Consider the following 57671-nt stretch of genomic DNA (forward strand, 5'->3'; position numbering starts at 1 on the left):
TGCGCGACGTGGTCCACCACGAGGACCCGGCGCGGGCGGTGTTCGCCCTGATCGTCGTCTACACCGCGGGCATCCTGCTCACCAGCGTCGTCGCGGGCCGCTGGTCGGACCGCAGCGGCCTGCGGAAGCCGTTCGTCGTGGTCTCCTCGCTGGTGGTCGCCGCCGCGATGGTGGTGCTGTCGCTGGCGCACACGTTCTCCGCCGCGTTGTTCGCGGCCGCGCTGATGGGCGTGGGCTACGGCGTCTACCTGGCGGTGGACAACGCGCTGATCACCCAGGTGCTGCCCGCCGCCCACGCGCACGCGCGCGACCTCGGCGTCGTCAACCTGGCCAACACCGCCCCGCAGGCACTCGCCCCGGCCATCGCGGGCGTGGTGATCGCCGACCTCGGCGGCTACTCCCCGCTCTACCTGCTCGCCGCCGCGTGCGCCCTCGCCGGGGCGGCGGCGATCGGCCCGGTCCGCTCGGTGCGCTGAGCGCGGAACCTCAGTAGTGCCAGCGGATTCCGAAGTGGCCGGGGCCGAAGTCGCGGCCGAGCGCGAGCACCGAGTCGGACATGCCGAGCTTCAGCAGTTGCGCGGTTTCGGGCCCGCTGTCCCCCGGCGGCGAGGTGAAGTGCTGGCAGCGGCGCGGCACCGCGGCCGGGTCGAAGCAGATTTCGAGCAGGTATTCCCGCACCGAGCGGCGGAACCGGCGGAAGTAGGCCTCGCCGGTGGTCGGTTCGCGGTGTTCCCGACGCGGGTTCTGCACCTCGAACTCGATCAGCACGTGCTCGCCCTTGTCCAGCGGGCGCTCGAACAGCAGCTCGGCGGCGAACAGGCTGCTGACCTCGCTGGTCACCACCTTGCCGAGCGTGCAGTTGCGCAGCCCGGTCACCACCGGCTCGTCCCCGGCGCGCCCGTCCCAGTCGTAGACGAGCACCGCCCGGTCGGGGCCGCCGCAGTCGGCGCGCATGACCTGGGTGCACCGCACGGCGCGTTCCCGCCCGTCCGGGCCGACGAACACCCGATCGTGCAGGGTCAGCCTGCGCAGCGAGCGGTCCGGGGTGGTCGGGACGTCCCCGAGCAGCCCGGCCACCTCGGGTTTCGCCGGCCACAGCTCGGCCAGCCCCGGCAGGTCACCGGACCGCCTGCCGCGCGGGCTCGGCGGGCCAAGCAGGTTCCGCAGCGAGTTCGGCGGGACCTCCAGCACGGTTTCGAGATGTTCCAGCGCCCGCAACGAGGTCGGCCGTTCCGGACGGCGCTGCCCCGACTGCCAGTAGCTCAGCGTGGCGAGACTGACCTGGACACCCTTGCGGGCCAGCCGGTCCTGGATCCGGTCGAGGCTGAGTCCCCTGGCCGTGATGGCCGCGCGCAACGCGACGTTGAACGGGCCCCGCTCCAGCAGACCCCCGAGTTCCGCGCGCCGATGTTCACGCGCGCGTTCGATGTCGGTGGTCATCCCGCCTCCTCACGTTCATGACGTGACGCAGCGTCATCAAGACTCAACGGCTCGCTACTTGTCAGTAAGGTAGGCGTTCCGTGTCCGTCTGGCTACCTACGAATGGCGGAACACACACACCCGTTCGACGCAACAGCGGCCTGGTAAAGCATGGTTGTCACGGATTCATCTCACTGAGAGCACAGGATCCACACCCGATCGTGAACATCAGGCCACGGCCGGCCGCCGTCCGGAGAACGCCGCGTAGCGGCGCCCGGACCGCCGCCCGCCGGTAGACTCGGGAGCGACGCGTGGCGCGTTTTCCCTGTGCCCACGCGGAATCCGACGAAACGGTCCGGAGGTGACACGTGTTCGGCCTCAGCATCGAGCACATCCTCGTCCTCGTGGTCGCCGGGCTGTTCATCCTCGGCCCCGAGCGGCTGCCGGGCGCGGCCCACTGGCTCGGCCAGTCGATCCGCAAGGTCCGGGAGTACGCCAGCGGCGCGCAGGAGCAGCTCAAGTCCGAGCTCGGCCCCGAGTTCGACCAGCTCCGCAAGCCCCTGCAGGACCTCCAGACCCTCCGCGAGTTCAACCCCAGGACGGTCGTGAGCACCTACCTGCTCGACGAGCCGGCCCCCGCGGTACCGCAGGCGGCGAACGGGGCGCCGGTCACCCCGACGCCCACGCCGCTGCGGCCGGGCGAGCGCCCGCCGGTCGACCCCGACGCCACCTGAGCCCGCCTCACGTGGTGGACAACGCTTCCCGCCGATCGCGATCGAGCAGGGCGCTGGCCGCGCAGGCGAGCAGGAACACCACCGCCTCGTAGATCAGCAGGTGGGTGAAGCCGTCCACCGGGCTCTCGTGAACCCCCGCGACCGTCGACAGGGAGAACACCACACCGCCCACGGTCAGGCCGATCGAACCGGCGGCCTGCTGCACGGTGGTGAGCAGGCCCGACGCGGAACCGGTGGCGTCCGGCGGGACATGGGAAAGCGTCCGCGTGAACGCCGTCGTGGTGAACACCCCGAAACACAGGCCACCCACCACCATGGGCACGGCGAGGTCCCACGGCCGCGCGTCGGCACCGCGTACGGCCACGATCGCGGCGAGCGCGAGCATCGACAGCGCCAGCGCCCCGGTCACCTTTACCAGTACCGCGCGGCCCAGCCAGGCGACCAGCCGCGCGGACCACCGCGACGCGGCCCCGGTGGCCGCCGCGAACGGGAGCTGGGTCAGCCCGGCGACCAGCGCGGAATGCCCGAACCCGGTCTGGAGGTAGACCGACAGAAAGAAGAAGAACGGTGGCACCCCGGCGAAGAACGCCGCCACCGCGACCAGCCCGGCACGGAATCCCTTGTCCCGCACCAGAACCAGCTTCAGCAGGGGGCGAAGGCCTCGGCGTTCCCGGGAAAGCTGGTGCGTGATCAGGACCGCGAAGGCCACCGGCGCGGCGCAGAGCAGGACGAGCAGTCCCGGGGGCCATCCCGACGAGTGCCCCATGGCAAGGGGATAGCCGAGCAGGAACAGCCCGGTCACCGCCAGCGCCACCCCCGCCAGGTCCGGTGCCGTCCGCTCCCCGCGCGCCGACCCGGGCAGCAGCCGCAGGCCGGCCAGCGCCGCGATCCCGACCGGCAGGTTGATCGCGAAGACCAGCCGCCAGTCGAGTCCGGGCACCCGCAGCTGGACGAGCAGGCCGCCCAGCACCGGCCCGACGACGGTCGCGAGACCGATCGCCGAGCCGTACGCGGCGAAGAGGCGTCCCCGGTGCTGGGGCGGGAAAGCACGCTGGATGATCGAGAGCACCTGAGGGGCCATCACCCCGGCGCCGAGTCCCTGCACCGCGCGGGCACCGACCAGCCACTCGACGGTGGGTGCCAGCGCGCAGAGCGCCGACGCGACGGTGAAGACCGCCATCCCGATCGCGTACAGGCGCCGGTAGCCGTACCCGTCGCCCAGCCGTCCCGCCGTGATCAGCGTGCACGCGAAGGCGAGGGTGTAGACCGACGCCACCAGTTCGACGGCCCCGGTGGACGCCCCGAGATCCTGCCGGATCGCCGGTGAGGCGACGTTGACGATCGACACGTCGAGGAACAGCATGAACGTCGCGCTCAGCAGCGCGGCCGTGCGTGCCCGCATCACACGTCCCCGCCGTGCAGGACCGCGTCGTGGGCACGCAGGTAGGCGTCCCGGTCGTGGTAGGTCCTGGCCAGGCCGTCGCCGTACTCGACCAGCCGTTCGTGGACGAGCCGCCGGGGTTCGTACCGTCGTTCGAGCAGGCCGTCCAGTTCGCGCGCGTCGCGTGCCTCGGTGAGCACCGAGGCCAGCACCGTCGCGTCCTCCATGGTGTAGCTCATGCCCTGCCCGGTCATCGGGTGGCAGCCGAACGTGCTGCCGCCGAGCAGCACCGCGTTGCCCCGGTGGTAGGGCGCGCTGGTGAAGGCCGACACGGGCGCGCGCTCGAACTCGGCGACGTCGAGTCCGGCGAGGGCGTCTTCGTCGGGGACGAAGGTGGCGAGCTTCGCCGCCAGGTCGGGCGATCGCCGGAGGAACACCGGCTCTTCCAGCTCCACGGGCAGCCCGACGAAGACCCGGGTCAGCTCGGCGGTCACCGAGTAGAAGTAGGCGAGCCAGCGGTCGGAGCTGAAGTAGAGCCCGTTGCGGACGCGGGTGCCGGGCACCGTGGCCATCCACAGGCCGTGGTCGTAGCCGATCGCCCGGCGGCTCGGCTCGATCAGCTCACGCAGCGGTGTCCGCGAGCCGCTGGAGTCGACGAACGCCCGCGCGGTCAGCCGGGTGCCGTCGGAGAGCGTGGCCCCGGTGACGACCGGACCCTCGGTGCGGACGTCCGCCAGCGTGGTGTCGAACCGGACGTCCACAGTGGACAGCTCGGCGCACGCGCCGAGCACGGCGCCGACCAGTTCGGCGTAGGGGACGACGCAGTAGTACCCGAGCCCGGTGTGCTCGGCGAAGTCGTAGGACAGCAGCGGGACGCCGTCGTGGTGGAACTCGATCGTGGCGCGCCGCAGGGCGCCCAGCCCGTCGAGCAGCCCGTGCTCGGCGAGGATACGCAGGCCCCTCGGCTTGACGAAGTCGGCGCCCTTCGTGCCGACGGCGGGTTTCGGCTCGACCACGGTGACCCGCAGCCCCTGGCGGCCCAGCAGCAGCGCGAGCAGCGAGCCGCTGATACCCGCGCCGAGGATCACGACGTCGGTTTCGGTGGTCTCGGTCATCGGGCCACCACCAGGTACCGGCCGGGGGCGATGATCCCGTCCGGGTCGAACAGGTCCTTCAGCGCGCCGAGCGGTCCGTCCCGGTAGTCCTCCGCGCGCACGGCCAGTTCCGAGTCCTGCTGGTCGATGTTCGAGCGGTAGACCGGGAACCCCGCGCGGCGGAAGGCGTCCCGCGCCGCGGCGCGCAGCGCGTGGGCCCGCTCGACGGCGTCCGGTTCCCGGACGAACGGGCACTGCACGACCATGTTGGTGCTGTGCTGGGAGATCACGTTGAACTCGAGCATGCTCGCCGTGCCGTGCCGCTGCGATTCGGCACGCATCAGGTCGACGGCGGTGCTCAGGCTTTCGCGCCGCAGGGGCACCGTCGGCAGGAACATCAGCCAGCCCACGGCCGCCTCGTCCGCCTCCTCGCAGGTGCGCACGCGCAGCCCGGCCCGCAGCGCGTCGCACGTGGGGATGCCCCGCGCGAACCGGGCACGCGCGTACAGCGGGTCGTCCGCGGTGGTGGTGGCGGTGTCCAGCACCCGCACCGAAACCGGGGTGCCGGCGTCCTGGAAGACCGCCCGGATCCCGCGTTCCGCGTCGCGGACGGCGGCCGGGGAACCCAGCAGCGGCACCTGGATCGTCACCGTGTCCGGGTCGGCGCCGGGCGGGACGGCGGCGGCGCCGCGCTCCGGCACCACGAACAGTTCCTTGAGCCGGAGCATCCCGTGCTCCGCCACGCGTGCCCGGCCGATCCGGATCAGCGCGTCCACGCCCTCTTCGAGCGCGTCGCGGGCGAAGGTCGCGTGGACCAGCGCGATCGTCTCCGGCCGGGGCACGAGGCCGATGGCCGCGGCGGTGACGACGCCGAGGTTGGCCTGCTGGAAGACCCCGGTCAGGTCGGGGCCCGCGATCCGCCCGGCGCGACGGCCGTGCCGGTCGAGGCCGCCGGTCGTCACCACCTCGCCGGTGCCGAGCACCACCTCCAGGCCCAGCAGATCGTCGGTGCGGGCGCGGATCGTGCCGTCCCCGCGTTCGAGGGTGTTGCCGATGACGCCGGCGTCCGCGCAGCCCGCGGTCACGTTCAGCATCCACGGGGTGCCCTCCAGCAACGCGGCGAGCTGTCGCTGGGTGACTCCCGGCTCGATCACCGCGTACCCGGCGTCGAGATCCAGGGTGCGCACGGCGTTCATCCGGCCGAGGTCGAGCACGGCGCAGTCGTCGACCACCGGCGATCGGGAGCCCATGCCCCAGTTGCGCCCGGTGCTCAACGGGTACAGCGGGGTCTTCCCGGCCCGCGCGGCGAGGACGGCGTCGCGGACCTCGCCGGTACCGGCCGGGAACAGGGTCTCCCGTGTCCTCCGTGGACGGTGTGCGCCGAGGTCCGGACTTGATCTCTGTACAGAAAGCGCTTTCTCTCCCGGCGACGCCGAGGGTTCACCAACTGTTTTCATCGCTGTCTCTCCACATTGTTCACCCCGAGCAAAGCAGGGTGCTCACGATTCACAGGAATTAAGCGTTACCGCCAGCAAAGAATGAATAAAAGCTTGCGCGGAGTTGACGTCCGGCACAAAACCCCGAGCAAGGAAGCCAAGGGCGCCGAGTCACCGGCGAGAATTTACGTCCCCCAGTACGAAAACCCGCGCGAACCGCGCGGGAATGTCAAGCTCACGAACCCCTGCCGGGCCGGCCGGGGTGACTTCACCCCGAGGCGCGAACCCTCGACGAAAATCCAGGGATCAGGGAAAAGTTTTCAGCGAAACCTCGTACCGACATGACCCGGCCCACTTTCGATCCAGCGAGAAAGTCGTATCAGAAGAATCGGCGTGACCGCCTGCGGAAATCCGCCTTCGGCCATCCGAAGTAATGGACGCGCGAAGCGTAACACCCACTTCCCCGCTGTAACAGGGACAGGGACATTCGGGCAGGCCCGGCGGTGAGATCGGGCAGCGGCCCGCCGGTCAGGTGCGGCGATGCTGGGCCCGGACGTGCATCCGCTCCCCCTGCGGGCCGAACAGGCTGAGGAACTCCACCGGCCGCGCGTCGGCCTTGCCGAACCAGTGCGGCTCGCGGGTGTCGAACTCGGCGACCTCGCCGGCTTCCAGCACGAAGTCGTGCTTGCCGAGGACGAGCCGCAGCCGTCCATTGAGGACATACAGCCATTCGTACCCCTCGTGCGTCCTCGGGTCCGGCTCGCGCCGGCCGGGCCCGGCCGGGATGAGGTGCTTGAACGCCTGGACGCCGCCCGGCCGCCGCGTCAGCGGGATGATGGTCATGCCGTGCCGCTGGACCGGTCGCGGGTAGACCCGGGGATCGCCGGTGGGCGGGGCGTCGACCAGTTCGTCGAGCGGGACGCCGTAGGCCTTCGCCAGCGGCAGCAGCAGCTCCAGGCTCGGCCGGCGGCTGCCGGACTCCAGCCGGGACAGTGTGCTGACCGAGACGCCGGTCACCCCGGCCAGCTCCGTCAACGTCAGTTCGGCGCGTTTGCGCAGCTCACGCAGGCGCGGACCCACCGCGGTCAGTACCTCTTCGAAGTCGTCGGCCATGGACTTATTGCAGTTTCGGCAAAGAACTTTGTCAAGTTGGCCAAGGCTCCCGCACAGTGGGCCGCGGAGGTGGTCACGATGGCCAAGACACGGGGCCGCTACGACGTGGTGATCGTCGGGGGCGGCGGTACGGGACTCAGCGCCGCGCTCATGCTGGGCCGGGCACGCCGGTCGGTACTGGTGGTGGACGGCGGGCAGCCGCGCAACGCGCCCGCCGGGCACCTGCACGCTTTCCTTTCGCGCGACGGGATGCCGCCGGGCGAGCTGCTGGAGATCGGGCGGCGCGAGGTGGCCGGGTACGGCGGCGAGGTCGTCGCCGGGCAGGTCGAGTCGGTGACCGGGACGTCCGGCGACTTCACCGTCGAACTCGGCGACGGCACCACCGCGCACGCGCGGCGGCTGCTCGTGGCGTCCGGCCTGGTGGACGAACTGCCCCCGGTGCGCGGGCTCGCCGCGCGGTGGGGCCGCGACGTCCTGCACTGCCCGTACTGCCACGGCTGGGAGGTACGCGACCAGGCGATCGGCGTCCTCGCCACCGACACGCCGATGGCGCTGCACCAGGCGGAGCTGTTCCGGCAGTGGTCGGCGGACGTGACGCTGCTGCTGCACACCGCGCCGAAACCCGCCGACGCCGCGCTGGAGCGGCTCACCGCGCTCGGGATCCCGGTCGTGCCGGACGAGGTGACGTCGGTGACGGTGACCGGTGACCGGCTCAGCGGCGTACGGCTGGCGAGCGGCATGGCGATCCCGCTGGACGCGCTGACCGTGGCGCCGAGGTTCACCGCGCGCGCGGACTTCCTGGCGCCGCTCGGGCCGGCCCCGGTGCCCCACCCCACCGGCATGGGCACCTACCTCGCCGCCGGGGCCGACGGCCGGACCGAGGTGCCCGGGGTCTGGGCCGCCGGCAACATCACCAACCCGAGTGCACAGGTCCTCGCGTCGGCGGCGGCCGGTGCCACCGCGGCGGGCGCGATCAACGCCGACCTGATCACCGAAGACGCCGAGCACGCACTGAAGGAATGGCGGAACGCACTGTGAGCGAAGAAAACTACGTGAACCGGGAATTCTGGGACGGGCGCTACCGGGAGCGGGAATCGCTCTGGAGCGGGGCCCCGAACGGCACGCTGGTGGCCGAGGCCGGGGACCTGCCGCCGGGGCAGGCCCTCGACGTCGGCTGCGGTGAGGGCGCCGACGCGGTGTGGCTGGCCGGGCGGGGCTGGCGGGTGACCGCGCTCGACGTCTCGCAGGTGGCCGTGGAGCGGGCCGCCGCACGCGGCGACGAGAACATCTCGTGGGTGCGGACCGACCTCACGGTGTCCTCGCCGCCCGCGGGTTCGTTCGACCTCGTCTCCGCGCACTACTTCCCCATCCGCGAAAAGGCGGTGGTGCGCGGGCTGCTGGCCGCGGTGGCACCGGGCGGGACGCTGCTGTTCGTCGGGCACGACCTCGACGGGGCGCTGGCGCACCACGAGCACCTCGGCGGGGAGGGCCCTGACCCGCGCGACTTCTTCCAGCCGTCCGAGGTCGCGGCGATGCTCGGCGAGGACTGGAAGATCCTGGTCAACGAGACCCGCGAGCGGGTCGACGTGCCGGAGGGCAACCCGCACCACCACGACACCGTGCTGCGGGCCCAGCGCCTGCGCTGACCCCGGCGCAGGTCCGTGGGGGCCTCCTTGAGGGACCTAGAGTCCCTCAAGGAGGCCCCCACGGACCATCACAAGCAATGGTCCATTGTGGACGGATCAGGCGTTGACGCCGGTGAGGGCGAAGAACTCCTGCCGCGAACGGGCGTCCTGGCGCAGCGTGCCGAGCAGCGTCGAGGTCACCGTGCTGGAGCCGACGGCCTGCACGCCGCGCAGTGTCATGCAGGAGTGCTCGGCCTCGATCACCACGCCGACACCCTTGGGGTTCAGGTGCTCGCACAGCCAGTCCGCGATCTGCTTGGTCAGCCGCTCCTGCACCTGCGGGCGGCAGGCGAAGTGCTCGACGATCCTGGCGAGCTTGGACAGCCCGAGGATGCGCTCACCGGGCAGGTAGCCGACGTGCGCGACCCCGACGAAGGGCAGCAGGTGGTGTTCGCAGACCGACCGGACCGGGATCGCGCGGGCCAGGACCAGTTCGTCGTACTGCTCGTCGTTCGGGAACGTGGTCAGGTCGAACGGGCGCGGGGCGAACAGCTCCGCGTACGCGCGGGCCATCCGGCCCGGGGTGCCGCGCAGGCTCTCCGAGTCGAGCCGGATGCCGAGCGCGGTGAGGAACTGCGACGCCGCGGCCTCCGCCGCCTCCAGGTCGGGACCGACCTCCGGCTGGTGCACGACCCGCAGGGCTGAACTCGACATCACACTTCACCTTGGCTTCCCGCGCTCCTGGTTTTCACCAAAAAGTATTGGCGTTATGTTCCGGAAGGTCAAGTGACCTGCGTCAATCCCGCCAGGTGGCTGTTGAACCAACTGTGATAGCCGATACCCTGAGTAGGTGACCGCTTCCGAGCGGCCGCGGGAGGCGCTGGACATCACCGCCGTCACCGCGGTCGCGGCGCTCGAGGACGACCTCCGCCGCCGCCTGTACACCTACGTACGGGAGGCGCGGCGCCCGGTCGCGCGCGACGAGGCGGCGGCCGCGGCGGGCATCTCCCGGAAGCTGGCCGCGTTCCACCTCGACAAGCTTGTCCGCGCCGGCCTGCTCACCTTCGGGTTCGACGCCGTCGGTGACGTGGTGCGGGTGGGGCGCAGGCCGAAGCTCTACCGGCCGGCCGACACCGAGATCCACATCCGGATCCCGGCCCGGCAGCACGAGATCCTCGCGGACATCCTCACCGACGCCGTACTGGCCGAGTCCGGCGGCGAGAGCGCCCGCCAGGCCGCGGTGCGGATCGCGGGCGGGGCCGGGGAACGGGCCGGGAGCCGCGAACGGGACCTCGCGCGGCCGGGACGGCTCGGCACCGAGCGGGCGCTCACCCTCGCCGAAATCGTGCTGACCCGGTACGGATTCGAGCCCGTCCGTGCCGCGGACGGGCGGATCCAGCTGCGCAACTGCCCGTTCCGGCCGCTGGCCGCCAAGGCACCCGGTCTCGTCTGCGGGATCAACCACGCCTTCCTGACCGGGATGCTCACCGGCCTCGGCGCCCACACGATCGAAGCCGCGCCGGCGCCCGGCGCCGGATGCTGCGTGGAACTGCGCCCCGTACCCGTCCCGGTACGCCGTGTCCGTCCCTAGTGGACGGACACGGGGGCCACGGGGCGGGTGACCGGCCCGTGGTCACGACATCATCTCGGTCACCGGGGCGGCGCGGCCACTCCCGGCCTGCTCAGCGGGGCCGTACCGGGCGGGGGACGCCGCACGAGATCCCGCCGTGACCGCGCGCCGGTTTCGAGGAGCTTTCCCGGGCCGCGAGGTCGTATCATGTTCCCATCTCGAAACACTGGATCACGATGATTCAGGTGGTGCTAGGGCATGGCGCTGCACGACTACGAACAACGGAAACTCGACGAGATCGAGAAGCACCTCGTCGAGGAGAACCCGCGCATGGCGCGACGGTTCGCCGAGTTCCGCCCGTTTCACCTCGTCACACTGGTGGCGGCCGGGCTCGGCCTGATCGCGCTGCTCGCGGTCGGGCTCGTGGTGATGGTCATCGGCGTGCAGCTGACCACGCCGGGGCTGATCATCCTCGGCGCGCTGCTCACCGCCGCGGTCCCGGCCGCGGTGGCCTGGTACCTGCTGCGGCGCGCCAAGTCCGCGAAGTGAGCCACGGTCCATTGTGGAACGGGCGGGCCGGGGTGCCCGCGCCGCCGCTGGGCCGTATGGTCTATCCCGGCACCGGGTGAGCGGGGTTCGGGAGGGGCGGTCGTGGCGGGGGAAATCGCGTGAAGTTCGCCTATGTCATCTTCGGTATCGCGGCCCTGTGGTTCCTGTTCTTCCTGGTCAGCTTCGTCAGGGAACGCCGCCGCCTGCGCAACGGCGTCTACCTGTTCATGGCCCTCGCCTGCACCGCGCTGGGTGTGGTGGCGGCGCTCGCCTCGGTGTCGGCGCAGGCGGCGAGCGTCGTGGTGCTGGGCGGGTTCCTGCTCGTCCCGCTGGTGATCCTGGCGCTGGCGGTCTTCCTGATCTTCAACGGCGTCACCATGGTCCGCCGCGAGGGCAGGCGGCTGGGCAACCTGCTTTCGCTGCTGCTCGGCATCGGGATCATCGCCTACCTCCCGTTCACCGCGGCGATCAACCGGATCCCGTGGGCCCCGGCGAAGGTGGCGGTGTCGGTGCTGACGCTGATCCTGGCCTACGTGTCGTTCCTGTTCGTCTGCTTCCTGCTCTACGCCTTCGTGTACGGCCGGATCCGGCAGCGCCGCGCCGTCGACTTCGTGGTGGTGCTCGGCTCCGGGCTGCTCGGCTCGCGGGTGCCGCCGCTGCTGGCGAGCAGGCTCGACCGCGGCCGCGCGGTATACGAGGCCGGGCGGGCACGGGGCCAGGAGCCGCTGATGGTGACCTCCGGCGGGCAGGGCCCCGACGAGGAGCTGCCCGAGTCCCACGCGATGGCGGGCTACCTCGCCGACCGGGGCGTGCCCCGCGAGCGGATCCTCCTGGAGGACCGGTCGACCACGACGTGGGAGAACCTCACCTTCAGCCGCGAGATCATGACGCGGGAGCGGCCCGGCTACCGGTGTGTGGTTGTCACCAACAACTTCCACGTCCTGCGTGCCGCGCTCATCGCCCGGCGGGCGAAGGTGAACGGGCAGGTCATCGGCGCGCCGACCTCGTGGTACTTCTGGCCCAGCGCCACGATCCGCGAGTTCGTCGCGGTCTTCTTCGAGTACAAGGTGGTCAACCTCGGGATCTGCCTGAGCCTCGCCGCGATCACGGTGCTCGGCGCGCTCGGGTGAACCTCCGAACCCTTTCGCCGCAATAGTTCCGTACCCATACGGGTGTGCTCCCGGGTTGTTACCCCGCCCTCGGTCACCGGACAGTGACGGGCGGCAACCCGAACCGAAGGAGCTGTCGTGAGCAGAAAGAACCGCATACTGGGAGGCTTCGTCCTCGGCCTCGCCGTGCTCGCCACACCGTGGCCCGCCGTGGCGGCCGCCGCGCCGGGGAACCCGCCCGCGGTGACGCCGCTGGGCGGCACCGCCGTCCCCGGCGACGCCGGCCCGTCGTCCATCGGCGGGACACCGGCGTCGGTCAAGGACTACCCGTTCATCATCGGCGGGCTGCGCGAGGGCGGTCCCCGGCCGCAGGGCCAGACCTGCACGGGTTCCGTCGTGGCACCGCGCAAGATCCTCATCGCCGCGCACTGCAAGGCCGCCGAGGGCACGAAAACCTTCCTCTACGGCCTGGACGACCTCAACGCGGGCGGCGGCACGCGGATCGGCGTCGTCAGCTACGACACCCACCCGAAGTACGTCAACTTCGACCAGGGCTACGACGTCGCCGTGGTGACCACCGACGCCGACATCCCGGTGCCCGGCGGGCAGTACGCCAAGGTCGCGACGTCCGCGGACACCGACCTGAACAAGCCGGGCAAGACCGGGCTCGGGCTCGGCTACGGGAAGAAGGACTTCAACGACGACACCAAGGACGTCACCCTGCACAAGTTCGACCTGCCGATCGTGGCGGGCAGCGAGTGCCAGGGCGTCGGGGCGGGGTTCCAGGACGCCACGATGATCTGCAGCGGGTACCGCGACGGCCACGTCACGATCCTGCCCGGCGACAGCGGGGGGCCGCTGATCGTGGACGGCAAGGTGACCGGCGTCGCGTCGTGGAGCCGCAGCGACTTCAAGTGGTACAGCGTCTACGGCCGCCTCAACAACGACATGGGCGACTGGGTCAAGGAGCAGATCGGCTCGATGCCGGACCCGGAGAAGTTCTCGGTCGGAGTCACCCCGGGCTCGGTGAAGGTCGACCCCGGCAAGTACGTGTCGGCGACGGTGACCAGCAAGGCGGGGAAGAACGGCGCGGAGAAGGTCGAACTGTCCGCGTCCGGGCTGCCCGAAGGTGCGAAGGCCACCTTCCAGCCCTCGACGATCGACTCCGGCGGCACGGCGAAGCTGACCATCGAGACCGCCGCGAACACGCCGGAAAAGGAGTACTCGGTCACGATCTCCGGCAAGGGCACCACGGATACCAGCACGGCGACGCTGAAACTGGTCGTGGGCAAGGGCGCGCCGGACCCCGGTGACCTGAAGGTGAGCGTGAACCCGGGCGGTTCGACCGTGCAGCCCGGTTTCTTCGCCTCGGCCACGGTGACCGCCGCCGGCGGGACCGGCATGATCACCTTGTCGGCGTCCGGCCCCGGGCTGCCGTTCGCGCCGTTCTTCAGTCCCGCGAACGTGTCCAGCGGGGGAAGCTCGCAGATGCAGGCGGTGGCCCCGTTCCAGCCCGGCACCTACCCGATCACCATCACCGCGAAGGACACCGCCGGAAAGACCGCGACCACCACGTACACCCTGACCGTCCACTAAGGACTTCGCGTGGCGTTGAGGCCACCTTACCGGCGTCTGACGCCCGTAAGGTGGCCTTCACGGCATTGGCGGGGTACGAGGCCCGAGCGCCCCAATGTGGCATTGGGTGCGTTGGACGCAGCGAATGTGGCGTTCGGTGCGTTGGACGCACCGAACGCCACATTGGGGCGCCACGCTGTCTCTGAAGGCCACCTTGAGGGCGTCGAGGTCCCTGAAGGTGGCCTTCAGAGACCTCAAGTTCCTGGCAACAGCGCCCGAGCCGACGAGGGAAGCCGTGCCCCCGGCCGGAATGGCCGGGGGCACGGACTCCCCTCGGGAAGGGGCTCGGCGGCGGGTTCAGAAGGTGATCGAGAAACCGTCCAGTACACCGGTGTCGAAGCGGTAGACGTCCTTGACCCGCAATGTCCACGTGCCGTTCGCCCGTTCGGCGGCGGCGTTCACCGAGTAGGTGGTGTGCACGCCGCTCGCCGAGGCCACGCCGCCCGGCTTCCGCAACGAGAACACCGCACCGCTCGGCCCGACCAGGTCGATGGTCAGGTCCGCGCTGTAGGTGTGGGTGATGTCCACCTTCACCGGAAGCGTGGCCGAAGCCGCGCCCTCACACGAATCCTGGGTCACCGAGCTGGTCACCGCGTCCCCGGCGTCCGGAATGGACACCGGCGTGGTGTTCGCCTTGACGCCGCACTTCGACGGCGTGCCACCGCCGATGAACTCGACGTCGAGCAGCTTGTTCGGCGAACCGCTGCCCGGGTTCCGCACCACGCCGTCGGAGGCGTTCGCGACCAGCGCGTCCCGCACCTGCTGCGCGGTGGCGCCCGGGTTCGCGGACAGGTACAGCGCGGTGGCGCCGGTGACGTGCGGAGTCGCCATCGACGTCCCGCTCATGTTCGCCGTGCCGCCGTTCGACGTGCTCAGCGAGGTGATGTTCACACCGGGCGCGAAGAGGTCGACGCAGGTGCCGTAGTTCGAGAACGAGGCACGGCCGTCCTGGCTGTCCGTCGCGCCGACGGTGATCGCCTCGGGCACCCGCGCCGGGCTGACCGAGCAGGCGTCCGTCGAGCTGTTGCCCGCCGCCACCGAGTACACGATCCCCGCGGCGATGGACTTCTTCAGCGCGTCGTCGCCGACGCCGACCTGATCCATGCCGAGGCTCATGTTCGCCACCGCCGGTTTGACGGCGTTCGCGGTGACCCACTCCATCGCGTCCACCGCGGCGGAGTCCGGCCCGTTGCCGGTGCAGTCGTTGCCGAGCACCTTGAGGCCGACGATCTTGACCTCCTTGGCCACGCCGTAGGTCTTGCTGGCGATGGTGCCCGCGGTGTGGCTGCCGTGCCCGTTACAGTCGTTCCCGTTGCCGCCGACGAAGTCCTTGCCGATCGACGCGCGGCCCCCGTACTCCGGGTTGTCCGGATTGATGCCCGTGTCCAGATCGTACGCGGTGACCCCGGCCCCGCTGTTGGCGTAGGTGTATTTCTTGTCCAGCGGCAGGTTCTTCTGGTCGATCCGGTCCAGGCCCCAGGTCGGGTTCGCCTGGGTGTCGGCGATCCGGGCGGTGCCGTCCTCGTACACCGCCTTCACCGCCGGGTCGGCGGCCAGCCGCCGCGCCTGTCTGTCCGTCATCGCCCGCACCGAGAACCCGTGCAGGGTCCGCTCGTAGGTCGAGCGCACCTCGCCGCCGTACCGATGGGCCAGCGACGCCGACTCCGACACCGCTGCGGCGCCCACGTCCTTCAGCACCACGATGTACTGGTCGCCGTAGTGCTGTTTCGCCGGTACGACAACACCTTCCGCCTCGGCCGCGACCGCGGTCCCGGCGCCGAGTGCCAGCAACGACACACACGCGCCGAGGGCCAGGATCCCGCGCCGCATCAGAACATCGCCCCGGTGCCGATGAAGGAGACGTTGAGCAGCTTGTTCGGCGAACCGCTGCCCGGGTTCTTGACCACGCCGGCGCTCGCGCCGTCGGTGAGCGCCTTCTCGACCTCGGCGGGCTTGGCCGACGGGTGCGCCGTCAGGTACAGCGCCGCCGCGCCCGCGACGTGCGGCGTGGCCATCGACGTCCCGCTCATCTGCTGCGTTCCGCCGCCGTTGCGCAGCGAGGTGATGTTGACGCCGGGCGCGAAGATGTCCGTGCAGCGCCCGAAGTTCGAGAACGTCGCCCTGGTGTCCTTGTTGTCCGAGGCGTTCACGGTGATGGCCTCCGGCACCCGCGCCGGGCTGGTGTTGCAGGCGTTCTTGTTGTCATTGCCCGCCGCGACGGTGTTCGTGACGCCCGCGGCGACCGCACGCTTCACCGCGTTGTCCACAGTGGAGCTCGCGGCGCCACCGAGGCTCATCGACAGCACCGACGGGCCCTTCGCGTTCTTGGCCACCCAGTCGATCCCGGCGACGACCTGCGCCCACGAGCCCTGTCCCTGGCAGTTCAGCACCCGGACGGCGACGATCTTGGCCTCCTTGGCCACCCCGTAGGTCTTGCTGCCCACCGTCCCGGCGACGTGCGTGCCGTGCCCGTGGCAGTCCGAGGCGTCGTCGTCGTTGTCGATGAAGTCGTGGCCGCTCGACGCGCGACCGCCGAACTCGGCCTGTTTGTAGTCGGTCCCGGTGTCGACCACGTACACCGTGGCGCCGCTGCCGGTGTTCGGGTAGGTGTACTTCTGGTCGAGCGGCAGGTTCTTCTGGTCGATCCGGTCCAGGCCCCAGGTCGGGTTCGGCTGGGTGCCGGTGACGTGCGCGATCCCGTCCTGCTCGACGTAGTCGACACCGGGGTCGGCGGCGAGCGCGCGGGCCTGCGCCTCGGTCATCGAGGCCGCGAAGCCCCGCAGCGCCGTGTCGTAGGTATAGGTGACCCGGCCGCCGTAGCGGTGCGTCAGGTCGGCGGTGGCCGCCGTCAGCGCCCCGCCGGACTTGAGCGCGACGAGGTAGCTGCCCTCGACCGCGCCCGGGACACCCGCGTTGCGGATCTGCCCGGTCCGCGCCTGGGCGGGCGCGGCCAGTCCCAGCGAGATCGCGCAGGCGGCCACCACCACGGGCGCCGCCTTGCGATAGACGTTGTGCATACCCAGCTCCGTTCGCTCGAACAGAAGAAGCGGAGCGCGGACGGGCCGCGCTCCGGCGGTGACCGAGAGCCACCTCGCTCTCACTGTCGGGGACAATCACTCACGGGAACAAGCGAGGTAGTGGCCCGTATGGCTACCTAACTAATGCCGGGCCGCGACCCTACGAAAGTTCCGTGACCGTCCGGATCTGTTCCGTGACGGGCACCGCCCGACCTAAGCTGCGTGCACCCGGACAAGGTGGTTTGGGGCCTGTGCCGCTTTCGGGTGAGCGAGATCGGGAGCAGGGCGATGACCAACGGGATCGTGTGCCGGACGAGTTCCCCGGTCCTCATCGGACGGGCCGCCGAACTGCGGGCGCTGGTCCGCGCGGCCGCCGCGCCGCCCGCGGTGCTGATGCTCGAAGGGGAAGCGGGCGTCGGCAAGACGCGCCTGGTGAGCGAGCTGATCGCGCGGACGGGCAAGGCCGGGCGCCGGGTTCTCCTCGGTTGCTGCCAGCCGCTGCGCGAGCCGTTCCCCTACGGGGTCGTCATCGAGGCGCTGCGCGGCGCCGGTGACGTGCCCGCCGCGACGTTGAGCCCGCTTACCGGCGCGCTCGCCCCCTATCTCCCCGAACTGACCCAGCTCCCGGCCCCGCCGCCACCGCTCGGCGACCCGCGCGCGGACCGGCACCGGCTGTTCCGCGCGGTCCACGCGCTGCTCGCCGCGCTCGGCCCGGTGCTGCTCGTCGTCGAGGACGTGCACTGGGCCGACGACGGATCGCGGCAGTTGCTGCGGTTCCTGATGGCGGATCCGCCGCCGGGGTCGAGCCTGCTGCTGAGCTACCGGGGCGAGGAGGTACCCGGCGGTCTCCCGCTGGGCAGCGCCTACCGGCCCACCCCGGGCAGCGCGAGCGTTTTCGTCCGGCTCGCGCCGCTCGACCGCGACGGGGTGCGGCAGCTGACCGGCGCGTTGCTCGGCACCTCCGCCGTCTCGGCCGAGTTCGCGGCCCGGCTGCACGAGCGCACCGCCGGGCTGCCGTTCGCCGTCGAGGAAACCGTGCATGCCCTGCGCGACCCCGAAGGCGCCGTGCAGGCGGACGGCGCGGCGGCGCGAAGACTGCTCGACGCCGTCGAGGTCCCCGCCCTGCTCCGGGACACGATCGTCGAACGGCTCACCGCGCTGCCGCTGGCCGCGCGCCGGATCACCGAGGCGGCCGCCGTGCTCGCCGAACCGGCGACACCGGACCTGCTGACCGCGATCGCCGGGCTCGCCCCGGCCCGCGCCCGCCACGCGCTGATACGCGCGCTGGACCGCGCCATCCTCGTCGAGACCGCCGACTGCCACTACGGCTTCCGGCACACGCTGGCGCAGCAGGCCGTGTACGACACCCTGGCCGGGCCGGACCGGCAGGAGCTGCACCGCCGCGCCGTCCGCCTGCTGCGCGACCGGACCCCGGCACCACTGGTCCGGCTGGCCGAGCACTGCCGCAAGGCCGGGGACACCGCGGGCGCGCTGCGCTACGGCGAGGCCGCCGCCGACCAGGCCGGCGAGCTGGGCGATCTCGCCGCCGCGATCGACCTGCTCCGCACGGCGCTGGCCGGACCGGACCTCACACCGTCCGATGTGGACAGACTGGCGGTGAAGCTGAGCACCGTGGCGTGCAACGGCCTGTCCCAGCGGGAGGTCGTCACGACGCTGGAGCGGCTGCTGTCCGACGAGCGGCTGTCCGGACGGCTTTCCGGCGAGATCCGGCTGACGCTCGGCCTGATGCTGATCCGCCAGGCGGGCAGCCTGGAGGCCGCGCGGGTGGAGATCGAGCTGGCGATCGCCGCGCTGGGCGACCGGCCCGCGCTGGCCGCCAGGGGCATGGCGGTGCTCGCCCAGCCGTGGGTGGGCGACACGCCGCTGGCCGAGCACCGGCGCTGGCTGGACCGGGTCGACAAGCTGATCGCGGCGGCCTCGGCGGCCGGGGACCGTGGCCGCGCGCTGACCCTGATGGCCAGCAACATCGCGTCGCGGCTGCACACCGGCGACGCCAGGGCGTGGCGGACGCTCGCCGACGCGCCGGTCCGGGCGGGCACCGCGGAGGAGCAGCGGCAACTGGCCCGGCTGCACTGCAACGTCGCCGACGCGTGTTCGTGGATCGGGTACCACCGGCGCGCGGGCAGGCTGCTGCGCAGCGGGACGCGGCTCGCGGCGGACTGCGGCGCGCCCTACGTCGTGGGCACCGCGCGCTCGACCGGCGTGCACACCGACTGGCTGACCGGTGACTGGGCGGGGCTCGACGGCCGCGCCGAGGCACTGATCGAGGAGTACCGCGACCTGCTCCCGGTGACCAGCGAGCTTTCCCTCGTCCTCGGCCTGCTCTCCGCCGCGCGCGGGGCGTGGGACCGCGCCGCCGAGCACTTCACCGCGACCGCGATCGACCAGCCGGGAAACGCTTTCACCCCGGTGGTGATCGCCGCGCACGGTGGCGTCGCGGCGATGCTGCTCGCCCAGGACGCCGCCGTGGCCGCGGTGGCGCAGGCCGATCGCGGGCTGGAGCTGTTGCGCACCAAGGGTGTCTGGGCCTGGGCGGGCGACCTGCTCCCGGTGGCGGCCGACGCGTACTGTCTCGGCGGCCGGGGCGAGCGGGCCCGCGCGCTGCTCGGCGAGTTCGAACGCGAGATCAGCACGCTCGACGCGCCGATGGCGCACGCCGCGCTGGCCGCCTGCCGCGGCATCGTGGCCGCGCACCACGGCGAACTGCCGGACGCGATCAAGGCCTTCGACGACGCACGCGGCCAGTACGAGCGGCTGCCCGCGCCCTACCACGCCGCGCAGGCCGCCGAGCGGCTCGCGCACTGCCGCCTCCGCCACGGCGATCCCGCCGCGGCCACCACGTTCACCGAGCTGGCCGAGGTGTTCGACGGCCTCGGGGCCACCCGTGACGCCGCGCGCTGCCGCCACGCCTACCGCGCGACCGGCGCGGTCACCCCGTCACGTCGCGGACGGCGCGGCTACGGCGACGAACTCTCGCCCCGGGAACGCGACGTCGCGCGGCTGCTGGCCGAGGGACACACGAACCGGGAGATCGCCGAGGTGCTGTTCCTGTCCCGGCGCACGGTCGAACAGCACGTCGCGAGCGTGCTGCGGAAGCTGAAGGTGCGCTCGCGCGGTGAGCTGGCCGTCACGCGTTGACTTCAAGCTTCCTTTAAGTCCTACCTTCGCCTGAGCAGGCCAACGGACGAAGGAACAGGAAAAATGACCAAGAAGACGATTCTCGTGACCGGCGCCACCGGGAACGTCGGCGGCGCGCTCGTCGACCAGCTCGCGGGGCGCGAGGACGTGACCGTGCGCGCGCTCGTGCGACGACCCGAGGCCGCGAAGCTCCCGGACGGTGTCGAGGCGGTGCGCGGGGACCTGAGCGACCCGGCGAGCCTGCGCACCGCGCTGACCGGCGTCGACAGCGTGTTCCTGGTGTGGCCGCTGCACCCCGCCGAGCAGGCCGGTCCCGTGGTGGAGGTCATCGCCGAGCACGCGACCCGCGTCGTCTACCTGTCGTCCTCGGCGGTCGACGACGCGACGGACCCGATCACCAGCTCCCACGCCGCGCTGGAAGCCGTCATCCGCGCTTCCGGTCTACAGTGGACGTTCCTGCGCGGTGGCGGGTTCGCGGCCAACGCGCTCGGCTGGGCGCCGCAGATCCGCGAGGACCGCGTCGTCCGCTGGCCGTACGGCGCCGCCGTCCGCACGCTCATGCACGAAAAGGACCTCGCCGCCGTCGGGGTGCTGGCGCTGACCACCGACGACCACGTCGGCAGGGCCTACGCGCTCACCGGCCCGGAACCGCTGAGCCAGCGCGAACAGGTCCGCGCGATCGGCGAGGCGATCGGCACCCCGGTCCGCTGGGAGGAGCAGTCCCGGTCCGAGGCCCGCGCCGACCTCCTCGCGCAGGGCTGGCCGGACACGCTGGTCGACGCCGTTCTCGACGCGTGGGCGGGCATGGTCGAGCATCCGGAAACCGTCTCCCCGGCCTTCCGCGAGCTCACCGGCCGGGACCCGCGCACCTTCGCCGAATGGGCCATCGACCACGCCGAAACCTTCCGCTGATCCCCGAACCGGCAGGTCCGTGAATGCCACATTGAGGGACTCAGAGTCCCTCAATGTGGCATTCACGGACCGTCGGGAAGCTCAGGGGATCACCGGGGCGTCGGAGGGCATCGCCGTCGCGCGTTTCACCGACTCCAGCAGCAGCTGGGAGACGTCCCGCACCTCGACGTTCTCGCCGCGCTGCTCGCTCTGCCGCTGCACCAGCCCGTCGGAGATCATCACGCGGCAGAACGGGCAGCCGGTGACGATCGTTTCCGCCTCGGTCGACAGGGCCTCGTCGACGCGTTCGAGGTTGATGCGCTTGCCGATCTGCTCCTCCATCCACATCCGCGCCCCGCCCGCGCCGCAGCACAGCGAGCGGTCCGCGTGCCGGGGCATCTCCGCGAGCGTGGCGCCGGTGGCATCGACCAGATCCCGCGGCGGCGTGTAGACCTTGTTGTGCCGCCCCAGATAGCAGGGGTCGTGATAGGTCACGCTCGGGCCGCCGTCGTCGACCGGCTTCACCGGGGTCAGCGTGCCCGCGCGCACCAGCCGGTTCAGCAGCTGCGTGTGATGCACGACCTCGTAGTGCCCGTCGAGCTGCGGATACTCCCTGCCCAGGGTGTTCAGGCAGTGCGGGCAGGTGGTGACGATCTTGCGCAGCCGCGGTTCCCGGCCCTCGAACACCGCGTTCAGCGTCTCCACGGTCTGCTGCGCCATCAGCTGGAACAGGAACTCGTTGCCCGCGCGCCGGGCCGGGTCGCCGGTGCAGGACTCGCCGGTGCCCAGCACGACGTACTCCACGCCCGCGAGGTGCAGCAACTCCGCGGTCGCGCGGACGGTTTTCCTGGCGTGGTCGTCGAACGCGCCCGCGCAGCCCACCCAGTAGACGTACTCGACGTCCGCGCCGAGTTCACCGTCGAAGACCGGGACGTCGAACCCGAGGTCCTTCGTCCACGCCAGCCGCTCGGAGTTGTTCTGCCCCCACGGGTTCCCCTTGGTCTCCAGATTGCGGAACACCGTGCCCAGCTCGCTGGGGAACGCGGACTCGATCATCACCTGGTAGCGCCGCATGTCGACGACGTGGTCGACCTGCTCGATGTCCACCGGGCACTGTTCGACGCACGCGCCGCAGGTCGTGCACGACCAGAGGACGTCCGGATCGATGACGCCGTTCTCCTCGGCGGTGCCGACCAGCGGGCGCGCCTCCGGATTCTCCTTGCCACCGAGGACATACGGCGCCTCTTCGAAGAGGTGGTCCCGCAACCCCATGACAAGCAGCTTGGGGGACAACGGTTTCCCGGTGTTCCACGCCGGGCACTGCGACTGGCAGCGGCCGCATTCGGTGCAGGTGGCGAAGTCGAGCATGCCCTTCCAGGTGAAGTCCGCGATCTTGCCGCGTCCGAAGACGTCGTCCTCGCCGGGGTCCTCGAAGTCGATCGGCTCACCCTTCGACTCCATCGGCAGCAGCGGGCCGAGCGCGTCGGGCAGCCGTTTCGCGGTGACGTTCACCGGGGCCAGGAAGATGTGCAGGTGCTTGGAGTACAGCACGATGCTCAGGAACGCCAGCATCACGCCGAGGTGCAGCAGCAGCCCGACGGTCTCCAGCGGCTCGGTGACGCCGGGCCCGAGCGGCCGCAGCAGGTCGCCGACGCCGAGGGAGACGAACGCGCCCGAGTCGTACGGGAAATGGCCCGCCGCCGAGGAAGCGCCGCGGAACAGGAACATCGTCCAGACGACGTTGAAGATCATGATCAGGATCAGCCAGGCACCGCCGGTGTGCGAACCGTAGAACCGCGACGCCCGCTCCTTGCGCGCCGGTGCCTGCCGGATCCGGATCACGGTGAACACGCCCAGCGAGACCGCGACCGCGACCGCGATGAAGTCCTGCACGAAGCCCAGCACGGACCACTCGCCGATCAGGGGAATGTGGAAGTCCTCGTCGAACAGCGCGCCGTAGGCTTCGAGATACACCGACGCGAGGATCACGAATCCCCAGAAGGTGAAGAAGTGCGCGAGCCCGGGAACGGACCATTTCAGCAGTTTCCGTTGCCCGAACACCTCGCGCAGGTGCGCGGCCACGCGACGGCCCAGTTCGGCCGACCGGCCGGTGTCCGGCTGGCCCGAGCGGATCAGCCGGACGAGGAACGCGACGCGCCGCCCGGCGAAGGCCAGTCCCGCGACGGTCATGAGCGAACCGAGAATCAGACGAACGAGCACGACGCCTCCACGGCACTTCTTCCGATTGACGCTGACCCGACGAGCCGAAGGGCGGCCCGGTTCAATGCGAACCGGTGTAGTAGCGGCACGCCTTGCACGCGTACCGCATCTTCGCCACCCGCCAGCGTTTTCGGTACAGCTCGGGACTTCCCGGCCGCGGTGGGCGGACGCCCAGCCGCTCGTACCGCCGGCTCCGCCCGCCCGTTTCGTACAGCTCGGTCACGTGCCCGAGATAGGCACGCCGGACGGCGAGTTCGACGGTCAGGCCCCTGCCGAGGGTGTCCCGGCAGAAACGGTGCAGGAGTCCCAGATCGGGGAACCCGCGGACGCCGGGCGCGTGGTGCTCGTCGACGACGCCGTAGCCGGGGTGGTCGCTCTTTCCGTTCAGCCGCACCGGAAGCGCGCAGTGCGCGCAGCGCAGCGTGCAGGTCAGGCAGGCGGTGACGTGTCTGAGCCTGCGCTCGCCCGGTCCGTCCACCAACACTGGCCGAACGCGCCACCTCATGGTGCCTCCTCGGACCGGCGGTGTGATCGACGCCACCCTTACTGGAGGGTAATGAGGTGTCCCGGAAAAACGACAGGACCAAACGGCCCAGTTTGGCGCGCCCGGAAAGCGCAGCCGGTGGACTACCGCGGTCAGCTCACCTTGACGGTGACGAGCAACGCGCCGGATTCGCGCAGTTTCACCGGGATGTCGCCGCTGTGGTCCGGGGTGAAACCGATGTCCTCCGGGTCACCGGGATCGACATCCGCGCTCTTGTCCGGATATCCGGCCACGTCGATGTTCTGGTGCACGTCGGAGGTCACGGTGATCTTGACCCGCTGTCCCTTCCGCAGTTCGAGCACGCCGGCCGGCGGCGAGACCGCGCCCTTCGCGAACGCGACGTCGACCCTGGCGTCGGCGTTGCCCGCGGCCGGACCGCGCAGGACACCGGATTCCGGGCTCGACGGCGGCGGCTGTGGCTGTGGCTGTGGCTGTGGCGACTCCGCCGGCGACGAGCAGGCGACCACGGCGACGGCCGCGAAAGCCACGACCGGAACAACACCCCACCTCATCGGCGGCACCTCCTCGCGAAAACGTTCCTCGAAGATCAGTACCCCGGATCGCGGGCGGCGAATCACCGCGCGGTGGCCAGGGCCGGACCCATCCCGAGCACCGCCACCGCGGCCGCGGCACCGAACGCGAGACCGTAGGCCGCGCCGGTCGGCACCGCGCCGCCCGCGATCGGCATCGACGCGAGGATCGCCGTGCCCAGCTGGCTGCCCACCGCGCCGCCCGCGGTGCGGGCCACCGTGTTGACGCCGTTCGCGCCGGCGATCCGGTCCGGCGGCACGGCGGCGTTCACCAGCCGGGGCAGCACCGCCATCACGAGCCCGAAGCCCACGCTGGCGACGGCGTAGCACGCCACCAGCTGCCAGATCTCCCCGTGCCACCAGGCCAGCGCGGCGGCACCGGCGGCGACGAGCCCGAGCCCGGTGGTGAGCGGGACGCGCGGGCCGAAGCGGGCGTCGGCGCGGGCGGCGAGCCAGCTGCCGGGCAGCACGAGCAGGGTCCCCGGCAGCATGATCAGGCCCACCGCGGTGACACTGACCCCGAATCCGTAGTCCACCGCGCCGGAACGCGGGGTCTCGGCGAACTTCGGCAGCAGCACGAAGAGGACGAACTGCGCGGCGCCGAAGGCCGTCGCGGTGAGGTGGGTCGGCAGGATCCGGCGGTGTACCAACGTTTCCGGGGCGATCAACGGTGTCGCGACGCGCCTTTCGACCGCCAGGAACACCGCGAAGGCGAGCACCGCCAGCACGAACAGCCCGCACACCCACCCCGAGGTCCACCCCAGCACCGGGCCCTGCGTCAGCGCGAGCAGCAGCGAGGTCAGGCTCGTCGCGAGCAGGAGCGTGCCGGGGACGTCGAGCCCGCCGCCGCTTCGTACCGGACTCTCCGGCACGAACCGCAGCACCATGGCGAGGGTGACCGCGACGAGCACCGCGCCGACGGCGAACAGCCACCGCCAGGAGACGAAGTCCACCAGCAGGCCGCCGCAGGCCAGCCCGAGCCCGGCCGAACCACCGACCAGCCCCGAAGCCAGCGCGAGCGCGGACGCCACCCGGTCGGCGGGCAGGGACTCCCGGATGACGCCGAACGCCAGCGGCAGCAGGCCGAGGCTGACACCCTGCGCCGCGCGGAACGCGATCAGCAGGCCGACGTTCCACGACACCAGCGCGCCGAGCGTGGCGACCAGGTAGACCACGAGCACCCCGATCAGCGCCCGGCGTTTCCCGTGGTGGTCGCCGAGCCTGCCGATCAGCGGGGTGAGCACCGCGCTCGCCAGCAGCGGCGCGCTCAGCACCGCCCACGCGGTCGCCGCCGCGGTGGCGCGCAACTCGTGCTGCACCGTGGTGATCGTCGGGACGAGCATCGTCTGCATCAGTGAGTAGGACAGCACCGCGAAACACATCGCGACGAGGATCGCGGTGCCCCGGCCCGGTCCGGCGGATCGCGGACGTGCCGCGGCCACCTGTGTCACATCCATGGAATCCCCTGGTCAGCACTCGACGGCTACCTGCGAACGGCGTTCGCATCAAGGGAAGGCTACCCTAACAATCACACGAGGTCGAGCAGGTGGGCTACGGTGATCGCGTGGTGACCCCAGGTGGCGCCCGGCCGAAGCTGAGCCGGGAGCTGATCGTGACGAAGGCGCGCGCGATCGCCGACGCGTCCGGGCTCGACGCGCTCACCCTGCGGGAACTCGCGCACGCGCTCGGGACCGGGCAGGCCTCGCTGTACCGCCACATCGCCGACCGGCGTGAGCTGCTCGGCCTGCTGGTCGACGACGTCGCGCTCGAATTCCCCACCGCCGATCCCGGACTCGCCCCGCGCGAGCGGCTGCTGAAGGTGTGGCTGGACCTGCACGCGTTCCTGTCCGCGCACGAGTGGGTGGCGAAGGTGATCGCGGAGGGCGAGTACATCTCCCGCAACGCGGCGCCGTTCGCCCAGCGCCAGCTGGACAGCCTGACCGGCGCGGGACTGGGCACCGAGGACGCCATGCGCGCCTACCGGACGCTCTACAACCTCCTGCTCGGCTTCCTGCTCAACAAGCACCCGATGGGCCACCACCTCGAAGCGGTCCCACCGTCCACTGAGGACGAAGAGTTTCGCTGGGCGGTCAGCCGGTTTCTCGACTGCCTGCTGCCAGGGGAACCACCCCAGGGTCAGTGACCACTGTGGACGGTCAGCGGCGCGGCCAGTTCTCGTAGTCGCGGCGCATGGAGCTCACCACCGAGCTCCAGTACTCACCGAACGGATTCGCCGAGGGCGGCGCGGCGGGCCTGCGGCCGCCGTTCGGCTCGGCGCGGCCGGTCGGCTCGACCGGCGGTGGCGGCGGTGCCGCTTCGCTGCCGACGAGCCGGGCCTCGGCGGTGGTGGGGGCCGACGACGCGCTCATCGTCACCATTCCGCTGTCGGTGCCGGTCGCCGGGGGCACCACCGGCGCGGACGAGGTGGGCGGTGGCACCGGCTTCGCCCCGGCCTCGGGCACGTCGGCGGGTGAGAGCAGCACGACACCGGCACCGGCGAGCACCACGAAGGCCCCAGCACCGAGCGCGAACTTGATCGCCCAGCCCTGCCGGGCACGCGCCGGGGGTTCGTCCGGCGACCCGGCTCCCGGGAGCACGGTGTCGTCGGTGATCCGGGGCATCGGCCGGGTTTCCGACCGATCCAGCAACTCGGCGACCGTGGGCAGCTCGCCGGGGTCACGGGGGGCCGGACTGGTCATCGGCAGGACCTCCACACACCGGCACGCGAACGACCGGGCGAATCCTACGAACCCCGCCGGATCTTGTAAACCCACGCGGACCCCGGTGCCGCGAACCGGACGGGCGCGGCACGTCCGGTTCGCGGCGAGGACGCGGCTAACAGCTGACGAGCAGACCGGTGACGGCCGTGCACGTCCTGGTGGCGCTGTTGTTCGCCGCGTTGGGGTCGGCGGGGAAGGCGGCGGCGATCCTGGCCGTCGTGGTGAAGGAGCCGAGGCTCAGCACGCCCAGCCTCGCGCCGAAGCGCAGGGTCGCGCTCGATCCCGCGGCCAGCGCGGCGACGTCACAGGTCACCGTCGAGGTCCCGGCCGGATGCGCGCATCCGGCCGAGCCCGTGTACTGGAGCGCGGGCGAGTACGTCGCGACGACCCGCACGCCGGAAGCGTCGCCAGGGCCGGCGTTCGTCAGGGTGATCGTGTAGTCGATCTCCGGGGAGAGCAGGCCGTGCGGGGCGGCCGTCAGCCGCACACCGAGATCGGCGACGCCCTGGGTCACGGTGAGCTCCGGCCCCGGCAGGGTGTCGAAGGCGTAGTTGTCGCCGACGAGCTGGTGCTGGAGCGTCACCGTGCCCAGCGGCGCGGTGTCCTTGACCTTGAGGGTGTACACCACGGTCCGGCTCTCGCCCGCCGCGAGATCGCCGAACGGCGCGCGATAGCTGCTGCCGAAAAGGAAACACGGCGCCGTCGTGCCGGTGCACGAAACCAGGTCGGCGAGGTCGGTGATCGCCGTCTGCTGACCGTAGATCGCCGCTTTCGCGAACGTGACGGTGAACTGCTGGGTGTTGTGGACCTGCTGGGTCACCGTGAACGTCTGACCACGGTGGAGGGTGGTGCCGCCGACCGTGACCGCGCTGCTCGGCACGTCGTCGGCGCTCGCGGGCGCCGCGGCGAAGGGCAGGACGGCCGCGACCGCCAGTGCGATGGTCGTGAATCTTCGCCAGCGTCTGTGTCGCGTCATCGGCTCACCCGTTCTTTCCGGACCGCTCTTGCCATACAGGACGGACGACGCCTCACCGTGCGAAACCGGCCAGGGGCGTCGTTCACGGCACCTCAGTCGTCGGCTCCGGGGGATTCGTTACCCGCGATATCCCCTACGTCTCCCGGGGTGGATCTGCCACAGAACGATGTGTGAGCCGTATTACCGGCAGGTCAGTCAGTCACCGGTTCCAATAGTTCTGTGTCAGAATGAATCCGGAGAGGAGGAGCGGACATGCTCATGGTGGAGACACCGCGGCCACGAGTGGTCCGCGAGCATCCGAAGGCGGGCTGGCTGGCGGTCGGCACCGTCTGCTTCGGAGCGTTCATGGGGCAGCTCGACGCCAGCATCGTCACGCTCACCTTCCCCGCGCTGCAACGCGAGTTCGGCACCCCGCTGGCCGCCGTCCAGTGGGTTTCGCTGGCCTACCTGCTCACCCTCGTCGGGCTGGTCGCCGTCGCCGGGCGCGTCGCCGACGCGCTGGGCCGCAAGCTCGTCTACGGCTACGGCTTCGCGGTGTTCACCCTGGCCTCGGCCGCGTGCGGGCTGGCGCCCGGCCTCGGCTGGCTCGTCGGCTTCCGCGTGCTGCAGGCGCTCGGCGCGGCGATGCTCCAGGCCAACAGCGTCGCGCTGGTCGTCACCAGCGTCCGCCACGACCAGGCCCGCGCCGCCCTCGGCGTCCAGGCCGCCGCGCAGGCGCTGGGGCTCGCGCTCGGTCCCGCGCTCGGGAGCCTGCTCGTGGACACCGCGGGCTGGCGATGGGTGTTCTGGGTCAACGTCCCGATCGGCTGCCTCGCCCTGCTGGCGGGGCGCTTTCTCCTGCCGCGTACGCGGGAACGCACGCCACTCGGCCGGTTCGACTGGCCGGGGCTCGGCCTGCTGGCGGTCACCACGACGTCGGTCCTGCTGTTGCTCTCCGGGTTCTCCGGGCTGCGGCTGCCCGGCTGGACCGTGGTGGCACTCGCGGCCGGGTTCGCGGCGGGCGCGGTGCTGCTGTACCGGACCGAACGCCGGACGGCGAACCCGTTGGTCGACCTGTCCGTGCTGCGCCCGAGAGCGGTTTCGGCCGGGCTCGCCGGCGCGCTGTGCGGGTACCTCGTGCTCTTCGGCCCGCTCACGCTGTTCCCGCAGGTTCTCGGCGCGCACGCCGGTCTGGTGCTGACCGCGCTGCCCGCCGGTTTCGCCCTCGCGGCGCTCACCGCGGGCAAGGTGCTGCCCTCGGGCTGGTCCACCGGCGCGCGGGCGACGCTCGGCGCCGGGATCAGCGTGCTGGGCACCGGTGCCCTGATCTTCACGGGAACCACCCCGCTCGCGGCCGGTATGCTCCTCGCCCTGACCGGGATCGGGCTGGGGGTGTTCATCCCGGCCAACAACGCGGCGATCATGGCGGCGATCCCGCGGCGGATGTCGGCCACCGGAGGAGGACTGGTCAACATGGCGCGTGGGCTGGGCACCGCGCTGGGGATCGCGCTGGTGACTTTCTTCCTGCACCTGGGTTCCGTGCCCGGCGCGCTCGGCGCGCTGGCCGTGGCCGCCGTGCTGATGGGCCTCACCGGGCTGCTGCTCCGTCCCGCGGGCGCGCGCCGATGAGCGGCCAGGAGAGTTCGCTCGCCGACGCCGTGGCCCGGCTGCGGCGGGCCATGCGCCGCGCGGCGCGGGCGAAGGATCCCAGCACCACGCTTTCGGTGGCACAGCTGGAACTCCTGTCCTCGCTGGCGGAGCGTCCCGGCGCCCGTCCGAGCCAGGTGGCGCGGTCGCTGCACCTGGCGCCGAACTCGGTCACCACGCTGGTCAACGGCCTCGAAAAGCGCGGCATGATCACCCGGTCCGGCGGCGACGACCGGCGCACGGTGTCGCTGCGGCTCACCCCGGAGGGCACGAAGGCCGTCCGCGGCTGGCAGGCCACGAACGACGCGATCCTGCGCGCCGCGGTCGACCACCTGGAGCCCGGCTGGCGGCATCTGCTCCTCGCCGCGCTGCCCGCGCTGGACGAGCTGGTCCGCGCCATCGACACCGTCGCCGATCCCGCCGAACCACCCGCCTGACCCGCTGTTCCCGCCTGACCGTGTTCCCGCCGTTCGGGATCCCGCCGGTCATGCGCCCCAATGTGGCGTTCGGTGCGTTGGACGCACCCAATGTGGCGTTCGGTGCGTTGAGCGCACCCAATGCCACATTGGGGCGCTCGTCCGTCAGGCCGGGCCGATCGACGAACGCGCCGCGAGGAACCGATCGACCTCGTCCCGGTCCGGCGCGGTCGCCGGGCCGTAGCGGCCGACGGCCAGCGCGGCGGCGGCGTTCGCGCGCCCGGCCGCGGCGAGGACGTCCCTGCCGCGCAACAGTTCCGCGGCGAGCACGCCGGTGTGCGCGTCCCCGGCGCCGTTGGTGTCCACCGGCTCGACCGGGAACCCGGGCACCCGGACCGTCACGCCGTCCTCGGACACGTCACAGCCCTCGGCGCCGAGCCGGGTGATCCACACCGGCACCGCGTCCGCACCATCCACAGTGGACATTTGACGGGCCTCGGTGGCGTTGCACGAGAGGATGTCCACGTGCGGCAGCAGCGCGCGCCAGACCTCTTCCGGCACTTCGGCGGCGAGCGGGCCGGGGTCGAGCAGCACGGCCTGGCCCCGCAGACCGGGCAGCCAGGCCAGCAGGGCGTCCCGGTTGGACTCGCGCAGCAGGCTGTACCCGGTGACGTAGACCAGATCGCCGGGTTCCGGGGCCACCCTGGCCAGGTGCTCGGCGGTCAGCGTGCCCTCGGCGCCGGTCTCGGTGATGAACGTCCGTTCCCCGGTCGCGTCCACCAGTGCCACGCACACCCCGGTGTCCGGGGTGGTCGGCGGCTGGACGACCCCGATGCCCTCCGTGGCCAGCGCGTCCCGGACGATGTCGCCGAACCGTCCGGTGCCGTGCTCCCCGGCGTAGACGACCTCCGCACCGGCGCGCGCGGCAGCGGCCATCACGTTGAACCCGCCGCCCGCGGTGAGCCGGACATCGGAGGCGAGCACGTCCCCGCCGGGCGGCGGCAGCGCGCCGACGCGCATCACCAGGTCCACAATGGCCTGTCCGGTGTGGACGAGCCGGCCGGTCATCGGGTGCCCCTCGCTCCGCCGAGCGCCGCGTACAGTCCCGCGCCGACAACGAAAGTGACGACCCAGCCGACGCCGTTGGTCCCGAGCCAGGTCTGCGCGAACGGGCCGGAGAACCAGACGTCCTTGCCGGTGCCCGCGGTGGTGAACAGGTAGCCCGCCACGATAGCCACCGCCCAGGCGACCAGCGCGCGGGGTTCACAGCCCGCGCGGTACCAGTACCCGCTCGTGTGGCGCAGGTCCATGAGCGCCGCCGGGTCGTAGGTCCGCCGCTTGATCATGTCGACGAGGAACACGCCGACCCACGCGGTGATGGGCACCGCCAGCAGGCTGATGAACGCGATGAACGGACCGTAGAAGCCGTCGGCCACGAGCATGAAGTACAGCGAACCGAGGAACGTCACGACGATGTCCACCACCACCGCGTACACCCGCTTGATCCGGATGCCCAGCGTCAGCGTGGTGAGCCCGGCGGAGTACACCGAGAGGTGATTGGACAGCAGCAGCCCGCCGAACGCGGCGATCAGGTACGGCACCGCCATCCAACTCGGCAGCAGTTCCCGGATCGCGGCCACCGGATCACCGGCCGAGGCCAGCGACGGATCGTCCGCCGAGATCAGGCTGCCCAGGGAAATGAGCAGCACCAAGGGAATTCCGGCACCCGCGGCGGCCGAGGCGATCAGCGAGCCCGCCCGCACGGCGGGCGACTGGTACCGCGACATGTCCGCCGACGCGTTCGCCCAGCCGATCCCGGTCCCGGCGGCGATGGTGCCGATCCCGGCGATCATCGCGCCCACCGGCGCCGGCGAGGCCGCGAACACCTTGTCCCAGTGGATCCGCGTCACGAGGCTGACGCCGACGACGACGTTGAGCGCGCCGAAGATCCAGGTCGACCACCGCTGCACCGCGACCAGCACGGCGTGCCCGAGCCCGGAGACGGTGACCGTCAGCAGCACGAACAGCGCGACACCGACGATCGTCAGCACCGGTGAGGCCTTCGCCCCGGCGTCGGTGCCGAACAGGATCGCGCACAGCGAGAGGAACGCGAACGCGGCGGTCGTGGTGTTCACCGTCTCCCAGCCGAGCCGGGACACCAGCGAAACGAGCGTCGGCCCGAAGTTGCCCCGCACGCCGAAGACGGCGCGGGAAAGCGTGAGCCCGGGAGCGCCGCCGCGGCGGCCCGCGATGGAAACGACACCGACGATCGCGAACGACCCGGCGGCGCCGATGATCGCGACGAGCACCGCCTGCCAGAAGGCCAGGTGCTGCACGGCGACCAGCGTCGCGCCGAGCGGCAGCCCGAGAATGCTGATGTTCGCGGCGAACCACACCCAGAACAGCTGCATCGGGTGCCCGCCGCGTTCGGCGGCGGGCACCGGCTCGATGCCGCGTGTCTCCAGCGCGCCCGCGCGTTCCGCTGTGTCCATGGTCATCCTCGCACCTGGAGCAGGCCGTCCACCAGGACGGCCAGGTCGAGCCGGTTGACTTCCCGCACCTGGCGGACCAGCCCGGCGGGGAGCCCGGAAAGGCCGTGGTGCGCACCGAGGATCGCCCCGCACACGGCGGCCACGGTGTCGGTGTCTCCGCCGATCTCGGCGGCCAGCGTCAGCGCCGACGCGGGATCCTCGCCGAGCACCTCGGCGAGCACGACCGCGGCGACCACGGATTCCTGCGCGGCGACCGAGGTGCCGATCACCTCGGCGAGCGCGTCGGCCAGCGTGGCCCGGTCCATCCCGCGTGCCCAGGCCCGCGCCCAGCGGATCCGGGCGGCGACGTCCCCGCCCGCGACCCAGTACCCGCGCCGCGCGCCCTCGACGGCCGCGCGTTCGGCTTCGTCCAAAGAGGACCTTAGGTCCGCACCGTCCACACCGGACGAAACGGCGGCCGCGACCGCCGCCGCGGCGGCGATGCCGAGCCCGGTGTTGTGCGTGACCCGGCTGGCTTCGACGACGGCGTCGAGGAATCCCGCACCGAGCGGCGTCGCGATCCCGATCGGGGTGATCCGCATCGCGGCGCCGTTGGTGGTGCCCTCGCGACCGGCCTCCTCGGCGGGCACCCCGGCGTCGAGGCGGTCCAGCGCGCGCTTCGTGGACGGGCCGAGCAGATCACGCGAACCGCGGCGGATCATGTCCGCCTCCCAGGCACGCAGGGCGTCCGCGAACGTCCTGGGCTCGATGCGGCCGTCACCCTCGATCACCAGCCGGGCCACGAGCAGCGCCTGTTCGGTGTCGTCGGTGATCGACCCGGCCGCCATGCCCGGCGCGATCGGCTGCTCGGCGACGGCGGCGACGAAGCCGGTGATCGGCCCGTACGTCCGCGCGATGGCCGTCCGCGACATCGACTGCGTCGGCATGCCGAGCGCGTCGCCGATCGCGAGCCCGTAGAACGCGCCGAGCGCTCTCTCCCGTTTCGCCGCCCCGGTCACTGCGGGCCGAACCTGAGGTGGAACCGGAACCGCGCCGGGTCGAGCAGGCTCGTGACGTGCTCGACGAGCGTTCCGGCGGCGCCCACCGTGGTGCGGACCGCCCGCAGGAACTGCTCCTCGGGACCGCGTTCCAGCAGTTCGGCCTGGTCGCCGAGGGCACACATGGTGATCCACTGCTCGCCGCCGATCCCGCGCAGCCCCGCCGCCGTGAGCGTCGCGGTGAGCGAGCCGCCGACGAGCCCCCGTTCCGGGAGATCGGCGAGCGGCCCGTCGCCGGGCAGCACGGAACGTTCGAGGGACACCGGGTGCCCGTTCTCCGCGCGGCGCCTGCGCAGGACCGCGACGAAGCTGTCCACCCCGAACCGCTCGGACAGCTCCGCGTCGCGGGCGGTGCCGATGGAGATCAGCTCGGTGCTCAGCGTGAATCCGGACTCCGCGAGGGCGCGGGCCCAGCCGACGCCCTGGTCGAGATGGACGCCGTCGAACGTGACGAACGAACCGACCCCGGTCTGTGTCGTGATCAGCGCGCGCTGCTGCAACTCGGACAGCGCGCTGCGGACCGTGCCCCTGCTGACCTGGTACAGCTCGGCCAGCCGGTTCTCGCCCGGCAACTGCGCCCCGGACGGCAGCCGACCCGACCGGATCTGGCCTGCCAGGTCCTCGACCAGCTTGGCGCGCTTTCCGAAACCCACCCGTGCGGACATGTACAAACATGTACAACCCGGGTCGGCGGCCTGTCAAGGGCGTCCGCTACGGCCGGCGCGGATCGAGGAGGTCGAAGGCGTTGGGCAGACCACTCCGGTACAGCCCGAGGTCGGCGGCCTTGAGCGCGTCGAAGGCGGGGTTGGCCCACAGACCGGCGACCCGGCACCTCGGCTCCGCCGAGCCCGCCGCGTCGAGGACGCCGTTGACCGCCTGCCGGGCGGCCTCGTTCGCGCCCTCCATGGTGGTGATGTTGATACTCGTCCTGAGCCAGTCACCGGCGAAGAACAGGTTGGGTACGGCCGTCTTCGCCGCCGGGCGCGCCTTCCAGGTGCCGGGTTTCTGGATGAACAATGGGGTTTCGTTGTCCACATCGGATGTTCCGGAGCCGGTGATCGCCGGGTCGAGGAACCAGGAGTGCAGCATGCCGTCGTCGAGAACGGTTTCGCCGGTGTCGTTGAGGTGGGCCTTCATCACCGCCCAGGTTTCGGCGGCGAGCCGCGCCGGAGTGCACTGCCGCGCGGACTTCGCGGTGAAGTTCCCCGGCGAGCTCCAGTCCGAGAGAATGGCGGACAGGCAGTCCCGCACGGTGCCGTCGCCGTAAGCGTCGAAACGGCGCTTCCAGAACTGCTGCTGGCTGATCGAGGTGATCGCCCAGCCGGAGTCCTCGTAGTTGACGTGCCCCGGCGTGATCGGCACCTCCCGGTTCAGGAAGAACTGGAGCCCCACCATCCAGTCGGTGCCCAGCTCGCGGATTCCGGCGAGCGCGGGATCCGCGGCGAGCAACGATGGGCTGAGCAGTTTCGCCGCGCGCTCCACCGGCATCGCGGAGACGAACCAGTCCGCGTCGACCCGGCGCCGCTCGCCCGCCCCGTTCACCACCGACGCCGCGGCGATGCGCCCCTCGGCGAGCTCGAACGCCTCGGCGGCCCACCCGACCCGGAACTCGACCCCCTCGGCACGAAGGTGCTCGATCCAGGGGTCGAGCCACATTTCGCTGGTACTGCCGCACAACACACGGTCCACACTGGACCCTGGCTCGTTGCCGAACCCCAGCAGGCTCCAGAGGACCGCCTCGGCGACCACACCGATCGCATACGTGCTGGCCTCCTTCGACTTGCTCGCGACCAGGTTGCGGACGAGCCCGTCGGCGAGGAGTTTGTCGTACTCGTCGGAAAACCACGCCGTGCGGGTGTAGTCCGCCCAGGTCACGTCGTCCCACTGGCCCACACGCCGTTCCTCGCAGCTGGTCACGAACACCAGCGTCTTCTGGGCGGCGAACGCGATCTCGTGCGCCGGGAGCCGGAACATCGTCTGAAACAACGAAACGACCGACTCCAGGAAGCTCTCCGGGGTGAGCGGCGGCGGATTCGCCGGCAGCGGGACGGGGAAGGGAATGGTCAGATCGGCGCGGCCGCCCATCCGGGACATCAGGACCGCGCTCGCGCTGGTGAGGTTGTCCCAGGTACCGTTCCGGTTGCCGGAAAAGGGAATCCGGCGCATCGTGTCGGGCAGGTTGTGGTAGAAACCGGGGAAGAACCGGAACCCGTGCTCCCCTGGCAGATCGGGACGGCCGTGCGTGCCGGTGCCGGGAACGGCGATACTGCGTGCCTTCCCGCCCAGCGCGTTCCGCTCGTACACGGTGACCGCGAAACCACGTTCGGCCAGTTCGTGCGCGACGGTGAGCCCGGCGACCCCGCCACCGAGCACCGCGACCCGGTTCTTCGGCACCTGACCGGCGTAACCCGCTTTCGTCCCGGCCAGCGTGGCCGCGACACCCACCGCCGCGGTGGAAGAACCGCGCAGGAACGCACGCCGGGACCGCACCCGATCACCCATGACCCCTCCCCCGATCACCGTCCGACGGAACCACCATCCGGCACCACCGGGCAGCCGGTCAAGAACGATCTCCGCGCTTGTCTGCGCTTGTCTGCGCTTGTCTGCCCGGACCATGCCGGTCACGGGGAAGGCCCAGGTCGTTCGGGTCCATCCGCGGGATCCACGAAACCGGGCGGCCGGACCATCCCGTGGCCGCCACCGGATGCGAGGCGATCGCGCTCGATCCGGACCCGGCCATGCTGACGACGTTCCCGGCGTGCCCGCCCTCGTCGGCACCGCCGAGTCGCTTCCGCTCCGGACCAGGAGCCTCGACGCCGTCGTGCCCCGGACAGGCTGGCGCTGGATTGAGTCGTCCGCCTGTTCCCGGGAGACCGGGCGCGGTCTGCGGCCGGGCGGTGTGCTCGACCTGATCCGGAACGTCCGGGACGAATCCGAAACCTGGGTGCGTGCCCTGAACGGCCGGACAGATCACGCCGAAGTCGTTGCGTGGCAAGAATCCGTACACGATTTGCGCGAACCGGTCATCTCCAGCGAAGCACGACTCTCCATTGATCGCCGGTCTGCTGCACCGCACTCCGCGACGCGAAACAGGCCGTGTGCCTCGCCATCTTCGATCCGCCGATCTCCAGGTTCTTCCGCGTCCGTCGGACCACGGCCGTGAAACAGAGCAAGGCTCGCAAACTGCTCCGCGTGAGCGAAGCACGGCTCAAACATCCGGCGACTTCCGCACCCGACACGGAACCCATACCTGGCTCCAAACACCACGGTGACCGGACGACAACTTCACCCCATCGTGTCGAACGTATGTGCGAACGCCTGCGGTAAGATGGAGGTGTGTCCAGGAACCTGTCCACCCAGGAATCGCCACCACTGTGGCGGTTGTCCGGTCGCGAACTCGCTGACGAGGTGCGTGCGCGACTGGAAGCCCTGTGGCGCCTGGACGCGGAACTCGGTCAGCTGTTGGTGGAGGTCGATTCTCGCGGTGTGTCCGAGCTGTACGGCTACGGATCCACCGCGGCATGGTTCGCACACATGGGGCGAATGTCGCGTGCCGAAGCCAAGAAGCATCTTGATCGTGCGCGTGGACTGAATCCTGGTCGTAGCATCGACGGTACCGAAACACCCGCCGCCGCGCCAGCGACCGGAGCAGCCGCACTCGCCGGAGAGATCGGACCACACCACACCAACCGGGTTCTCCTTTTCCTGAAGAAGATCCCAGCGAATGTGTCCGAAGAGGACAGAAACAGTGCGGAGAAGATTCTGGTGGAGCTGGCACGCCAGGCGACACCACACGAGGTCGACAAAGCCGCCGACGAGATCCTGGCCCGCATGGACCAGGACGGGAAAGAACCGAAGGACCCAGACCCGACCGAACGCAAACCCGAACTGCGGGTGCGGCAACGGAAGGACGGCTGGTTCGATATCGACGGCCAGCTCGATCCCATCACCGGAACCCGGCTGAGCACCATCCTCGACCCACTGTCCACGCCCCGGCCCGCCGGGGAAGACAAGTGGCCCGACCTACGGTCTACCTCCCAGCGGTACGGGGAAGCGTTCGGTGAAGCGATCGCGATGCTGGCCAACGTCCCGGACGTGCCCGGCGGCGACCGCGCCCAGCTGGTGGTCACGGTCGGCCTGAACGATCTGAAGTCCGAGCTGGGTACCGCGTGCCTGGACATGGTCAGCGAACTCACCGCCACCGAGACACGGATGCTGGCCTGCGACTGCCAGATCATCCCCGCAGTACTCGGCTCGAAGGGCGAGCCGCTCGATCTGGGCAGGGCCAAGCGTTTGGTCACCCCGGCACTGCGCAAGGCGTTGATCATCCGAGACGGCGGCTGCGCCTTCCCCGGCTGCCACCGAAAACCCAGACACTGCGACGCCCACCACGTGATCGAGTGGGCACACGGCGGACGAACGGTACTCCGTAACCTCGTGCTGCTCTGCTCAGCCCACCATCGACTACTCCACAGTTCACCATGGACAGTCCACATCGCCGAAGACGGAATACCCACCTTCGTCCCACCCGACTACGTGGATCCCTTACGCAGCCCCAGACGCAACAACCTCCACCACCCAGCACCGAAAGCGAGGTCACAACCATGAACGGCCCGCTGTCTCGCCTCGCCGGGGGTTCGCTCACCGCGAGCCTCCCGACCGGTTCAGCAGCGCGGCCGCGCACCATTCCACCAGCGGGAACACGCGGGTCACCACCGCGAAATCACTCAGCGCCAAACCTAACCGGAGGTTTCGACCGTGCGGACGAGAGCTGGCAACGCAGTGCTTGCCGGATCAGTTCGGCTGCGGCCGGTTCGTGATGGTGAACATCCAGCTGGGCCCGAACCAGTCCACCAGTGAGCCCGCTTCGTCCCGGGTTCCCTCGTCGCGAGCGGTCCGACCGGCTCTGCTGTACGGCCTCGCCCCTGCCTCCAGCTGGAAAGCGCGGACCACTACCGCGAAATCGTTCAGTGTCAAGACATGTTCGGGAGTTTCGACCGTGCGGATGAAATCTGGCAGCCCGAGGCCCCGTCTGGCCACCGGCCTCGGCACGGCGCTGTCACCGCTGGTCCTCGGCCAGCACCGAGCGGATCACGTGGCGGGCGTTGGCGGCCATCGCCGAATTCGTTTCGCGGTAGTACGGCAGCGCGATCAGTGCCTGGGAAAGCGTCCGTCCCCGGCCACGAACCCAGGTCGCGTCGTCCACGTCCAGTGCCGCGCGGAAGACGGCCCTCGCCCGGGGCGGCAGCAGGTTCCACGCCGGGAACAGATCGCAGGCCGGATCGCCGGCGCCGACACAACCGAAGTCGAGTACCGCGCTCAGCCGGTCGCGGTCCACCAGCAGGTTGCCCGGCATCAGATCGGCGTGCAGCCACACCGGTGGCCCGGCCCAGACCGGAGCCCGCAGCGCGTGCTCCCACACCGCGGTCACGGCATCGCAGTCGACGCCCTCTTCCGGAATCCCGCGCAGCTGCTCGATCGCCGAACGGGTCTCCGCGTCGAGAGCGGCGAGCGGGCCACCGCGATGTGCTTTCGGCGCGTCCGGCAGGGTGACGCTCCGCATCGCCGTGACGAACCCGGCCAGGTCCTCGGCCAGCGCCACGGGTGCTCGCAGGTCCCCGGCGCGGGGCGGTTCCCCGGGCAGCCACCGGTACACCGACCACGGCCACGGATAGCCCTCGGCGGGCTCCCCCGCCCCGAGGACCTCGGGCACGGCCGTCGGCAGCAGGGAAGCCAGGCGGGGCAGCCACCGGTGCTCCAGCGCCACGTCCTTGGCACCGGACCGCACCAGCGGCAGCCGGACGACCATGTCCTCGCCCAGCCGGTACATGGCGTTGACCGTGCCGCCGGACGGCCACCGCCGCACCGGCAGCCCGGCCCACCGGGGGAACCGCGCGGCGACGAGCCGGCGCACGAGGGCGTCGTCGAGGGGGAACATGCCGTGATGCATCGGCGCTGTGCTCACGACAGGTCATCCGACCGCCGGACACCGGGTGCCGTCAACCGGTTTTACCGCGCGCGGCGGCTACACCGTCACCAGGCACTCACCGACAGGACGGCGGGGAACTCCTCGGTGAACCCGTCGGTGCGCCGCGCGGGCAGGTCGATGACGATCCCGTCCGCGGTGCGGGTCCAGGGGAGCGGGCGGGAATGCCCGCCCAGCAGGCGAACCCGCGCATGGCCGGTGATCGGGACGTCGCCGGGGACGGCCAGTTTCACGCCGGGCCAGTGCAACGGGATGAGGTGGAACGCGTCACGGGTGCGGGTGTAGCAGAGGGCGCCGTCCATCGCCCGCCGCCACGGCGCCGAGCCGTAGATCGCGCGGCCGTTGATCCGCAGCCAGCGGCCGACCTCCAGCAGCCGCGAGCTCATCCAGTCCGGGATCGTGCCGTCCTCGCGCGGGCCGATGTTGAGCAGCATATTGCCGTTCTTGCTGACCACCTCGGCGAGCAGCTGGACCAGCCGCGCGGCGGACTTGATCTTCGCCGGGTCCTCGTTTTCGTTGTAGCCCCAGGACTTCCCGATGTTCAGGCAGGCCTCCCACGGATCGGGGCGCAGGACGTAGGTCTTGTTGTCGCCCTCGACCGTCACGTAGTCCGGGTGCGCGTACTCGAAGCGGTCGTTGGCCACCACGCTCTTGGGACGCGGCCGGTCCGCGGCGTTGCGGTAGTAGTACGCCAGGATTTCGTCGCTGTGCCAGTCCCACACCTTCGGGCGGAAGATCGAGCCGCCACCGAACTCGTGGTAGCCCTGACCGTCGGCCCACAACACGTCCGGGTCGTAGCGATCGATCAGCGTCTTCAGGTGGACGTGCTCGTACTGGCGCACGTAGTCGGTCACCGGGCGGAAGCCGGTGTACGGGATTTCCACGCCGGTGTAAGGGTTTCTCGGCGGTGTGCCGAGCGCGGGGCTGTAGAACTCGCCGAGCGAGTGGTACAGCCCGCGCTTGAGCTCCGAGTGCCGGGCGGCGTGGAACAGCTCGCCGACGAGATCGCGGCGGGGGCCGAGCCGGACGGAGTTGCGGTCCGACGCCGGGTTGTCGAACAGCTGGAATCCGTCGTGGTGCTTGGAGGTGAGCACGAAGTACCGTGCCCCGGCCTGTTCGAACAGCCGCACCCAGGCGCGGGGGTCGTAGCGGCGCGCGGTGAACCGCGGGATGAAGTCGTCGTAGTTCACCTCCGGACCGTAGGTACGCAGGTGGTGCTCGCGGGTTCCGGTGCCCCGCGCCGGATCCGTGACGTTCATCGCGTAGAGGTACCACTCGGCGGCGTGCTTGGCATCGCCCCAGGCCAGCGCGGAGTAGACGCCCCAGTGGATGAAGATGCCGAACTTCGCCGAGGGGAACCAGGGAGTGGCCGCCGGCCTGCCGAGGTCGGCGGCCCGCGCGGCCGGGGCGGCGAACCCGAGCATCGCGGCGCCCGCCGCCGCGCCCGCCGCGGTGAGCGCGCCGCGCCTGCTGATCCCCCGCTGTTCCGGCATTTTCGGCTCCATTGCCCCACACCTCTCGCAGTAGTAGTCGCCAGCCACCCGTGGTCATCAGATGTATAAGCGTTCCAGGCGTACCAGGATGCCGACCGGCGAAGCAAGAGACATGTCCGGCCACAATCGCAAAAGCCGTTATTCACCGTGGTGTTCACGATGATGAACACGCCATCTTGCGACACGCGGCGGTTGACTCCACCTCACGGCATTCTTACGCTCGGCGCAAATACATCTGATCTATTCATCGGGGAACAGCGAAGGGACCGCCCATGTGCGCGGCATTCGATCGGGAGACCAGCAGGCGGACGGCGTTGCGGGGCGGGCTGGTCCTCGCAGCGGGCGCAGCGGGCATGGCGAGCACCGCGCTCACCGCCACCGGGGCGGCACCGGCGTTCGCCGATCCGAAACCGGCCGGGCGCCGCCTGCCGTTCCTGCTCGACATGGTGCAGAACAACCCGGGCGAGCCGTCGTTTTCCAGCCGGTTCAACGATCCCGTGAAGCTGAAGGAGTACGGCTACGACGGTCAGGTGATCAACGAGTTCAAACCGCCACACGCCGCGATCACCTTCGACTCCTTCGATCCGCGGGTCTTCCCGGCGGGTTCCCCGGGACGGGCGTGGGTCGAGGCGGCCGCGCGGACCATCGACACGCACATCGCGCGGGCGCACGCGGCCGGGATCGCGGCCTACGTCTTCACCGACATCATCGTGCTGCCCAAGCGGCTCGTGGAGCTGTACGGCGACCAGATCCTCGACGACAAGGGCCGGATCAGCCTCGACCGCCCGCTCACCCAGCGGATCCACCGGCTGATGCTGCGCGAGGTCTTCACCCGGTTCCCCGGCCTCGACGGCCTCGTCGTGCGCACCGGCGAGACGTACCTGCAGAACATGCCGTTCCACACCGGGAACAACCCGATCACCTCCGGCGAGAGCAGCCACCTGACCCTGCTCGGCGTCCTGCGCGACGAGGTCTGCGTCCGCGCGGGCAAGCGGGTCTTCTACCGGACCTGGTCGACCGGGAGCGACAAGCTGACCAGCGATCCCGCGTTCTACCGGCGGGTCACCGACCAGGTCGAAACCCACGAGAACCTGCTGTTCTCGATCAAGCACACCGCGAAGGACTTCTGGCGGACCATCCCGTTCAACCAGACCATCGGGGTGGGCAGGCACCGGCAGATCGTCGAGGTCCAGTGCCAGCGCGAGTACGAGGGCAAGGGCGCCTTCCCGAACTACGTGATCGACGGCGTGGTCAACGGGTTCGAGGAGTTCCGCGCGACGCCGCGAACGGGCCCGATCGGCCTCGCCGACGTCGTCGGCAACCCGATCGTCGCCGGGATCTGGACCTGGTCGCGGGGCGGCGGCTGGCGCGGCCCCTACCTGCACAACGAACTCTGGTGCGATCTCAACACCTGGGTGATGGCGCGCTGGGCCCGCGACACCGGACAGGGCGAGGAGGCCGCGTTCACCGCCTACGCCACCACCCGGCTCGGGCTGCGCGGGGACCAGGTCCGCCGGTTCCGGCGGCTCGCCCTGCTGTCCGCGGCGGGGGTGCTGCGCGGGCACTACAGCGCGGTGCACCCGATGGGCAGGCTGATGTGGACCCGGGACCAGTTCCTCGGCGGCTCGGACAAGGACCTCGTCAGCGACTTCGACGCGGTCCTCGGCGCGGGCCGGATGGCGGTCGTGCTCGACGAGAAGCAGCGCGCGGCGCGGATGTGGGACGAGATCGTGGCACTGTCCTGGACACTCCCGCTGCGCGAGCACGCCGACCGCGAGTACCTGCGGGTCTCCGCGCGGTACGGGCAGTCGTGGCACCGGGTGGTGCACCACGGCTGGGAGGTCATGCTGCGCGGGTACGCCGGGGACCGGGCCGGCCGGTACGACCGGACCGCGATGCGCCACCACCTGCACCGGTACGACGCGGAGTGGGAGCGCTGGCGGCGGCTCGCCGCCGACGAGCCGTCGTGCGCGACGCTCTACCAGCCCTACAGCTTCGGACCGAAAGGACCGGACGGGCTCTACGACGCCGATCCGGACCACGGCATGAAGCCCGCCACCGACCGCTACCGGGCGATGCTGTCCGCCTAGGGCGGTCCGCCGCCGGACGGGTGTACTGACACTGCGGATTTCGTCGGTTGTTGCCCCATCGGAGCGCGGATACGATCGCCGGAACCTTCTCGCACCACTCCGACGATCATCGCGAAGGACATCCGGATGAACCGCAAGGCGCAGGCCTCCGAGCGGCCCGCTCCCCCGCTCGACGAACTCTCCCGCAAGATCATCGAGCAGCTCCAGGAGGACGGCCGCCGGCCGTACGCCACGATCGGCAAGGCGGTCGGGCTGTCCGAGGCGGCGGTCCGCCAGCGGGTCCAGCGGCTCTCCGAGAGCGGGGTCATCCAGATCGTCGCGGTCACCGATCCCTTGCAGGTCGGCATGTTCCGGCAGGCGATGATCGCGATCACCGTGGACGGCCCGATCGAGCCGGTCGCCGAGGCGCTCGCCGAGATGACGGACATCGACTACGTCGTGGTCACCGTCGGCCGCTTCGACATCATCTGCGAGGCGGTGTGCGCGGACGACGCCGCGCTGCTCGACCTGATCTCCAACCGGATCCGCACCCTGCCCGGCGTCCGCGGCGCGGAGACGCTCGTCTACCTCAAGCTGCTCAAGCAGACCTACCAGTGGAACAGCCACTGAGCCTGAACAACGAAATCCGTAGCACTATCCCGATAGGACACACGAACAGACCAGTAGATCGAGCGAGTTGCGACTGATTCCCTTGCCAAAGGGTCCGTCGATGTGCGATAACGGGTTCATCGAGCCCGACCGACACGCTGCGAGGGATAGTCATGACCGCACCCACCGAACCCGCCGACCACCTGTGGCTGCACTTCACGCGCCACGGGGAGCGGGCCGACACGACCCCGGTCATCGTGCGCGGTGAAGGCGCCTACGTCTGGGACGAGCACGGGAAGCGCTACCTCGACGGGCTCGCCGGGCTGTTCGCCGTCCAGGTCGGGCACGGCAGGGCGGAGCTCGCCGACGCGGCCGCCCGCCAGCTGCGGCAGCTGGACTACTTCCCGCTGTGGGGCCACGCGCATCCGGCCGCGATCGAGCTGGGCGAACGCCTCGCGTCGAGCGCGCCGGGCGATCTCAACCGCGTGTTCTTCACCGTCAGCGGCGGCGAATCCGTCGAGACGGCGTGGAAGCTGGCCAAGCAGTACTTCAAGCTCGCCGGGAAACCCACCAAGCACAAGGTGATCAGCCGCTCGCTGGCCTACCACGGCACGTCGCAGGGCGCGCTGTCGATCACCGGGCTGCCCGGGGCCAAGCAGGACTTCGAGCCGCTCGTGCCCAGCACACGGCACGTGCCGAACACCAACTTCTACCGCGCCCCGGTGCACGAGGACGACTACGAGGCGTTCGGCCGGTGGGCCGCCGACCAGATCGCGCAGGCCATCGAGTTCGAGGGCCCGGACACCGTGGCCGCGGTGTACCTCGAACCGGTGCAGAACACCGGCGGCTGCTTCGTCCCGCCGCCCGGCTACTTCGAGCGGGTCCGCAAGATCTGCGACGACAACGACGTGCTGCTCGTCTCCGACGAGGTGATCTGCGCGTTCGGCAGGCTGGGCCACCAGTTCGGCGCGTCGCGCTACGGCTACCAGCCCGATCTGCTCACCGTCGCGAAAGGACTGACCTCGGCCTACGCGCCGCTCGGCGCGGTGCTGATCAGCGACCGGATCGCCGAGCCGTTCCTGCGCACGTCCACCACGTTCATGCACGGCTCGACCTACGGCGGGCACCCGATGGCCTGCGCGGTCGGGCTGGCCAACCTCGACCTCATCGAGCGCGAGGGGATCTACCGGCACGTGCTGGACAACGAGGCGCGGTTCAAGTCCACTCTGGACAAACTGCTCGATCTGCCGATCGTCGGCGACGTCCGCGGCGCCGGGTACTTCTACGGCATCGAACTGGTCAAGGACAAGGCGACCAAGGAGACCTTCAACGCCGAGGAGTCCGAACGCGTCCTCCGCGACCACGTCTCCGGTTCCCTGTTCGAGAACGGCCTCTACTGCCGCGCGGACGACCGCGGTGAGCCGGTCATCCAGCTGTCCCCGCCGCTGATCTGCGAGCAGGCGCAGTTCGACGAGATGGAGCAGATCCTGCGCGATACGCTCACCGGGGCGTGGAAACTGCTCTGACGAGGACGTCCGCCCGTGGCCGACCGTTGAAGAGAGGCACCCATGCGAAGCTCCCCCGCCGAGCTGGTCTTCACCGGCGGCCCGGTGCGGACCGGCGACGGCTGGACCACCGCCGTCGCGGTCACCGGCGGCCGCGTCAGCGCGCTCGGCGACGACGTCGCGGCACAGCGTGGCCCGAGGACCGAGGTGATCGACCTGCGCGGCAGGCTGCTGCTGCCGGGGTTCCAGGACGCGCACGTCCACGCCGTCGGCGGCGGCTACGAACTCGGCCGCTGTCACCTGTCCGAAGTGGACACACTCGCGGAGTACACCCGGCTGGTGGCCGAGTACGCGCGGCGAAACCCGGACGCCGCCTGGATCACCGGCGGCGGCTGGTCGCTGGAGGCCTTCCCCGGCGGGATCCCGGCGGCGGGGCAGCTCGACGCCGTGGTCGCGGACCGGCCGGTGTTCCTGGTCAACCGCGACCACCACGGTGCCTGGGTGAACTCGCGGGCGCTGGAACTGGCCGGGATCACCCGGCACACGCCGGACCCGCCGGACGGCCGGATCGAGCGCGACCACGACGGCGAACCGAACGGGACGTTGCAGGAGGGCGCCGTCGCACTGGTCGCGCGGCTGCTGCCCGAACCCACCGGGGAGGAGATCCTCGCCGGGCTGCTGCGCGCCCAGGAACTCCTGCACTCACTGGGGATCACCGCGTGGCAGGACGCGCTGCTCGGCCGGTACGCCGGGATGCCCGACCCGAGCGAGGCCTATCTCGCGGCGGCCGCCACCGGGAAGCTGACCGCGCGGGTCTCCGGCGCGCTGTGGTGGGACCGCGACCGCGGCGCCGAGCAGATCGAGGAGCTGGTGGCGAAGCGCGAGCGGTTCCGCCATCCCCGGCTGAAGGCGCGGACGGTCAAGATCATGCAGGACGGGATCGCGGAGAACCACACCGCCGCGATGCTCGACCCGTACCTCGGCGGCTGCGGGTGCTCGGGCTCCGGCGGGCACCGCGGCATCAGCTTCGTCGACCCGCGCGCACTCGGCGCCTACGTGTCCACTTTGGACAAGTTGGATTTCCAGGTGCACTTCCACGCGCTGGGCGACCGGGCCGTGCGCGAATCGCTCGACGCCGTCGAAGCGGCCAGGAAAGCCAACGGCGACCGGGGAAACCGGCATCACCTCGCCCACCTGCAGGTCGTCCATCCCGACGACGTCCCCCGCTTCGCCGCGCTCGGCGCGGTGGCGAACATCCAGCCGCTGTGGGCGGCCCACGAACCACAGCTGGACGAGCTGACGATCCCCTTTCTCGGCACGGAACGCGCCGGCAGGCAGTACCCGTTCGCCGCGCTGCTCGCCGCCGGCGCCCGGCTCGCCGCGGGCAGCGACTGGCCGGTCACCAGCCCGGATCCGGTGCAGGGCATCCACGTCGCGGTCAACCGCGTCAGCCCCGGCGCGGACGCCGAGGTCTTCCTGCCGGAGCAACGGATCGAGCTGGGCACCGCGATCGACGCCTACACCTCCGGATCCGCGTACGTCAACCACGCCGACGACACCGGCCGGATCCGGCCGGGAAACCCGGCCGATCTGGTGGTGCTCGACCGGAATCCCTTCGACGGTCCCGTTTCGGCCATCGCGGACACCCGGGTGGCCATGACTTTCGTGGCCGGACAACGAGTCCACACCGCGAACAACGCGTGAGTGAACGGGGAACTCGCGTGATCGGGGACGTAACTCAGGCTCGGGTAATGCCCAGGCGTTTGCCCAGCCAGTCGAGCGAGCGGACCAGACCGGCGTTCCAGGCGAACCAGTTGTGCCCGCCGCCGACCTCGATGAAGTGGACCGGCAATCCGTTGCGGACACAGGCTTCGAGCACCTTCCGCTGCTGTGCCATGCCGGTGCTGTCACCCTCGCCAACGGTCAGGATCCCGGCACTGCCGGGAAGTTGTACCCGGGAGAGGACGTCGACGGCGTTGATCTCGGCGAACTTCCGTTCGTCGCCGCCGAAGGCCTCGTCGACGGTCCGGCGCCGCGAGCCCAGCGTCGGCTCGTCCTCCCCCGATATGTCCACAAAGGACGGATAGACCTGGGGCCTGCGCACGGCGAGCTGCAACGCGCAGGTGCCGCCGTAGGAGGAGCCCGCGACGGCCCGGTGCCGGGGCGACGGGTCGATCTGGAGATTGGTCCCGATCCACGCCGGGACGTCCTCGGCGAGGTAGGTCTCGGCGGCGCCGAGCCGGGTGTCGGCGCACAGCGGGTTGGCGAAGTGGCCACCGGTCGTGTCCGGCATGACCACCACCGGCGCGAGGCCGTGGTGGGTGGCCGCGTAGGCGTCCATCATCGCCGACAGCCGTCCGCCGCGGACCCAGTCCGCGGGCGAGCCGGGCTGGCCGTGCAGCAGCACCAGCACCGGCAGCAGTGGCCGGTTCGGCGTGAGGTAGGCCGGGGGCAGGTAGACGTAGGCCGGGCGGGACGCGCCGAAGGCCGCCTTCACCGCCGGGATCGGCGTCTTCACCAGTATTCCGGCGCGGCGCAGGTCCGGCGGCGGGCGCCAGACGTCCCGCAGCGCGTGCCCCGGCCGCGGCGCGACCGGCGCGGGCACCGGCGCCGGGAGGTGGGCCATCGCGACCTCGTTGTCCGGGGCGACGCCGAGCACCGCCCGGATCGTCGGGTACTGGCCGTAGTAGGCGTTGATCCCCGTCACCGAGGTCAGCAGCACCAGCGCGGCGCCGAGGACGGCGAGCAGCCGTCGCCACCACGGGGCCCGCCACAGGCCCGCCACCGCGAGCCCGAGTGCCCACAGCCCGGCGCCGCCCCAGGCCACCACGGCGAGCGGCAGCGCGTCGGGGAACAACCGCAGCACCGACCCGAGCAGCCAGTCGGCGAGCAGGCACACCACGACCGTGCCCGCGGTCACCGCCGGGACGGCCCGCAGCCACCACGACCGTCCCGGCCACGCCAGCAGCGTCACGGCACCGGCCGCGCCGAGGACCACCACGACGACGAGTACCCAGCCGTCGATGACCGAGAGGTCGAGAAGCGGGGTCACGTCGTCGTCGCGGCGAGTCTCGCGCGGTAGACGTCACGGGCGGCGAGGCTGACCGCGAGATGGTCGGTGAGCGGATCGAAGAACGCGACGCGGTACTTCTCGTCGGTCACCGTGGACGAGGTGAAGTACAGCGCGGAAAAGGCCGCGATGAACAGCGAGACCTGGAGCAGTTCGTTGGGCACCGGGATCTGGATGCCGAACAGGGTTCCCGGCGTGGGACCGCTGGTCGCGTACGCCTTGATCACCTCGTCCTTCAGCGCGATCTTGCCGAACGTCACGAAGAAGACGAAGGTCAGCGTAGCGAAGACCAGGGTCTGGAACGCCTGCGTGAGCACGAGCACCAGGACCATGTTGGCGCGCTCCACCTTCGAGAGCGGGACACGGTCGGTGTCCGCGACGGTCCCGGCGTACGAGCGGAACGGGGTCCCTTCGAGCTTGTCCAGCGCGACCCGCGCGTTGCGCACGGCGGTGAGGCGGCGCACCTCCTCCGACAGCATCGTGAGCATGAACAGGACCGCCACCACGACGAACAGCGCGACGACCCACCACATCCGCCGCCGCTCGATCGACGCGGCGAACTGCCAGATCTCCGCGGTGAAGAACCCGAACAGGGTGAACAGCAGGAACAGCGGGAGCGCCCGGCTGGTCAGCTCGCCGAGGCTCTTGGCCTGCCGCACCGCCGACCGCGCCGACCAGCCCACGATCGAGCCGCCGCCGAGGAAGGCGATGCCGAGCAGCAGGGCCACCACGACGGCGTGGACCGGGACCATGAGCGCGGGCGAGTCCCTGTCCGGGGCCAGCCGCAGCGCGATGGGCATCACGAACACGAACAGGGCGGCCGAGATCGCCGCCACGACCGTCCCCCGGTGGGCGAGCACCGCCCGGCGGACCCATTTCGTGACGAGCCACGCGGTGAGCGCGGGCACCACGATCAACGACAGCAGCAGGCCGTAGTAGCCCAGCAGGAACAGGTCGTTCTCCAGCCTGCGCTCGAATTCCGCCTCCGAGCCGCCGTCGAGAACGTCCAGCGCGATGACCAGAAGCTCCCACACCGCCGCGAAGGCCAGCGCCGGCACGATGCGCACCGGCAGGCTCCTCGGGCGGCCCTTGACGAGGGCGGGCAGCCCTCTCCGCCGGAACCACTGTTCTGCCGCGTCCCGGTCGTACCGCTCACTCATCTCGCCGTTCCCCTCCACCTTCTCCGTCTACTGTGGACCTCGATGATCGCGAACACCATCCGCGCACCAGCGAACAGGCCCCGCCGATCGGCGGGAAGTCGCCCCGCCGGGTGACTGGGCTATCGTCGGCACCGGGACGGACGAGAGCGGGAGCACCAGGGTGATCCGGGTTGTGGTGGTGGACGACGAGGCACTGGTCCGGTCCGGTTTCCGGCTGATCCTCAACGCCGCGGGCGATATCGAGGTGGTCGCGACCGCGACCGGGTCCGCCGCGCTCGACGAGATCGGCACGCACGCACCGGACGTCGTGCTGCTCGACATCCGCATGCCCGACGTCGACGGCCTCACCGTGCTCGGCCGGATCCGGCGCCTGCCCGAGCCCCCGGTCGTCGCGATGCTGACGACGTTCGACTCCGACGAGTACATCGCCGCCGCGCTGCGGGCGGGCGCGGCCGGATTCATCCTCAAGGACACCGAACCCGGCCAGCTCGCCCATCTGGTGCGTACGCTGGCGGGCGGTGGCGTGGTGCTCTCGCCGAAGGTCACCCGGTCGGTGGTGGACCGGTATCTCGACAGCCGCGAGGACCCGGCCGCGACCGCCAGCGTGGGCAGGCTCACCGACCGGGAGCGCGGGATCCTCGTGCTCGTCGCCGACGGGCTGTCGAACGCCGAGATCGCCTCGGCCGTGCACCTGTCGGTCGGCACGGTCAAGGACCACGTGAGCGCGATACTGACCAAGCTCAAGGTGACCAGCCGGGTGCAGGCGGCGCTGCTGGCCCAGCGGGCGGGCCTGCTGACCGGGGACGACCGGTGATCCGGCGGTGGCCGAAGGCACCCGCCCTGCCGTCGTGGGTCTTCGACCTCGCGCCGGTCGGGCTGGCGGGACTCGACACCTGGCTCAACGCCCGGCACAACACGCCGTACGAACTCGGCGCGGCGGCCGTCGCGACCCTCGCGTTGCTGCTGCGCCGGTACTTCCCGCTCACCGTGCTCGCGATCACCCTTCCCTCGCTCGTCATCTCCCAGTCGGTCGTACCCGCGCTCATCGCTCTCTATACCGTCGGATTCCGGTACCGCAACCGCTGGTTGCTGACCGGCTGCGCGGCGGCCGTCGCGCTCGGCTACGCCACCCCGTGGCCGCCGATGCTGGAGGTGTCCCACGACGACGCGCTGCTCGGGCTGATCTACGCGACGATGACGGCGGCGGCGCCGGTGTTCCTGGGCATGCTGACCCGGACCGGGCAGGAGCTGTCGGCGCGGATCGACGAGATCGAGCGGGCCCGCGAGCAGGAACGGCGGCTCATCGAGCAGACCACGTTGTCCAGGGAACGCACCCAGCTGGCCAGGGAGATGCACGACGTCGTCTCGCACCAGGTGAGCCTGATCGCGGTCAGCGCGGGCGCGCTGCAGGTCGGCGCGCCCGACGCCGGGACGAAGGAGGCCGCGTCGACCATCCGCGAGCTCAGCGTGAAGACCCTCGACGAACTGCGGCACATGGTGACCCTGCTGCGTGCCTCGGGCAGCCAGCCGACCGAGCTGACCCCGCAGCCGACGCTGGCCGAGCTGGACCGGCTCGTCACGACCAGCGGCATCCCGGTCGAGCGGGACGGCGAACTGCCCGGCGACCTCGGCGCCCCGCAGCAGCGCGCGATCTACCGCACCGTCCAGGAGGCGCTGACCAACGCGCGCAAGCACGCGCCGGGCGCGCGGGTCACCATCCACATCGGACACACCGCCGCCGAGGTCGAGGTGACCGTCGTGAATGGACGGCCGGTCCTGCCGACGCTGAGCCTGCCCAGCGCGCGGCACGGGCTCGTCGGGCTGCGGGAGCGGGCCGAGCTGCTCGGCGGGACCTTCGAAGCGGGGCCTACGCCCGGCGGCGGATACCGGGTCCGCCTGCGGTTGCCGTTGGCCGCCGACTGACCGGCGACCGGATTCCCGCCGACCGGCGGGCCCGTGCCGGACGGGCGGCGGATGGTGCGGGCCGGGACGTCCGGCGAGGCTGGGAGCACGGTCACCGGACCGTCCGGCGCGGCACCCGCCGCCCGGCCCTCCTCCATCCGGGAGTCATCGATGGGCATCGCGATCGTCCTGATCGTGCTCGTGGCCGTCGCGGTCGGCGCGATCTTCGTGTCCCGCGCCCAGGCCGCGAACCGGCAACGTCAGCTCGAAGACGCGAAGACCGACGCACGCCGCTGGGTGGAACGGCTCGGCGGGCAGGTCCTCCAGCTCGTCGGCACGAACGAACCCGCGAAGCAGGCGCTCGCGGACGCCTCGGAGCGCTACCACGCCGCGGGCGGCCAGCTCGAACAGGCGAGCACGGCCGAACAGGCCGAGCTGGCCAGGGAAACCGCGCTCGAAGGGCTGTACTACATCCGCGCCGCGCGGATCGCGATGGACCTCGACCCCGGGCCCGCGCTGCCCGGCGGCGAGGAACGCGCCAGGGCGGGCGCGGTCACCGAGCACCGCAGGGTCGAGGTCGACGGCCAGACCTACGAGGCCGCGCCGCGGCCGGGTGAGCACACCCCGCACTACTTCCCCGGCGGCGACGTCGCGGGCCGGCCGGTGCCGCAGGGCTGGTACAGCGAACCGTGGTGGAAGCCCGCGCTCGTCGGCGGCGCGTGGGGGCTCGGCGCGGCGGTCGTGGTCGGCGGGCTGTTCGCCGGGATGGCCGGGAGCGCCGGTGCCGGTGCCTGGGAGTCCGGATACGCGGCGGGGCACCACGACGGCGCCGAGCCCGAGTACGTCGGGTTCGACGCCCACGACCACGGCGACTTCGACTACTGACCGGCCACCGGGACGGCACCGGCGAACCGATCGGTGGCGGCGACCCGCGCGGCGGCGAGCTCCGCGCTCCCGCCGTGCCCGGTGTCGTCGATCAGGACCAGCTCGGCCTCGGGCCAGGCGGCGACCAGCTGCCACGGCGTCCCGCTGAGGTTGGACAGGTCCAGCCTGCCCTGGATGACCACGCCGGGGATGCCCGCGAGCCGTTCCGCGTGCCGCAGCGCCATGTCCTCCTCGAGCCAGGAGCCGTTGCCGAAGTAATGGGTCACGATGCGCGCGAACGCCAGCCGGAACCGGGGATCGGCGTACCGCGGATTCCGCGGCGACGTAGGAACTGTGTCTTGCGGGACACCCGCACCCGAGTCGGCGCCGCGGCCGGGGCTCCGCCATTGTGGGCTCACGGCGCCTCCTACCGCGGTTTCCCAGTCACACCAGTCCTTCGCGGCCTTCGCCCGGACGTCCGGATCGGGATCGAACAGCAGCCGGTGATAGGCGCCCGCGAGGTCGCCGTCACGGCTGCTTTCCGGTACCCCGGCGCGAAACCGTTCCCACGCGTCGGGGAAGAGCGGGCCGAGACCGCGGATGAGCAGGTCCGTCTCCGTCCGCCTGCCCAGCGAAACCCCGGCCAGCACGAGTTCCGAAACGCGGTCCGGATGCCGCACGGCGTAGGTGATCGCGAGCGCAGATCCCCACGACGCGCCGAAAAGCTGCCAGCGGTCGATGCCGAGCATGGCACGCAGCAGTTCCATGTCACCGATCAGGTGCCAGGTGGTGTTCGCCGCGAGATCGACGTCCGGTTCGCTCGCGTGCGGCGTGCTCCGGCCGCAGCCGCGCTGATCGAAGAGGATGACGCGATAGCGGGCGGGGTCGAAAAAGCGCCGCGAGGCGGGGGTGCACCCCGAACCCGGCCCGCCGTGCAGGACGAGCGCCGGTTTTCCCCGCGGATTGCCGCATTCCTCCCAATACACCTGATTCCCGTCACCCACGTCGAGCATTCCCCGCCAGTAGGGCTCGATTTCCGGGTACAGGATTTCCGGGTACAAAGTTCGCTTCACCCCCAGTGAAGTAACAGCGCTGTCACACTATCATCCGATGATCACATGTGCGAAGATCACCGTATGGCCCCGCAGGCGGAAAAACACCTGGCGTACACGTGGGTCCCACGTGGCGGGACCGTACTGTTCCTGCGCCGTCATCCGGAGAATTTCCTCGGCGGCAAATGGGAACTACCCGGCGGCACGGTCGAGCCGGGCGAACCGCCGGAGCGCACCGCGGTCCGCGAGACCGCCGAGGAGGCCGGGCTCACGATCACGGTGACCGGCGAGCGCAGCAGGCACACCTGGCGCGACGTCACCGGGCGGGACCTGCTCGTGCACGCGATCGTCTACCAGGGCACCGAATCCGGGCTCGCCGGAGACGTCACGCTCAGCCCCGGCGAGCACGACGAGTTCGCCTGGCTGACCCCGGAGCGGGCGGCCGCGCTCGATCTGCTCCCGCACATCCGCGAAACCCTCGCCGCGGCCCGGCCCGGCTCAGCGCGCGGCGGCTCCCCGGCGTAATCCCGCGAGGGCGACGGCACCCGTGGCCACGAGCACCGCGAGCGCGGCGGCGGAGGACACCTCCGCCACGAGGGGCGCGTCGAGCGGGGAAACCCCGGCGAACGACTCGACGCCCACCACCGCCGTCAGCACCGCGTCCGCGCCCACCGCGAGCCGGACGATCCTCAGCCGCCGCGACTCCGGCCACCGGGAGAACCGCAGCAGCCAAGCCAGTCCCGGGAGCACGAGGATCGCGTGCATGGCGACGGCGTGCAGCGGCTTCAGCGCCCCCGCCGTCGTGTAGGCCAGCTCCGGGTCGGCACCCCGCGCGAACCCGACGCCGCGTGCGATCATCACCGCGCCACTGGCCAGCGCCACCAGCAGCACGAGCAGGCCGAACCGCACCGCGAGCCGCGTGCTCTGGCTCGCCACGACCGGATCGGCGATCGCCGCGACGGTGAACCCCAGACTGGTCAGGATGAGCACCGCGCCGCCCGCCGCCAGCGTCATCGACACCGCGGTGTCGAACCCCGTCTCGAAGTTGAAGTGCGAGGGCACCCCGCGCCACGCCTGCGCGCTCACCAGCGTCACCTCGACGACACAGGCGGCGGCGAACACCCCGAGCAGCGAACGCCGCGGGGCCGGGCGCAGCCGGACGTAGGAGGTGGCCCAGGCGACCGAGACCAGGGTCAGCCCGAACGACAGGCCGAACGTGACGGCCTTGCGCAGCGAGCGGGGGCCGAGCCACGAACCGCCGGTCGCGAGCAGGACGACCGCGGTCACCAGTCCGCTGAGGAACAGCACCGCGCCGGCCACGTAGGCCACGCGCTCGATCTTCCGGCCGTCGCGCCAGATCCGGCCCAGTGCCACGCCCACGGCGGGCGTTCGGTTCGTCATGGCCCCAGTGTCGTGTGGCGGACTATCCCCGTCGTCCGCCACACGACGACACCTCGGCTACGCGAATTCGCGTACGTCCCGGTGGGCCCCAGACGACGCAGCGCCGGACACATCGGGGTTGTCCCCGGCGCTGCGCCCACCGGAAGAAGTTTCCCGCCGGAACGGGCGCGAGGGGAGTGCTCCGGCCGGACCGTGCCCGAAAACGGCTGCTCAGTGCCCCTCCGGCAGCTTTCCGGTCCGGACCCGGCCGTTCCGGCGGCGCCCCACCGGTGACTCGTCCGTTGCCAGCGGAGCACTCACGGTGATTGCATGCGGGACAAGCACACGGGTCCGGGAGGTCGAGGGGATGGACGGTGCGCGCCCGCACACGGGGCCGCGTGGCCTGTTCGCGGAGCGCTTCGCGCTCCTCTACGCCGAGGCGGGCGACCCGCCGTTGAAGCGCGTGACCGAGTCCGTCTCCCGGGCACGGCGCGCGGACGAACGCGGCCAGCCCGTCCGGGTCACGGTCCAGCGGGTCAGCGACTGGCGGCGCGGGCGCAACGTCCCCGCCCGGTTCGCGGCGCTGCACGCGGTACTGGAGGTGCTGATCGGCCAGGCGAGGAAGCGCCGGGCCGAGCCGATCACGCCCGAGCTGTACGACCTCACCGGCTGGCGGGAGCTGTGGCGGAAGGCGTCGGAGAGCCCGACCGGCGAGCAGGCGGCCGAGGACGAGGACACCGGGGTGTGCCCCTACCGCGGGCTCTCGTCGTTCCGGAGCGAGGACTCGACGTGGTTCTTCGGGCGGAGCCAGGCGACCGCCGCGCTGGTCGACGCCCTCGCCGCGGTGACCGGCACCGGCGGGATCGTGCCGCTCGTCGGTGCCTCGGGCGCCGGGAAGTCCTCGCTGATCGCCGCCGGCCTGCTGCCCGCCCTCGCCGGGACGGGCGCGGTCGTGACCATGACCCCTGGCGAGGACCCGGTCGGCGAGCTGGACCGCCGTCTCGGCGGGACCGATCGCGACGGCACCGGGACCGTCCTGGTCGTGGACCAGTTCGAGGAGGTCTTCACCCTCTGCGAAGACCCGGCGGAGCGCCGCCGGTTCGTCAAGGCCCTGCGCGCGGCCGCGGACCGGCGGACCGCGGTGCTGCTCGGCATGCGGGCCGACTTCTACGGCCACTGCCTGGAGCACCCCGACCTCGTCGAAGCGTTGCGCGACCGGCAGCTGGTCCTCGGCCCGATGACGACCGCCGAACTCCGGGAGGCCGTGGTCGGCCCGGCGAAGTCCGTCGGGCTGGGCTGGGAACCCGGCCTGGTCGAGCTGATCATGCGCGACCTCGGCGCGTCCGGCCCCGGCGAGGAGGTGCACGAGGCCGGTGTCCTCCCGCTGCTGTCCCACGCGCTGCTGGCCACCTGGCAGCGGCGCCAGGGCGGCAAGCTCACCCTCGGCGGCTATCGCGCCGCGCTCGGCATCCAGGGCGCGGTGGCCGCGACCGCGGAACGGGCCTGGGCCGAGCTCGACGCGCCGGAACGGGACGCCGCCAAGACGTTGTTGCTCAACCTGGTCCGCGTCGGCGAGGACATGCGCGACACGCGGCGCCGGTCCACCCGGCGGCGGCTGCTGGACCAGGCCGAGGACCCGGACGCCGCGGCGAAGGTGCTGGAGGTGCTGGCCACCGCGCGGCTGGTGACGCTCGACGCCCAGTCGGTCGAGATCACCCACGAGGCGCTGCTGCACGCCTGGCCCCGGCTGCGTGACTGGGTCGAACGGGACCGGGCGGGCAACCTGTTGCGCCAGCGCCTGGAGGAGGACGCGGCGGCCTGGCGGGAAACCGGGCGGGACGCGTCCGGGCTGTACCGGGGCGCCCGGCTGGAGGCCGCCGGGCAGTGGCTGAAGGCGCGCGGGCCCGGCGCCGCGTCCGCGGTGGCCCACGACTTCCTCGCCGCCTCGGCCCGCCATCGCCGCCGCACCCTGTGGACGCGGCGGGCGGGCGTCGCGCTGGTGGCGGTGTCCGCGCTGATCGCCGCGTCGGTGGCGGTGGTCGCGGTGCGGCAGCGCGACGACGCGCAGTTCCGGCAAGTGGTCTCCGAGGCCGACCGGTTGCAGTCGGTGGACCCGTCGCTGTCGGCCCAGTTCGACCTGGTGGCCCACCGGCTGCGGCCGGACGACGAGACCGTGTCGACGAGGATCCTTTCCACCCAGCAAGTGCCGCTGGCCACGCCGTTCGCGGGGCACGCCGGCCAGGTGTACTGGGCCTCGTTCAGCCCCGACGGCACCACCGTGGTCACCGCCGGCGCCGACCGGACCGTGCGGCTGTGGGACGTCCGCGAGAGCGGCCACCCCCGGCCGCTCGGCCCACCGTTGACAGGCTACGGCAGTTGGATCGCGTCGGCGAACTTCTCCCCCGACGGCCACACGCTCGTGACCGCAGGAGACGATCACACCTTCCGGCTGTTCGACGTCGCCGATCCCGCGCACCCCCGCCTGCTGGGGTCCCCCCTCGACGGTGGCGGAGGCACCATCTACACCGCGACGGTCAGCCCCGACGGGCACACCCTCGCGACCGCGAACGCCGACGCGGCGGTCCGGCTGTGGAACATCACCGACCCTGCCCGCCCGGTCCCGATCGGCGAACCGCTCCGCGGGCACACCGCGGCTGTCCGCACGGTGGCCTTCAGCCCGGACGGGCAACGGCTCGCCTCAAGCGGAAACGACCGCACCCTCCGGCTGTGGGACCTCGCCGATCCCGCCCGGCCGCACCCGATCGGCGACCCCGTCACCGCGCACGGCAGCACGGTGCACTCGGTGACGTTCAGTCCGGACGGCCGGTTGCTGGCGAGCGCAAGCCAGGACCGGACCGTCCGGCTGTGGAACGTCGCCGGCCGCGCGACGCCGGAACCGGTCGGTGCCCCGCTCGCCGGACACACCGGCGACGTCTGGCAGGTGGCCTTCGGCCCGGACGGGCACACCCTCGCCTCGGGCGGGGACAGCACTGTGCGACTGTGGAACCTGGCCGATCCCGCCGACGTCACGCCGCTCGGGAAACCACTGACAGGCGGCAACGGCTCGGTGTTTTCCGTGGCGTTCAACCCGAAAGGGCACACACTCGTCGTCGGCAGCGAAGACGGTGTCACGCGGTTGTGGTCCCTTCCCGACACGGTGCTGACCGGGCACACGACGTCCGTCACGAGCCTCTCCTTCGCCAAGGACCGGCCGCTGCTCGCCACCGCCGACCGCGACGACCGCGTCCGGCTGTGGAACGTCGCCGATCCCCGGCGGCCCGCCCCGAT

The 57671-nt window shown here is 71.3% G+C and carries 48 protein-coding genes (2 of these 48 cut by a window edge); 23 read left to right on the forward strand and 25 right to left on the reverse strand.

Annotated elements, in window-relative coordinates; all coding sequences use genetic code 11:
- On the forward strand, window positions 1-476 hold the end of the coding sequence (locus tag ABD987_RS11540) for an MFS transporter (RefSeq protein WP_345390432.1). 709 nt of this gene lie to the left of the window's left edge; 476 of the gene's 1185 nt are visible here — the last part of the coding sequence; its start codon lies off the left edge, out of view; its stop codon occupies window positions 474-476.
- Between the two features lie 10 nt (window positions 477-486).
- Here the strand turns inward: ABD987_RS11540 and ABD987_RS11545 are convergent, their stop codons facing one another.
- Window positions 487-1440 carry a helix-turn-helix domain-containing protein gene (locus ABD987_RS11545; RefSeq protein WP_345390435.1) on the reverse strand — a complete coding sequence of 318 codons (954 nt, stop codon included), beginning with the start codon at window positions 1438-1440 and terminating at the stop codon, window positions 487-489.
- A gap of 347 nt (window positions 1441-1787) precedes the next feature.
- Between ABD987_RS11545 and ABD987_RS11550 the strand changes: the two genes are divergently transcribed.
- Window positions 1788-2153 (forward strand): twin-arginine translocase TatA/TatE family subunit, encoded by a 366-nt coding sequence (locus ABD987_RS11550; protein WP_345390438.1) that lies wholly within the window; start codon window positions 1788-1790, stop codon window positions 2151-2153.
- Window positions 2154-2160: 7 nt separating this feature from the next.
- On the opposite strand, the gene ABD987_RS11555 is transcribed toward ABD987_RS11550, so the two are convergent.
- From ABD987_RS11555 to ABD987_RS11570, 4 genes are all read right to left on the reverse strand, one after another.
- Window positions 2161-3555, reverse strand: a complete 1395-nt coding sequence (locus ABD987_RS11555) for an MFS transporter (RefSeq protein ID WP_345390441.1) — start codon at window positions 3553-3555, stop codon at window positions 2161-2163.
- Window positions 3555-4649: an FAD-dependent oxidoreductase gene (locus ABD987_RS11560; RefSeq protein ID WP_345390444.1), complete on the reverse strand. Its 1095-nt coding sequence runs from the start codon at window positions 4647-4649 to the stop codon at window positions 3555-3557. The genes ABD987_RS11555 and ABD987_RS11560 overlap by 1 nt, the downstream gene beginning before the upstream one ends.
- A complete protein-coding gene (locus ABD987_RS11565; RefSeq protein ID WP_345390447.1) occupies window positions 4646-6085 on the reverse strand; it encodes an FAD-binding oxidoreductase in 1440 nt (479 codons plus the stop codon). Before ABD987_RS11565 ends, ABD987_RS11560 begins: the two co-directional genes overlap by 4 nt.
- A 507-nt stretch (window positions 6086-6592) precedes the next feature.
- The gene (locus ABD987_RS11570) at window positions 6593-7177 is read right to left on the reverse strand and encodes a helix-turn-helix domain-containing protein (RefSeq protein WP_345390450.1); all 585 of its coding nucleotides are present in this window, start codon (window positions 7175-7177) and stop codon (window positions 6593-6595) included.
- A gap of 78 nt (window positions 7178-7255) precedes the next feature.
- Between ABD987_RS11570 and ABD987_RS11575 the strand changes: the two genes are divergently transcribed.
- Together ABD987_RS11575 and ABD987_RS11580 are read left to right on the forward strand one after the other, a co-directional pair.
- Entirely contained in the window at window positions 7256-8215 is a 960-nt protein-coding gene (locus ABD987_RS11575; protein WP_345390453.1) for an NAD(P)/FAD-dependent oxidoreductase, read from the forward strand.
- On the forward strand, window positions 8212-8823 hold the full coding sequence (locus tag ABD987_RS11580) for a class I SAM-dependent methyltransferase (RefSeq protein WP_345390456.1): 612 nt from the start codon (window positions 8212-8214) through the stop codon (window positions 8821-8823). The genes ABD987_RS11575 and ABD987_RS11580 overlap by 4 nt, the downstream gene beginning before the upstream one ends.
- Before the next feature lie 96 nt (window positions 8824-8919).
- Here ABD987_RS11580 and folE read toward each other — a convergent pair whose 3' ends face one another.
- Window positions 8920-9516: a GTP cyclohydrolase I FolE gene (gene folE, locus ABD987_RS11585; protein ID WP_345390459.1), complete on the reverse strand. Its 597-nt coding sequence runs from the start codon at window positions 9514-9516 to the stop codon at window positions 8920-8922.
- A 136-nt stretch (window positions 9517-9652) separates the two neighbouring features.
- On the opposite strand from folE, the gene ABD987_RS11590 reads away from it, so the two are divergent.
- The 4 genes from ABD987_RS11590 to ABD987_RS11605 all read left to right on the forward strand — a co-directional run bounded on the left by ABD987_RS11590 (window position 9653) and on the right by ABD987_RS11605 (window position 13626).
- Window positions 9653-10393 (forward strand): helix-turn-helix transcriptional regulator, encoded by a 741-nt coding sequence (locus ABD987_RS11590; protein WP_345390462.1) that lies wholly within the window; start codon window positions 9653-9655, stop codon window positions 10391-10393.
- Between the two features lie 237 nt (window positions 10394-10630).
- Window positions 10631-10921, forward strand: a complete 291-nt coding sequence (locus tag ABD987_RS11595) for a DUF3040 domain-containing protein (RefSeq protein ID WP_345390465.1) — start codon at window positions 10631-10633, stop codon at window positions 10919-10921.
- Window positions 10922-11040: 119 nt separating this feature from the next.
- Complete coding sequence (locus ABD987_RS11600) at window positions 11041-12051, forward strand: YdcF family protein (protein ID WP_345390468.1); 1011 nt, start codon at window positions 11041-11043, stop codon at window positions 12049-12051.
- Window positions 12052-12186: 135 nt separating this feature from the next.
- Window positions 12187-13626: a trypsin-like serine protease gene (locus ABD987_RS11605; protein WP_378213953.1), complete on the forward strand. Its 1440-nt coding sequence runs from the start codon at window positions 12187-12189 to the stop codon at window positions 13624-13626.
- A 336-nt stretch (window positions 13627-13962) separates the two neighbouring features.
- Here ABD987_RS11605 and ABD987_RS11610 read toward each other — a convergent pair whose 3' ends face one another.
- Both ABD987_RS11610 and ABD987_RS11615 read right to left on the reverse strand, forming a co-directional pair.
- Window positions 13963-15495: a S8 family peptidase gene (locus ABD987_RS11610; protein WP_345390474.1), complete on the reverse strand. Its 1533-nt coding sequence runs from the start codon at window positions 15493-15495 to the stop codon at window positions 13963-13965.
- Window positions 15495-16682 (reverse strand): S8 family peptidase, encoded by a 1188-nt coding sequence (locus ABD987_RS11615; protein ID WP_345390477.1) that lies wholly within the window; start codon window positions 16680-16682, stop codon window positions 15495-15497. The genes ABD987_RS11610 and ABD987_RS11615 overlap by 1 nt, the downstream gene beginning before the upstream one ends.
- Window positions 16683-16970: 288 nt before the next feature.
- On the opposite strand from ABD987_RS11615, the gene ABD987_RS11620 reads away from it, so the two are divergent.
- Both ABD987_RS11620 and ABD987_RS11625 read left to right on the forward strand, forming a co-directional pair.
- Window positions 16971-19841 (forward strand): ATP-binding protein, encoded by a 2871-nt coding sequence (locus ABD987_RS11620; RefSeq protein WP_345390480.1) that lies wholly within the window; start codon window positions 16971-16973, stop codon window positions 19839-19841.
- A 63-nt stretch (window positions 19842-19904) separates the two neighbouring features.
- Window positions 19905-20753, forward strand: coding sequence for an NAD(P)H-binding protein (locus ABD987_RS11625; RefSeq protein ID WP_345390483.1), 849 nt, complete (start codon window positions 19905-19907; stop codon window positions 20751-20753).
- Between the two features lie 81 nt (window positions 20754-20834).
- Here the strand turns inward: ABD987_RS11625 and ABD987_RS11630 are convergent, their stop codons facing one another.
- The 4 genes from ABD987_RS11630 to ABD987_RS11645 all read right to left on the reverse strand — a co-directional run bounded on the left by ABD987_RS11630 (window position 20835) and on the right by ABD987_RS11645 (window position 25483).
- The gene (locus tag ABD987_RS11630; protein WP_345390486.1) at window positions 20835-22952 is read right to left on the reverse strand and encodes a (Fe-S)-binding protein; all 2118 of its coding nucleotides are present in this window, start codon (window positions 22950-22952) and stop codon (window positions 20835-20837) included.
- A gap of 61 nt (window positions 22953-23013) precedes the next feature.
- Window positions 23014-23457, reverse strand: coding sequence for a hypothetical protein (locus ABD987_RS11635; protein ID WP_345390489.1), 444 nt, complete (start codon window positions 23455-23457; stop codon window positions 23014-23016).
- 131 nt (window positions 23458-23588) lie between these two features.
- On the reverse strand, window positions 23589-24008 hold the full coding sequence (locus ABD987_RS11640; RefSeq protein ID WP_345390492.1) for a hypothetical protein: 420 nt from the start codon (window positions 24006-24008) through the stop codon (window positions 23589-23591).
- A 62-nt stretch (window positions 24009-24070) separates the two neighbouring features.
- Entirely contained in the window at window positions 24071-25483 is a 1413-nt protein-coding gene (locus ABD987_RS11645) for an MFS transporter (protein WP_345390495.1), read from the reverse strand.
- A 107-nt stretch (window positions 25484-25590) separates the two neighbouring features.
- Here ABD987_RS11645 and ABD987_RS11650 point away from each other — a divergent pair, with 107 nt between their 5' ends.
- Window positions 25591-26169: a TetR/AcrR family transcriptional regulator gene (locus ABD987_RS11650; protein ID WP_345390498.1), complete on the forward strand. Its 579-nt coding sequence runs from the start codon at window positions 25591-25593 to the stop codon at window positions 26167-26169.
- Window positions 26170-26182: 13 nt separating this feature from the next.
- Here the strand turns inward: ABD987_RS11650 and ABD987_RS11655 are convergent, their stop codons facing one another.
- Together ABD987_RS11655 and ABD987_RS11660 are read right to left on the reverse strand one after the other, a co-directional pair.
- Window positions 26183-26725, reverse strand: a complete 543-nt coding sequence (locus ABD987_RS11655) for a hypothetical protein (RefSeq protein ID WP_345390501.1) — start codon at window positions 26723-26725, stop codon at window positions 26183-26185.
- Window positions 26726-26861: 136 nt separating this feature from the next.
- On the reverse strand, window positions 26862-27722 hold the full coding sequence (locus tag ABD987_RS11660; RefSeq protein WP_345390504.1) for a DUF11 domain-containing protein: 861 nt from the start codon (window positions 27720-27722) through the stop codon (window positions 26862-26864).
- Window positions 27723-27974: 252 nt separating this feature from the next.
- On the opposite strand from ABD987_RS11660, the gene ABD987_RS11665 reads away from it, so the two are divergent.
- Both ABD987_RS11665 and ABD987_RS11670 read left to right on the forward strand, forming a co-directional pair.
- Window positions 27975-29330 (forward strand): MFS transporter, encoded by a 1356-nt coding sequence (locus ABD987_RS11665; RefSeq protein ID WP_345390507.1) that lies wholly within the window; start codon window positions 27975-27977, stop codon window positions 29328-29330.
- Window positions 29327-29785: a MarR family winged helix-turn-helix transcriptional regulator gene (locus ABD987_RS11670; protein WP_345390510.1), complete on the forward strand. Its 459-nt coding sequence runs from the start codon at window positions 29327-29329 to the stop codon at window positions 29783-29785. The genes ABD987_RS11665 and ABD987_RS11670 overlap by 4 nt, the downstream gene beginning before the upstream one ends.
- Before the next feature lie 144 nt (window positions 29786-29929).
- Here ABD987_RS11670 and ABD987_RS11675 read toward each other — a convergent pair whose 3' ends face one another.
- From ABD987_RS11675 to ABD987_RS11695, 5 genes are read right to left on the reverse strand one after another with little or no spacing between them, the layout of a single operon-like run.
- Window positions 29930-30832: a PfkB family carbohydrate kinase gene (locus ABD987_RS11675; protein WP_345390513.1), complete on the reverse strand. Its 903-nt coding sequence runs from the start codon at window positions 30830-30832 to the stop codon at window positions 29930-29932.
- On the reverse strand, window positions 30829-32262 hold the full coding sequence (locus tag ABD987_RS11680; protein ID WP_345390516.1) for a purine-cytosine permease family protein: 1434 nt from the start codon (window positions 32260-32262) through the stop codon (window positions 30829-30831). Before ABD987_RS11680 ends, ABD987_RS11675 begins: the two co-directional genes overlap by 4 nt.
- Window positions 32259-33254: an ADP-ribosylglycohydrolase family protein gene (locus ABD987_RS11685; RefSeq protein ID WP_345390519.1), complete on the reverse strand. Its 996-nt coding sequence runs from the start codon at window positions 33252-33254 to the stop codon at window positions 32259-32261. Before ABD987_RS11685 ends, ABD987_RS11680 begins: the two co-directional genes overlap by 4 nt.
- On the reverse strand, window positions 33251-33958 hold the full coding sequence (locus ABD987_RS11690; RefSeq protein ID WP_345390522.1) for a GntR family transcriptional regulator: 708 nt from the start codon (window positions 33956-33958) through the stop codon (window positions 33251-33253). Before ABD987_RS11690 ends, ABD987_RS11685 begins: the two co-directional genes overlap by 4 nt.
- Window positions 33959-34004: 46 nt before the next feature.
- Window positions 34005-35795 (reverse strand): FAD-dependent oxidoreductase, encoded by a 1791-nt coding sequence (locus ABD987_RS11695; protein WP_345390525.1) that lies wholly within the window; start codon window positions 35793-35795, stop codon window positions 34005-34007.
- An 834-nt stretch (window positions 35796-36629) separates the two neighbouring features.
- Between ABD987_RS11695 and ABD987_RS11700 the strand changes: the two genes are divergently transcribed.
- Window positions 36630-37901, forward strand: coding sequence for an HNH endonuclease signature motif containing protein (locus ABD987_RS11700; RefSeq protein WP_378213947.1), 1272 nt, complete (start codon window positions 36630-36632; stop codon window positions 37899-37901).
- Window positions 37902-38352: 451 nt separating this feature from the next.
- Here ABD987_RS11700 and ABD987_RS11705 read toward each other — a convergent pair whose 3' ends face one another.
- Together ABD987_RS11705 and ABD987_RS11710 are read right to left on the reverse strand one after the other, a co-directional pair.
- The gene (locus ABD987_RS11705) at window positions 38353-39243 is read right to left on the reverse strand and encodes an aminoglycoside phosphotransferase family protein (RefSeq protein WP_345391589.1); all 891 of its coding nucleotides are present in this window, start codon (window positions 39241-39243) and stop codon (window positions 38353-38355) included.
- Between the two features lie 83 nt (window positions 39244-39326).
- On the reverse strand, window positions 39327-40772 hold the full coding sequence (locus ABD987_RS11710) for an alpha-L-fucosidase (RefSeq protein ID WP_345390528.1): 1446 nt from the start codon (window positions 40770-40772) through the stop codon (window positions 39327-39329).
- A gap of 272 nt (window positions 40773-41044) precedes the next feature.
- Between ABD987_RS11710 and ABD987_RS11715 the strand changes: the two genes are divergently transcribed.
- The 4 genes from ABD987_RS11715 (at window position 41045) to ABD987_RS11730 (ending at window position 46659) form a co-directional block, all read left to right on the forward strand.
- Window positions 41045-42862: a hypothetical protein gene (locus tag ABD987_RS11715; RefSeq protein ID WP_345390531.1), complete on the forward strand. Its 1818-nt coding sequence runs from the start codon at window positions 41045-41047 to the stop codon at window positions 42860-42862.
- A gap of 126 nt (window positions 42863-42988) precedes the next feature.
- Entirely contained in the window at window positions 42989-43471 is a 483-nt protein-coding gene (locus ABD987_RS11720) for an Lrp/AsnC family transcriptional regulator (RefSeq protein ID WP_345390534.1), read from the forward strand.
- Between the two features lie 152 nt (window positions 43472-43623).
- Window positions 43624-44976 (forward strand): aspartate aminotransferase family protein, encoded by a 1353-nt coding sequence (locus tag ABD987_RS11725; RefSeq protein WP_345390537.1) that lies wholly within the window; start codon window positions 43624-43626, stop codon window positions 44974-44976.
- Window positions 44977-45018: 42 nt separating this feature from the next.
- Complete coding sequence (locus tag ABD987_RS11730) at window positions 45019-46659, forward strand: amidohydrolase (RefSeq protein ID WP_345390540.1); 1641 nt, start codon at window positions 45019-45021, stop codon at window positions 46657-46659.
- 34 nt (window positions 46660-46693) lie between these two features.
- Here the strand turns inward: ABD987_RS11730 and ABD987_RS11735 are convergent, their stop codons facing one another.
- Both ABD987_RS11735 and ABD987_RS11740 read right to left on the reverse strand, forming a co-directional pair.
- The gene (locus ABD987_RS11735) at window positions 46694-48007 is read right to left on the reverse strand and encodes an alpha/beta hydrolase (RefSeq protein WP_345390543.1); all 1314 of its coding nucleotides are present in this window, start codon (window positions 48005-48007) and stop codon (window positions 46694-46696) included.
- Window positions 48004-49185: a hypothetical protein gene (locus tag ABD987_RS11740; protein WP_345390546.1), complete on the reverse strand. Its 1182-nt coding sequence runs from the start codon at window positions 49183-49185 to the stop codon at window positions 48004-48006. Before ABD987_RS11740 ends, ABD987_RS11735 begins: the two co-directional genes overlap by 4 nt.
- A 160-nt stretch (window positions 49186-49345) precedes the next feature.
- Between ABD987_RS11740 and ABD987_RS11745 the strand changes: the two genes are divergently transcribed.
- From ABD987_RS11745 to ABD987_RS11755, 3 genes are all read left to right on the forward strand, one after another.
- On the forward strand, window positions 49346-49999 hold the full coding sequence (locus ABD987_RS11745; RefSeq protein WP_345390549.1) for a response regulator: 654 nt from the start codon (window positions 49346-49348) through the stop codon (window positions 49997-49999).
- A complete protein-coding gene (locus ABD987_RS11750; RefSeq protein ID WP_345390552.1) occupies window positions 49996-51108 on the forward strand; it encodes a sensor histidine kinase in 1113 nt (370 codons plus the stop codon). Before ABD987_RS11745 ends, ABD987_RS11750 begins: the two co-directional genes overlap by 4 nt.
- Window positions 51109-51258: 150 nt before the next feature.
- On the forward strand, window positions 51259-51972 hold the full coding sequence (locus ABD987_RS11755; RefSeq protein WP_345390555.1) for a hypothetical protein: 714 nt from the start codon (window positions 51259-51261) through the stop codon (window positions 51970-51972).
- Here ABD987_RS11755 and ABD987_RS11760 read toward each other — a convergent pair.
- Window positions 51966-52964 carry an alpha/beta fold hydrolase gene (locus ABD987_RS11760; RefSeq protein WP_378213954.1) on the reverse strand — a complete coding sequence of 333 codons (999 nt, stop codon included), beginning with the start codon at window positions 52962-52964 and terminating at the stop codon, window positions 51966-51968. The genes ABD987_RS11755 and ABD987_RS11760 overlap by 7 nt on opposite strands.
- A 123-nt stretch (window positions 52965-53087) precedes the next feature.
- Here ABD987_RS11760 and ABD987_RS11765 point away from each other — a divergent pair, with 123 nt between their 5' ends.
- Window positions 53088-53528 (forward strand): NUDIX domain-containing protein, encoded by a 441-nt coding sequence (locus tag ABD987_RS11765; protein WP_345390558.1) that lies wholly within the window; start codon window positions 53088-53090, stop codon window positions 53526-53528.
- Here the strand turns inward: ABD987_RS11765 and ABD987_RS11770 are convergent.
- Window positions 53502-54404 carry a hypothetical protein gene (locus ABD987_RS11770; RefSeq protein WP_345390561.1) on the reverse strand — a complete coding sequence of 301 codons (903 nt, stop codon included), beginning with the start codon at window positions 54402-54404 and terminating at the stop codon, window positions 53502-53504. The two genes, ABD987_RS11765 and ABD987_RS11770, sit on opposite strands and share 27 nt — an antisense overlap.
- 346 nt (window positions 54405-54750) lie before the next feature.
- Here ABD987_RS11770 and ABD987_RS11775 point away from each other — a divergent pair, with 346 nt between their 5' ends.
- Window positions 54751-57671, forward strand: partial view of an nSTAND1 domain-containing NTPase gene (locus ABD987_RS11775; protein ID WP_345390564.1) — the 5' portion only. The gene runs 916 nt beyond the window's last position; only the first 2921 of its 3837 coding nucleotides appear in the window; the start codon lies at window positions 54751-54753; its stop codon lies off the right edge, out of view.

Source organism: Amycolatopsis samaneae, assembly GCF_039541975.1.
Lineage (GTDB): Bacteria > Actinomycetota > Actinomycetes > Mycobacteriales > Pseudonocardiaceae > Amycolatopsis > Amycolatopsis samaneae.

Coding starts and splice junctions, on each gene's coding strand:
- ABD987_RS11720 (WP_345390534.1), top strand. CDS start 42,989: ATGAACCGCAAGGCGCAGGCCTCCGAGCGGCCCGCTCCCCCGCTCGAC.
- ABD987_RS11705 (WP_345391589.1), bottom strand. CDS start 39,243: ATGCATCACGGCATGTTCCCCCTCGACGACGCCCTCGTGCGCCGGCTC.
- ABD987_RS11690 (WP_345390522.1), bottom strand. CDS start 33,958: ATGTCCGCACGGGTGGGTTTCGGAAAGCGCGCCAAGCTGGTCGAGGAC.
- ABD987_RS11615 (WP_345390477.1), bottom strand. CDS start 16,682: ATGCACAACGTCTATCGCAAGGCGGCGCCCGTGGTGGTGGCCGCCTGC.
- ABD987_RS11560 (WP_345390444.1), bottom strand. CDS start 4,649: ATGACCGAGACCACCGAAACCGACGTCGTGATCCTCGGCGCGGGTATC.
- ABD987_RS11640 (WP_345390492.1), bottom strand. CDS start 24,008: ATGAGGTGGGGTGTTGTTCCGGTCGTGGCTTTCGCGGCCGTCGCCGTG.
- ABD987_RS11575 (WP_345390453.1), top strand. CDS start 7,256: ATGGCCAAGACACGGGGCCGCTACGACGTGGTGATCGTCGGGGGCGGC.
- ABD987_RS11610 (WP_345390474.1), bottom strand. CDS start 15,495: ATGCGGCGCGGGATCCTGGCCCTCGGCGCGTGTGTGTCGTTGCTGGCA.
- folE (WP_345390459.1), bottom strand. CDS start 9,516: ATGTCGAGTTCAGCCCTGCGGGTCGTGCACCAGCCGGAGGTCGGTCCC.
- ABD987_RS11595 (WP_345390465.1), top strand. CDS start 10,631: ATGGCGCTGCACGACTACGAACAACGGAAACTCGACGAGATCGAGAAG.
- ABD987_RS11645 (WP_345390495.1), bottom strand. CDS start 25,483: ATGGATGTGACACAGGTGGCCGCGGCACGTCCGCGATCCGCCGGACCG.
- ABD987_RS11655 (WP_345390501.1), bottom strand. CDS start 26,725: ATGACCAGTCCGGCCCCCCGTGACCCCGGCGAGCTGCCCACGGTCGCC.
- ABD987_RS11765 (WP_345390558.1), top strand. CDS start 53,088: ATGGCCCCGCAGGCGGAAAAACACCTGGCGTACACGTGGGTCCCACGT.
- ABD987_RS11770 (WP_345390561.1), bottom strand. CDS start 54,404: ATGACGAACCGAACGCCCGCCGTGGGCGTGGCACTGGGCCGGATCTGG.
- ABD987_RS11565 (WP_345390447.1), bottom strand. CDS start 6,085: ATGAAAACAGTTGGTGAACCCTCGGCGTCGCCGGGAGAGAAAGCGCTT.
- ABD987_RS11620 (WP_345390480.1), top strand. CDS start 16,971: ATGACCAACGGGATCGTGTGCCGGACGAGTTCCCCGGTCCTCATCGGA.
- ABD987_RS11625 (WP_345390483.1), top strand. CDS start 19,905: ATGACCAAGAAGACGATTCTCGTGACCGGCGCCACCGGGAACGTCGGC.
- ABD987_RS11660 (WP_345390504.1), bottom strand. CDS start 27,722: ATGACGCGACACAGACGCTGGCGAAGATTCACGACCATCGCACTGGCG.
- ABD987_RS11760 (WP_378213954.1), bottom strand. CDS start 52,964: ATGCTCGACGTGGGTGACGGGAATCAGGTGTATTGGGAGGAATGCGGC.
- ABD987_RS11730 (WP_345390540.1), top strand. CDS start 45,019: ATGCGAAGCTCCCCCGCCGAGCTGGTCTTCACCGGCGGCCCGGTGCGG.
- ABD987_RS11555 (WP_345390441.1), bottom strand. CDS start 3,555: ATGCGGGCACGCACGGCCGCGCTGCTGAGCGCGACGTTCATGCTGTTC.
- ABD987_RS11695 (WP_345390525.1), bottom strand. CDS start 35,795: ATGGGTGATCGGGTGCGGTCCCGGCGTGCGTTCCTGCGCGGTTCTTCC.
- ABD987_RS11635 (WP_345390489.1), bottom strand. CDS start 23,457: ATGAGGTGGCGCGTTCGGCCAGTGTTGGTGGACGGACCGGGCGAGCGC.
- ABD987_RS11715 (WP_345390531.1), top strand. CDS start 41,045: ATGTGCGCGGCATTCGATCGGGAGACCAGCAGGCGGACGGCGTTGCGG.
- ABD987_RS11545 (WP_345390435.1), bottom strand. CDS start 1,440: ATGACCACCGACATCGAACGCGCGCGTGAACATCGGCGCGCGGAACTC.
- ABD987_RS11665 (WP_345390507.1), top strand. CDS start 27,975: ATGCTCATGGTGGAGACACCGCGGCCACGAGTGGTCCGCGAGCATCCG.
- ABD987_RS11680 (WP_345390516.1), bottom strand. CDS start 32,262: ATGACCATGGACACAGCGGAACGCGCGGGCGCGCTGGAGACACGCGGC.
- ABD987_RS11740 (WP_345390546.1), bottom strand. CDS start 49,185: ATGAGTGAGCGGTACGACCGGGACGCGGCAGAACAGTGGTTCCGGCGG.
- ABD987_RS11725 (WP_345390537.1), top strand. CDS start 43,624: ATGACCGCACCCACCGAACCCGCCGACCACCTGTGGCTGCACTTCACG.
- ABD987_RS11710 (WP_345390528.1), bottom strand. CDS start 40,772: ATGCCGGAACAGCGGGGGATCAGCAGGCGCGGCGCGCTCACCGCGGCG.
- ABD987_RS11755 (WP_345390555.1), top strand. CDS start 51,259: ATGGGCATCGCGATCGTCCTGATCGTGCTCGTGGCCGTCGCGGTCGGC.
- ABD987_RS11670 (WP_345390510.1), top strand. CDS start 29,327: ATGAGCGGCCAGGAGAGTTCGCTCGCCGACGCCGTGGCCCGGCTGCGG.
- ABD987_RS11570 (WP_345390450.1), bottom strand. CDS start 7,177: ATGGCCGACGACTTCGAAGAGGTACTGACCGCGGTGGGTCCGCGCCTG.
- ABD987_RS11675 (WP_345390513.1), bottom strand. CDS start 30,832: ATGACCGGCCGGCTCGTCCACACCGGACAGGCCATTGTGGACCTGGTG.